This is a genomic window from Nostoc sp. DedQUE08 (assembly GCF_034530895.1).
In the GTDB taxonomy this organism is placed as follows: domain Bacteria; phylum Cyanobacteriota; class Cyanobacteriia; order Cyanobacteriales; family Nostocaceae; genus Nostoc.
The window spans coordinates 119,492-177,162 of record NZ_JAVRCD010000007.1; the positions used below are offsets into that span (position 1 = coordinate 119,492).

General features: G+C 39.9%; 35 protein-coding genes and 1 pseudogene. 10 read left to right on the forward strand and 26 right to left on the reverse strand.

Annotated features, from left to right (window positions below; all coding sequences use genetic code 11):
• Positions 1-186: pseudogene (locus tag RMY64_RS06930) on the reverse strand (hypothetical protein); the annotation flags it as partial.
• 284 nt (positions 187-470) lie between these two features.
• Between RMY64_RS06930 and treY the strand changes: the two are divergent.
• From treY to RMY64_RS06950, 4 genes are all read left to right on the forward strand, one after another.
• Positions 471-3,269, forward strand: a complete 2,799-nt coding sequence (gene treY, locus RMY64_RS06935; RefSeq protein WP_322699661.1) for a malto-oligosyltrehalose synthase — start codon at positions 471-473, stop codon at positions 3,267-3,269.
• Positions 3,270-3,486: 217 nt separating this feature from the next.
• The gene (locus RMY64_RS06940; protein WP_322699662.1) at positions 3,487-4,998 is read left to right on the forward strand and encodes a trehalase family glycosidase; all 1,512 of its coding nucleotides are present in this window, start codon (positions 3,487-3,489) and stop codon (positions 4,996-4,998) included.
• 169 nt (positions 4,999-5,167) lie between these two features.
• Positions 5,168-6,091, forward strand: a complete 924-nt coding sequence (locus RMY64_RS06945; RefSeq protein WP_322673954.1) for a DUF6615 family protein — start codon at positions 5,168-5,170, stop codon at positions 6,089-6,091.
• Between the two features lie 61 nt (positions 6,092-6,152).
• Complete coding sequence (locus tag RMY64_RS06950) at positions 6,153-6,773, forward strand: Uma2 family endonuclease (protein ID WP_322699663.1); 621 nt, start codon at positions 6,153-6,155, stop codon at positions 6,771-6,773.
• Between the two features lie 133 nt (positions 6,774-6,906).
• Here RMY64_RS06950 and RMY64_RS06955 read toward each other — a convergent pair whose 3' ends face one another.
• Positions 6,907-7,059, reverse strand: coding sequence for a hypothetical protein (locus RMY64_RS06955; protein WP_194041182.1), 153 nt, complete (start codon positions 7,057-7,059; stop codon positions 6,907-6,909).
• A 454-nt stretch (positions 7,060-7,513) separates the two neighbouring features.
• On the opposite strand from RMY64_RS06955, the gene RMY64_RS06960 reads away from it, so the two are divergent.
• The 5 genes from RMY64_RS06960 (at position 7,514) to RMY64_RS06980 (ending at position 13,494) form a co-directional block, all read left to right on the forward strand.
• The gene (locus RMY64_RS06960; RefSeq protein WP_322699664.1) at positions 7,514-8,923 is read left to right on the forward strand and encodes a nicotinate phosphoribosyltransferase; all 1,410 of its coding nucleotides are present in this window, start codon (positions 7,514-7,516) and stop codon (positions 8,921-8,923) included.
• 90 nt (positions 8,924-9,013) lie between these two features.
• Positions 9,014-9,613, forward strand: a complete 600-nt coding sequence (locus tag RMY64_RS06965; RefSeq protein WP_322699665.1) for a nicotinate-nucleotide adenylyltransferase — start codon at positions 9,014-9,016, stop codon at positions 9,611-9,613.
• Entirely contained in the window at positions 9,574-10,320 is a 747-nt protein-coding gene (locus tag RMY64_RS06970; RefSeq protein ID WP_163929288.1) for an NUDIX hydrolase, read from the forward strand. The genes RMY64_RS06965 and RMY64_RS06970 overlap by 40 nt, the downstream gene beginning before the upstream one ends.
• Positions 10,321-10,418: 98 nt before the next feature.
• Complete coding sequence (locus RMY64_RS06975; RefSeq protein ID WP_322699706.1) at positions 10,419-12,137, forward strand: NAD+ synthase; 1,719 nt, start codon at positions 10,419-10,421, stop codon at positions 12,135-12,137.
• Positions 12,138-12,600: 463 nt separating this feature from the next.
• Positions 12,601-13,494 carry a peptidoglycan-binding protein gene (locus tag RMY64_RS06980; RefSeq protein WP_322673949.1) on the forward strand — a complete coding sequence of 298 codons (894 nt, stop codon included), beginning with the start codon at positions 12,601-12,603 and terminating at the stop codon, positions 13,492-13,494.
• Between the two features lie 577 nt (positions 13,495-14,071).
• On the opposite strand, the gene hemJ is transcribed toward RMY64_RS06980, so the two are convergent.
• The 4 genes from hemJ to psbQ all read right to left on the reverse strand — a co-directional run bounded on the left by hemJ (position 14,072) and on the right by psbQ (position 17,698).
• Positions 14,072-14,653: a protoporphyrinogen oxidase HemJ gene (gene hemJ, locus RMY64_RS06985; RefSeq protein WP_322688618.1), complete on the reverse strand. Its 582-nt coding sequence runs from the start codon at positions 14,651-14,653 to the stop codon at positions 14,072-14,074.
• A gap of 343 nt (positions 14,654-14,996) precedes the next feature.
• On the reverse strand, positions 14,997-15,848 hold the full coding sequence (locus tag RMY64_RS06990; protein ID WP_322699666.1) for an alpha/beta fold hydrolase: 852 nt from the start codon (positions 15,846-15,848) through the stop codon (positions 14,997-14,999).
• 161 nt (positions 15,849-16,009) lie between these two features.
• On the reverse strand, positions 16,010-17,122 hold the full coding sequence (locus RMY64_RS06995) for an FAD-dependent oxidoreductase (RefSeq protein ID WP_322699667.1): 1,113 nt from the start codon (positions 17,120-17,122) through the stop codon (positions 16,010-16,012).
• A 108-nt stretch (positions 17,123-17,230) separates the two neighbouring features.
• Positions 17,231-17,698, reverse strand: a complete 468-nt coding sequence (gene psbQ / locus RMY64_RS07000; protein WP_322673945.1) for a photosystem II protein PsbQ — start codon at positions 17,696-17,698, stop codon at positions 17,231-17,233.
• Between the two features lie 359 nt (positions 17,699-18,057).
• Between psbQ and RMY64_RS07005 the strand changes: the two genes are divergently transcribed.
• A complete protein-coding gene (locus tag RMY64_RS07005; protein WP_322673944.1) occupies positions 18,058-18,486 on the forward strand; it encodes a hypothetical protein in 429 nt (142 codons plus the stop codon).
• 586 nt (positions 18,487-19,072) lie between these two features.
• Here RMY64_RS07005 and RMY64_RS07010 read toward each other — a convergent pair.
• The 20 genes from RMY64_RS07010 to RMY64_RS07105 form a co-directional block, all read right to left on the reverse strand.
• The gene (locus RMY64_RS07010; protein ID WP_322699668.1) at positions 19,073-20,755 is read right to left on the reverse strand and encodes a GUN4 domain-containing protein; all 1,683 of its coding nucleotides are present in this window, start codon (positions 20,753-20,755) and stop codon (positions 19,073-19,075) included.
• A 30-nt stretch (positions 20,756-20,785) separates the two neighbouring features.
• Positions 20,786-22,816, reverse strand: a complete 2,031-nt coding sequence (locus RMY64_RS07015; RefSeq protein ID WP_322699669.1) for an ABC transporter ATP-binding protein/permease — start codon at positions 22,814-22,816, stop codon at positions 20,786-20,788.
• A 306-nt stretch (positions 22,817-23,122) separates the two neighbouring features.
• Entirely contained in the window at positions 23,123-24,517 is a 1,395-nt protein-coding gene (locus tag RMY64_RS07020) for an MFS transporter (protein ID WP_322699670.1), read from the reverse strand.
• Between the two features lie 62 nt (positions 24,518-24,579).
• The gene (locus tag RMY64_RS07025; protein WP_322699671.1) at positions 24,580-29,121 is read right to left on the reverse strand and encodes a non-ribosomal peptide synthetase; all 4,542 of its coding nucleotides are present in this window, start codon (positions 29,119-29,121) and stop codon (positions 24,580-24,582) included.
• 119 nt (positions 29,122-29,240) lie between these two features.
• Complete coding sequence (locus RMY64_RS07030) at positions 29,241-30,212, reverse strand: hypothetical protein (RefSeq protein WP_322699672.1); 972 nt, start codon at positions 30,210-30,212, stop codon at positions 29,241-29,243.
• 61 nt (positions 30,213-30,273) lie between these two features.
• A complete protein-coding gene (locus RMY64_RS07035) occupies positions 30,274-31,659 on the reverse strand; it encodes an MBOAT family O-acyltransferase (RefSeq protein WP_322699673.1) in 1,386 nt (461 codons plus the stop codon).
• 149 nt (positions 31,660-31,808) lie between these two features.
• Positions 31,809-32,918, reverse strand: a complete 1,110-nt coding sequence (locus RMY64_RS07040) for a hypothetical protein (protein ID WP_322699674.1) — start codon at positions 32,916-32,918, stop codon at positions 31,809-31,811.
• A 9-nt stretch (positions 32,919-32,927) separates the two neighbouring features.
• Positions 32,928-33,416 (reverse strand): GtrA family protein, encoded by a 489-nt coding sequence (locus tag RMY64_RS07045; RefSeq protein ID WP_322699675.1) that lies wholly within the window; start codon positions 33,414-33,416, stop codon positions 32,928-32,930.
• 25 nt (positions 33,417-33,441) lie between these two features.
• Complete coding sequence (locus RMY64_RS07050) at positions 33,442-35,085, reverse strand: glycosyltransferase family 39 protein (protein ID WP_322699676.1); 1,644 nt, start codon at positions 35,083-35,085, stop codon at positions 33,442-33,444.
• A 138-nt stretch (positions 35,086-35,223) separates the two neighbouring features.
• Positions 35,224-36,156, reverse strand: a complete 933-nt coding sequence (locus RMY64_RS07055) for an isopenicillin N synthase family dioxygenase (protein WP_322699677.1) — start codon at positions 36,154-36,156, stop codon at positions 35,224-35,226.
• A gap of 16 nt (positions 36,157-36,172) precedes the next feature.
• Positions 36,173-37,966, reverse strand: a complete 1,794-nt coding sequence (locus tag RMY64_RS07060) for an ABC transporter substrate-binding protein (protein ID WP_322699678.1) — start codon at positions 37,964-37,966, stop codon at positions 36,173-36,175.
• Between the two features lie 25 nt (positions 37,967-37,991).
• Positions 37,992-39,155: an aldo/keto reductase gene (locus tag RMY64_RS07065; RefSeq protein WP_322699707.1), complete on the reverse strand. Its 1,164-nt coding sequence runs from the start codon at positions 39,153-39,155 to the stop codon at positions 37,992-37,994.
• A gap of 29 nt (positions 39,156-39,184) precedes the next feature.
• Positions 39,185-40,201 carry a fatty acid desaturase family protein gene (locus RMY64_RS07070; RefSeq protein ID WP_322699679.1) on the reverse strand — a complete coding sequence of 339 codons (1,017 nt, stop codon included), beginning with the start codon at positions 40,199-40,201 and terminating at the stop codon, positions 39,185-39,187.
• 52 nt (positions 40,202-40,253) lie between these two features.
• Positions 40,254-45,203, reverse strand: coding sequence for a non-ribosomal peptide synthetase (locus RMY64_RS07075; protein ID WP_322699680.1), 4,950 nt, complete (start codon positions 45,201-45,203; stop codon positions 40,254-40,256).
• Between the two features lie 231 nt (positions 45,204-45,434).
• Positions 45,435-46,229: an SDR family oxidoreductase gene (locus RMY64_RS07080; protein ID WP_322699681.1), complete on the reverse strand. Its 795-nt coding sequence runs from the start codon at positions 46,227-46,229 to the stop codon at positions 45,435-45,437.
• Positions 46,230-46,242: 13 nt separating this feature from the next.
• Positions 46,243-46,929 (reverse strand): cupin domain-containing protein, encoded by a 687-nt coding sequence (locus tag RMY64_RS07085; RefSeq protein WP_322699682.1) that lies wholly within the window; start codon positions 46,927-46,929, stop codon positions 46,243-46,245.
• Complete coding sequence (locus RMY64_RS07090; protein WP_322673927.1) at positions 46,922-47,530, reverse strand: LysR family transcriptional regulator; 609 nt, start codon at positions 47,528-47,530, stop codon at positions 46,922-46,924. The genes RMY64_RS07085 and RMY64_RS07090 overlap by 8 nt, the downstream gene beginning before the upstream one ends.
• Positions 47,531-47,671: 141 nt before the next feature.
• A complete protein-coding gene (locus tag RMY64_RS07095; RefSeq protein WP_322699683.1) occupies positions 47,672-52,597 on the reverse strand; it encodes a non-ribosomal peptide synthetase in 4,926 nt (1,641 codons plus the stop codon).
• Positions 52,598-56,830 (reverse strand): SDR family NAD(P)-dependent oxidoreductase, encoded by a 4,233-nt coding sequence (locus RMY64_RS07100; RefSeq protein ID WP_322699684.1) that lies wholly within the window; start codon positions 56,828-56,830, stop codon positions 52,598-52,600.
• A 266-nt stretch (positions 56,831-57,096) separates the two neighbouring features.
• On the reverse strand, positions 57,097-57,492 hold the full coding sequence (locus tag RMY64_RS07105; RefSeq protein ID WP_322673924.1) for a hypothetical protein: 396 nt from the start codon (positions 57,490-57,492) through the stop codon (positions 57,097-57,099).
• Positions 57,493-57,671: the final 179 nt, after the last annotated feature.

The window sequence follows — 57,671 nt, forward strand, 5'->3', positions numbered from 1 at the left end:
AAGGCTTAATGTTTGAGCATAAAGGCTTAATGTTTGAGTATTAAGGCTTAATGTTTGAGCAATAAGGCTTAAGGTTCGAGCATTAAGGCTTAATGTTTGAGCATAAAGGCTTAATGTTTGAGTATTAAGGCTTAATGTTCGAGCTAAAAGGTTGTTTGAATAATGGTTGGCTGCGATCTTAGGCACTTATCGATCTCCCCTAACCCCCCTTAAAATTTACCCCACCCTAACCCCCTTTAAAATTTACCCCACCCTAACCCTCCCCTTGTAAAGGGGAGGGAACTAGATTAGATTTCTTGTTTCCCCCCTTTACAAGGGGGGATTAAGGGGGGTAACACCTTTTTGCTACCGAGAAGAGGACTTTTCAAATATCCTCTAAAAGGTTCAACGTTTAACCTCAAAACCTCATCTTCCACCCTGCGGGAAGCTAAAGCTACATCCCCCTTACTCCCCACTCCTACTAAAAAAATATGCGAATTCCCACCGCCACTTATCGAATTCAGTTTACACCTCAGTTTGGCTTTGACAACGCCAAAGCGATCGCAGCTTATCTAGCAGATTTAGGTGTTTCCGATTTATATGCTTCCCCCATTTTCAAAGCACGATCCGGGAGTACGCACGGCTACGATATAGTAGATGCGACTCAACTTAACCCAGAACTGGGAACTAATGAGTCCTTTGATGCATTAGTTGCTGAAGTTCAATCCCTTGGTATGGGCTGGTTACAAGATATTGTGCCCAACCACATGGCCTATAGCAGCGAAAACGATTACTTGATGGACGTATTGGAACACGGCCCAGATTCCAGCTATACCGATTACTTCGATCTTTCTTGGAATGCTCCCTTTGGCGATCGCCAAGAGCGAATTCTCGCTCCTCTGCTGGGAGATTTCTATGGTACATCCCTAGAAAACGGACACATTCAACTGCAATACGAACAAAACGGTTTAACCGTCAACTATTACAGCTTAAAACTGCCACTGCGGCTAGAATCTTATACAAAATTTATCAGCCATAATTTAGGTAAACTCACGCGCACACTGGGACGCAATCATCCCGATTTTATTAAACTATTGGGGATTCTCTACATTCTCAAAAGTGTGCCCTCAGAAGTTGCCGGAAAACAGCGACAAGACCAAATCGCATTTATTAAAGGATTGCTTTGGGAACTCTACACCACAAATGATACCATCCGCGAGTTTATTGACGAAAATCTCCAAACATTCAACGGAGAACCCGGTAATTCAGAAAGCTTTAACCTCCTAGATGAATTACTGAACGACCAGTTTTACCGCCTCGCCTTCTGGAAAGTTGGGGCGGAAGAAATGAATTACCGTCGTTTCTTTACTGTCAATGAACTGATTTCCGTTAAGGTTGAAGAAGTGCGGGTTTTTAATAATACCCACAGCTTAATTCAGAAACTAGTTGAAGAAGGCAAATTTACTGGTTTACGGATTGACCATATTGATGGACTTTATAACCCAATCCAGTATCTCGAAAGACTGCAAGAAAAGATGGGAGATGTTTATATCACCGTCGAGAAGATTTTAGAACTCACCGAAGAGTTGCCGGAAAACTGGGAAATAGAAGGTACGTCTGGATATGACTTTTTAAATTATGTAAATGGCGTATTTTGTCAAACGGAAAATGAATCATCCTTCGATAAAATTTACCAAAACTTTATCAGTTCCAGAGCAGATTATGCATCGGTAGTAAAAGATAAAAAGCACCTGATTTTAGAAAAGAATTTAGCAGGTGATATTGACAATCTGGCTCTTTTGTTAAAGAACGTTTCCAGCAAATATCGCTATGGCAATGATTTTACACTGAATGGATTAAAAAGAGCGATCGCCGAAGTTTTGACACTGTTCCCAATTTACCGCACCTACATTACGCCCGATGGAATTGGAGAAAGCGATCGCGCTACCATTCAAGAAGTAATTAGCCAAACCAAAGAACAAGTGCCACTGTTGCAGAATGAACTGACCTTTATTGAAAAGTTAATGCTGCTAGAGTTTGATAATTCTCTGACTCAAACAGAACGCGAACAGTGGATATATTTTGTCTTGCGAATGCAGCAATACAGCGGCCCGCTAATGGCCAAAGGCGTAGAAGATACCACATTATATGTTTACAATCGGTTGCTGTCGCTGAATGAAGTCGGCGGAAATCCCGGCCACTTTGGCATCGAATTAGCCAAATTCCATGCCTTTAACAAACAGCACCAAGCAACCTGGCCTCACACAATGAACACCACAGCCACCCACGACACCAAGCGCGGCGAAGATGTGCGGGCAAGGTTGAATGTCCTCTCAGAAATCCCCGATGAATGGGATCAGCAGGTAAATACCTGGAGTGCCATGAATCGAGGACATCGTAGCCATCGCCACGGGTTTGCGATGCCCGATCGCAACGACGAGTATTTTCTCTATCAAACCCTAGTAGGGGCGTTTCCCTTTGCCGAACACGAACATGCATCCTTCGTGGAACGGGTGAAAGACTATATAATAAAAGCAATACGAGAAGCGAAGGTGCATACAGCCTGGTTACGACCTGATAGTGAGTATGAAGAAGCTTGTACCTCCTTCATTGGGAAAGTACTCGATCCTGCTATATCCGGGGAATTTCTAGAAGCGTTTCGTCCATTTCAACAGCGAATTGCAGAGTATGGGATATTCAATTCCCTTTCCCAAACTTTACTGAAGATTACCGTACCCGGCGTACCCGATTTATACCAGGGAACGGAACTTTGGGAACTGAGTTTAGTCGATCCAGATAATCGCCGTCCTGTGGATTTTGAACAGCGACGTACTTACTTAAGCGCCATCCGCGAACAGGCAAAAACAGACATTTTGGGACTAATTCAGGAGTTACTAAACGACAAAACAGACGGCAGAATCAAACTGTTTTTAACGGCTCAATTACTCCAAGCCAGAACAAACTATGTCTCATTATTCCAGGACGGCGATTATTTACCGTTAGAAGTTCAGGGAACCTACGCCAATCATATTATCGCCTTTGCACGGCGGGAGGGGAATCAAACAGCGATCGCGATCGCGCCCCGCTTTTTAACCAGCCTCATCCAGCCAAAAGACAATCCTTTGGGCGAGTCAGTTTGGCAAGATACGCACCTGCAACTACCCCCTGGAACTTCCCCCACTTGGAAAAACGTCTTAACTCAGCAACCCTTACAAACTACAGAAACCCTATCAATCGCAACAGCCCTTACCCATTTCCCAGTTGCCCTGTTAATTAGCACTGCCGAGTAAAAACAAAAATCTTGTCCCACGCAGAGAGAACCCTGTAAAACCTCAGCGTTCCTCTGCGCTTCCCTTGGCATGGATACGTAATCGAGTACTCAAATCACTCCCACCTGTAAAACCTCAGCGTTCCTCTGCGCCTCCCTTGGCGACGGCAGTCGCTCATGGGGGAAACCCCCAAGACCGCGCTGCCTCTCCTTTGCGTTAAAAAAACAATTCTGTAATTATGACCCCAACACTTACCACAGCACAGATAGACGCTGTGCGCCTCCACATCAAAAAAATGTGGAAAACTTTAACGCGATCGCACGAACACTTATTACAATCTGCCAAGGATACCAAACTAGACCATAAAAGAGAAACTCCCTGGATTGTCTACATTTCCCCTTCAGAAGATTGTCCCAACATTCAGACTGTATTGGAGCGATCGCTATCTCCAAAAGATATGCAACAGCTAGAAATTCGCACTTTGCCAGCAGAAGCAGAAGCGATTAAACAGCATGGGTTACTATACCTACCAGGGCCTTATGTCGTACCAGGTGGTCGCTTCAACGAAATGTATGGCTGGGACAGCTACTTTATATTGCTAGGACTTTTGCACGATGGAGAATTGGAGCTAGCACAAAGTCAAGTCGATCAATTGTTGTACCAAGTACAACATTACGGCATTATTCTCAACGCCAACCGGACTTATATGCTGTCGCGATCGCAGCCCCCTGTCCTGAGTATGATGGTCTTGGCGTTATTCCAGCACACCCAAGATGAAGAGTGGTTAAAAGCAACCGTACCTCTGTTAGAGCAATTTTATTATTACTGGGTAGTACCGCCCCACCTGAATGCTGCAACCGGCTTATCCAGATTTTATGCCTTTGGGGAAGGCCCAGCGCCAGAAGTTTTGTTTTCCGAGCGAGATGAAGAGGGAAAAAGCCACTACGATCGCGTCAAGGAATATTACCAAACCTTTGAGGTTGAAGATTACGATGTCAATCTTTACTACGATCGCGAAAATGACAAACTGACCAATCTATTTTACAAAAGCGATCGCACCATGCGCGAGTCTGGTTTTGATATCACCAACCGATTTGGCCCTTTTAGTGCTGATATTCTCCACTACGCTCCTGTGTGCCTCAATAGTTTCTTGTATCAGGTGGAACAAGACATGGCGCAAATTAAGCATATTCTGGGGAACGAACAATTGGAACAAAAATGGAGCAATCGCGCAGATATCCGCCGCGACCGGATCGATCAATTTCTCTGGGATGAAGAACAAGGATTATATTTCGACTATCATTTCCAGAATGGAAAACGCCGCCGCTACGAATTTGCTACCACGTTCTATCCTCTCTGGCTGGGAATTGCTTCTCCAACTCAAGCCAAACGCGTCGTAGAAAATCTCTCTTTGTTTGAAGCCCCAGGCGGAATTTTTACCAGTACTCGTGTCACCGGCAATCAGTGGGATGCTCCCCTTGGCTGGGCACCATTGACATTAGTTGCAGTCCTTGGACTTCACCGCTATGGGTATCATACAGAAGGCGATCGCATTGCCAACAAATTTTTAGCTATGGTAGTTAAAGAATTCGAGCGTCACAATACCCTAGTTGAGAAATATGATGTTGAACGCTGTTCTGCCAATGTTTCTGAAGAAATCTGTTTTGGATATAGTTCTAACGAAGTTGGTTTCGGCTGGACAAATGGAGCGATTCTGGAACTCTTAGCAATCGGCGATCGAAAAGTTTAAATAAAAGGGTGTGAGAAAAACCTCACGCCTTAAACTTACTTGCTTTTTTCAATGTCATTTTTTTGCCCACCATAGCAAACACCCTACAATGAATCTCCAAATATAAATGATTAAGTTTAGGCTTGTTTAGGGAATACTAAAACTGTCTATTACTTTTTGAATTTTAAATATGCTCCCAACCTTATGTGATACTTTCAGAAACTGCTCAAAAGAAACATGGGATATGCTTGCCAAAGGACGTGATTTAGATCATCAGATTGGAGAAGAAACTTTAACAGATATAAATATTCTTAAACTAAAATCTGAGAAAAAACTGGAAATTTATAATCATAAATTTACTAAACATAAAGAAGGATCAAACGGTGCAGATTGGGAGTGGTGGTTTACTGGTGCTAGCAATAAATGGATAGGTTTTCGAGTGCAAGCTAAAGTTGTAGATTTTAAAAACAATTCTTTCAATCATCTGTATTACTACAAAAAAACTAAAAGTAAAAATAAGGTATATCAATGCGATCTTCTTATAGAAAATGCTTCAAAAGAAAAGAATTCACCTATCCCTTTATATTGCTTTTACTCTAACTGGAATGACTCAAAATCTAGTAAAGAGTATCTAAAATACAACCCTATAGAAAAAGAAAATAGCTATGGTTGTTCCATTATTTCTGCTTTCATAATTCAACATTTACGGAGCAAAAAAAAAGAACCAAAACATCTTACAGATTTACTAAAATATATGCAGCCGTGGCATTCTTTAGTATGTTGTCATGGAGATAGCTCAGACGATTTACCAAGTAGAGTTTTGGAATCTTGGAGAAACTCTATTCTCCAAACTGAGAGTTTATTTCTCAAAAGATTTGACGTAAGTATTTCTCAAAAATTGAAGAGTATGCCAAATAATTATCAAAGAATTTATGATGATTTGCATCTAAGTGATGTGCCACCTAAACATGTACAACTACTGCTTAATAACGATTTAGTAGAGCTACCTGACTCCAATCTGGGACAGGTTACAATCATAAAAGAACGGAAGCAACTAACATATAGTAGATATGAGGGAGAACGTATACGAAAGGAGCTACTTGAACTACTTTAATATGTTGGGTGAAAGAATTACTTGGGAACTAGCAAGCACCAAATCATGAGGAATAATCACAATGGTTCAATCAGTCTCAAAAGTTCTAACCGTTGATGAATTTATTAGCCTTTACAGTGAGTGCGATCGCTATGAACTAATTGATGGTGAATTAATCGAGATGGAACCAACCGGGCCACACGAGCAAGTATCTGCATTGATTGGGCGAAAGCTGAATGTAGAAATCGATCGTCAGGATCTAAGCTACTTTATTCCCCATCGCTGTCTAATCAAACTCTTAGGAACAGAAACCGCTTTTCGTCCCGATGTGATTGTGTTAGACCAAACTCAATTAATTAATGAACCATTATGGCAACAACAACCTGTAATTACATCAGGAAACTCAATAAAACTGATTGCTGAAGTTGTCAGCACAAACTGGCAGAACGATTATGCCCGTAAAGCCGAAGACTACGCCCTGTTAGGAATTCCTGAATATTGGATTGTTGATTATTTAGGTATTGGTGGCAGAGAATATATTGGTAAACCCAAACAGCCAACGGTAACAATTTGCAACCTAAGAGAGGATGAGTATCAAAAACAATTATTTCAAAACAACGATCGACTTATCTCTTTAATCTTTCCCAACTTGCAACTAACGGCACAACAAATATTTTCGGCTGGACAATTTGCTATTAAGTAGTTTATGTCAAGCGCAACGCAACTATAGCAATCCTATTTGATTGGTTCTCCACCGAGAAAATCAGACCTCCGACTTATTGAAGAAGTCGGGGATCTTTTTGTTGATAAATATTTTTCACATACCGGATCGGCATCTACCAATTATCATCTCTATCTTCGTCGTAAGGCTCACCTGTAAAAGGTTGTACGCCAACAGCAGGATAAGCATCATCCGTAGGGCCAAAAATCCGCATTGCAGCTTCAGAAATATACTGGGTTATGTTCGCAATGATTTTGGAAATATCCATAATATTGGACTCCTTCTTTTTGAGTCGCTTTAATGGTAATGCTTATACTCTAATCCTAATACTCAAGCCTTGCTCATATTCTCAATATATTGAGAATATATGCAATGTTTATTCAGATAACTTTGCAATACTTTAGCTTGTCAAAAAGTCAAATTTTTCTCTTCGATTCTAATTGTAACATAGTTGTTTCTTTCAACCCATTTGGAAAAAGAGCGAAGCAAAACAAACTTTCTCTGACAGGATATTATTTCCCTTGATTAGCCGCCCGATTTAATTAACATTATTGCTAGCCATTACTATTAAAAAATATTAATTATTTGATGAAATTAGTATTAAGCTAGCCAGAAATCTACTGTTATACGGCAATTTCAGACAATATACTTGCAGGGAGTTGACATTATTTATGGTAAATATTACCATAATAAAAAGAAGCATCTTGTAAGGAAGCTCTTGCATGACAACTTTGCCAGATTTGGACTATGTATATAAACAGCAAAGCCAGCAGAACCCGGAACTGAACCTTTCTGCCGATGACTACAGCTTGCTGACTGACCTTTACCAGTTGACGATGGCAGCTTGTTACACAGGCGAAGGTATAGAACAACGACGGGCAAGCTTTGAGTTGTCTGTCAGACGGTTGCCAGAGGGTTTTGGTTATTTAATTGCGATGGGGCTGACGCAGGCATTGGAATATTTAGCCAAAATCCGCTTTAGTTTGGCGCAAATTGCAGCATTACAGGCAACGGGAATTTTTGCTCACGCAGGCGATCGCTTTTGGTCACTTTTAGCTGAGGGAAAGTTTACGGGTGATGTTTGGGCAGTACCAGAAGGGACAGCCGTGTTTGCCAATCAACCACTCTTGCGGGTGGAAGCACCCCTTTGGCAAGCGCAACTAGTAGAAACTTACCTGCTGAATACAATTAATTACCAGACTTTGATTGCCACAAAAGCAGCCCGGTTGCGGGATGTAGCGGGGGAGTCAGCAACACTTTTAGAATTTGGCACCAGACGAGCATTTAGTCCCCAAGGGTCTTTGTGGGCAGCACGGGCGGCGTTGGCGGGTGGGTTAGATTCCACTTCCAATGTGTTAGCAGCGCTACAACTGGGACAACAGCCAAGTGGTACGATGGCACACGCCTTAGTGATGGCATTGTCAGCAATAGAAGGCACTGAAGAACAAGCTTTTAGTGCATTTCATCGCTATTTTCCGGGTGCGCCATTACTAATTGATACTTACGATACCATTGCTGCTGCCCAGCGCTTGGCCGAAAAAGTAAATTCCGGGGAAATGCAATTAACAGGAGTGAGATTAGACTCAGGAGATTTAGTTACCTTATCAAAACAGGTGCGATCGCTCCTTCCCGGTGTGCCAATTTTTGCCAGTGGCGACATAGACGAGTGGGAAATTGCCAGATTAAAAGCTGCTGGAGCGCAAATTGATGGTTACGGACTGGGAACGCGACTAGTTACAGGTTCGCCTGTCAATGGAGTTTATAAACTTGTAGACATTGATGGCATCCCAGTCATGAAGCAATCGAGTAGTAAAGTTACTTATCCAGGGCGCAAGCAGATTTTTCGCTCGTTTACGGGAGGTAAGGTAAAAGCAGACAGGTTAGGACTTTTAGATGAAATTGCTTTAGAAGAAGAAGCTTTATTGCAGTTGGTAGTGCAAGAAGGTGAACGGATACAGCCTTTGGAGTCGTTGGCAACAATTCGTCAGCGTACCGCCGCCTCAGTTGGTAGTTTGCCACAACAAACACGGCGTTTGGATCGTCCTGTGGCTGTAGAAGTGGAGATTTCTGAGGGGTTACGGGTGTTGACTGAAGAAACTAAGAAACGTAGATGCACCAGCGGCTTGCCGTAGGCTACCGCAGAGGCGCTGAGTACACAGAGATAGAAGTACTTTTTCAGTCTGTCTTAATTACGAATTACGAATTACGAATTACGAATTATTATGAGAGTCGCTTTGTTTGGAACTAGTGCCGATCCACCAACTGCTGGACATCAAGAAATTCTAAGTTGGTTGTCTGAGCGTTATGATTGGGTAGCGGTTTGGGCAGCAGATAATCCATTTAAGTCTCATCAAACACCCTTAGAACATCGGGCGGCAATGCTGCAACTGTTGATTGCAAATATAGACGCGCCACGGCACAATATTGCTTTGGAACAAAAATTGAGTAGTTTCAGAACGCTGGAAACAGTGGAAAAAGCCAAGCTTACTTGGGGTGAAGAGGCTGAATTAACGTTGATCGTTGGTTCAGATTTACTGACTCAGCTACCACGTTGGTATCGCATTGAAGATTTGTTACAGGAAGTACAACTACTGATTGTACCGCGACCGGGATATGCAATAGATGAATCTAGTTCAGAGGTAGTGCAAAAGCTGGGAGGGAAAATTGCGATCGCTAGTCTGACTGGTCTAGATGTTTCCTCAACAGCCTACCGCGAACATAGAGATCCCCAAGCCCTCACAGCCCCTGTAGTTGCCTATATTAATCGAGAGCATTTGTACGAATGCCAGGACGTTCACCAAAAAAGATACCAACTCCGTTAAACCAACAACCTTTGGCCGATTTCAAGGTTGGTGTTGATAATGTAATTTTTTCTGTAGATACTGTACAAAATCGGCTGTTAGTTCTACTAGTAATGCGGCAGCAAGAACCATTTTTAAATCATTGGAGTCTTCCCGGTACTTTGGTACGTCCAGGAGAGTCTTTAGAAGATGCCGCTTATCGCATTATGGCGGAGAAAATTAAGGTCAATAATCTCTATTTAGAACAACTGTATACATTTGGCGGGCCAAATCGCGATCCACGGGAAGCAACTGATAGTTATGGTGTGCGTTATTTATCAGTTAGTTACTTTGCCCTAGTGCGATTTGAAGAAGCCGAATTGATTGCCGATCGCATGACTGGCATCGCTTGGTATCCGGTAAAACAAGTGCCGCAATTAGCTTTTGACCATAACGAAATTCTGGCTTATGGGCACAGGCGATTGCGAAATAAATTAGAGTATAGTCCGGTGGCTTTTGAAGTCTTGCCAGAAATGTTCACTTTGAATGATTTATATCAGTTATACGCCACAGTTTTAGGTGACAATTTTTCCGATTATTCTAATTTTCGAGCGCGTCTACTCAAGTTAGGTTTTTTATGCGATACCGGAATTAAGGTATCACGAGGTGCTGGTCGTCCAGCTAGTTTGTATAAGTTTGATGCCGAAGCTTTTGCTCCCTTAAAAGATAAACCTTTAGTGTTTATTTAACCAATCTCTACCCCAAGTCAAGAGTTAAAAGTCTGAAGTCCAGAGTAACTTATGACTCCTGACAAATGACAAATGACCAATGACCAATGACAAATAATATGAAAATTGCGATCGCTCAAATTAATCCGACTATTGGTGATTTGCTTTTAAATGCCCAAAAAATCCTGGAGGCGGCACAACGAGCCGCATCTAGCGGTGCGCGTTTGTTGTTGACCCCAGAACTTTCTCTGTGTGGCTATCCACCAAGAGATTTATTACTAAATCCTAGTTTTGTGGAAGCGATGGGCATCACTTTACAAAACTTGGCTGAGGATTTACCACCAAATTTAGCTGTATTGGTAGGAACTGTTGAATCGAATATCAAAGCAGATATTAGTGGCGGTAAAAGTTTATTTAACAGCATGGCTTTGTTAGAAAATGGCACAGTCAAGCAAGTTTTTCACAAGCGACTTTTGCCTACTTACGATGTCTTTGATGAACGCCGTTATTTTGAAGAAGGCTTGCAAGCTAATTATTTCACTCTCGATAATATCCATATTGGCGTAACTATTTGCGAAGATTTATGGAACGATGAGGAATTCTGGGGCAAACGTAGTTATGCAGTAAATCCGATTGCTGACTTAGCAATTTTGGGTGTAGATTTGATTGTAAATTTGTCTGCTTCTCCCTACACGGCTGGTAAGCAACAGTTTCGTGAAACCATGCTTAGGCATAGTGCAATACGTTTTCAACAACCAATGATTTACGCTAATCAGGTTGGCGGAAATGACGATTTAATTTTTGATGGACATAGTTTTGCCTTAAATCGTCAAGGTGAAATTATGTGTCGCGCTCGTGGTTTTGACACTGATTTAGTAGTAGTAGAATTTGACGAAACGCTGCGTGATTTACAGTTGGGTTCTGTAGAACCGATGTATGAATCGGAAGATGAAGAAATTTGGCAAGCTTTGGTTTTGGGAGTGCGAGATTACGCTCGTAAGTGCCGCTTTTCTAAAGTAGTGTTGGGGTTAAGTGGCGGGATTGACTCGGCAATAGTAGCTGCGATCGCCACGGCTGCACTTGGTAAAGAAAATGTCCTCGGTGTTCTCATGCCTTCCCCTTACAGTTCCGAGCATTCCATCAGTGATGCTGAAGCATTAGCCGAAAATTTGGGAATTAAAACTCATCTTTTACCAATTGGCGAGTTAATGCAAGGCTTCGATCGCACTTTAGATGATTTGTTTGCGGGTACGGAGTTTGGACTAGCTGAAGAAAATATCCAATCTCGGATTCGCGGTAATTTATTAATGGCGATCGCGAATAAATTTGGCTATCTGCTTTTATCTACTGGTAACAAGTCAGAAATGGCTGTGGGTTACTGTACTCTCTACGGCGATATGAATGGCGGGTTAGCGGTAATTGCAGATGTTCCTAAAACCCGCGTGTATGCACTTTGCCATTGGTTAAATCGCAATAATGAAATCATCCCGGAAAACGTCTTGACAAAAGCACCCAGCGCCGAACTCAAACCAGGCCAAGTCGATCGAGACTCTCTACCGCCTTACGAAATTTTGGACGATATTTTGCAACGCCTGATTCACAACCACCAATCAGCAGCACAAATTGTTGCAGCCGGTCACGATCCGGTAATTGTAAACCGAGTAATTCAAATGGTGGCGCGGGCTGAATTTAAACGGCGACAAGCACCCCCCGGTTTAAAAATTACCGATCGCGCCTTTGGAACCGGTTGGCGAATGCCAATTGCTAGTAACTGGGTTGGTGTCAAAAATGCTTACCAGACTAAAACTACAGCTACACCTAACCTTAGTTTGTTGTGATGGACAAAATGCTCATCCACAAATCAAGTAATTAGTTATCAAACCTCTTCCTGTCTTGAACTTTTATTAAAGTCTGTCCTTCTCCGAGGCGAAGAGGGACAGGTTTTACATTCTTCGTTAAAAGTCGTGTGATTTATCCGTAAACGGTAATGATTTTGATTAATGAGCGAGAGGGATAGCTACATTGAACGTGAAATTGTCTAGTTAAAAGGGCGTAAATCTAGCTTGTCGGAGACATTGCTCAACCTCTGAACTCGAACCATATTCCCGAAAAAAATTTAATATATGTCGCCAATAAATAGTTTTTTCTTCAGTGTAATATCTGTGAATTTTTGTGTGCTTAATCATAAATTAATAGTAAAAATTGTGACATCATCTTTTAGTCAAGAGTATAGTTTCAAACAACATCAATTTTAAAATTGATGTTTATACTTAGAACTCAGTAAATGAAAGCAGGTGCATAATGAAACTACAAGATTTCTTGGGAAAAGATGAGAAATGGTCATTTGATGCGATCGCAGAAGATGCAGACTTGGCTCGTCAGATTCAGATATTGTTAATCGGCTTAGGTTTGCTGGAACCTCCAGCTGATGGTAAATTTGGCCCTGTCTCTGTCATATCTCTCAAAAAATTTCAAGAATTAATAAAGACTGAAGAGAGTGGTTTTTTAGGAGCAGTCACAGCCAAGAAACTAATCGAAACCAAAATAGACGATCTTCCTCAACCCCCCTTAAAACTAGGCAATGACATCGCTAGTAAGATTGTGAAATATATGCTAGCCAAAGGTTATCAAGTATTTACCAATCCCAAAGAATACAACATTGTTTATGTAGAGGGTATCAATGGAGACTGGACTCTCAACAGTGATACACCCAATCAATTTAACGATCGCCGGATTGTAATTGAAGTAGTAAATGGTGTTCCCAAAATCGTAGATCACTGGGAAGCTACTACAGAACCAGGGAAGTACTACACTTACAATCCGATGAATCCCAAAGGAGCAGCTAGGATTCAGTTTGGACAATACAAAGCTTGGGCTGTGGGTACTCACGGTACAGCCGAGCCTCATGAAGCATTAGTGCAAGTTGGAGATATAACAGTTTGTAGAGATTTCAACCAAGATTTTAAACGGACTGGCGACAAACTTGATACAGGTGATAATTTTTATGTGAATCAACACTACGGCTTTGATTTCCCCCGAAATGATATTCGCCTTGCTAGTGCAGGTTGTTTAGTGGGACGTAGCCGTGAGGGACATAGAGAGTTTATGGCAATTATTAAACAAGACCGACGTTATGTCGCTAATCGCAAATATACTTTTTACACTACCGTCATTCCTGGAGATGATTTACTGTAAACGTTTACAGGATGAGGTAATGATTAATTAGTAGCATTCATTAGACCTGCCTTGAAAATAAGGCAGGAGGCAGAAGGCAGGAGGCAGGAGGAAAAGACATTTTCATTGTTCCTTGTGAGCGCAGCTCATGAAGTTTCTTGCAAAAATCCTTGAATCACGCCCTACAGTGTACACAACAAGTCTAAAATAGCTGAAAAACCCAAGGTTTTACCCCACCCTAACCCTCCCCTTATAAAGGGGAGCCACTGCGTTGGACGGGTTTCCCAGCTTGAAGCAAGTGGCGTGAGGGAACAAGATTTCTCGTTCCCAGTCTCCGACTGGGAATGCATTCATTGAGTCTCTGACTCAATATCTCACTGGAGGCAGAGCCTCTAAATCAGGCATTTCCATGCAGAGCATGGGAACGAGATCAACGAGAAAACAATGGAAAATCAAGCTTTTTTCGACTTGTGTGTACACCGTAGGGATAAGGGGAGGGTTAGGGTGGGGTATTTTTGTACTTCATTAATTTACAATCTGCTGTATTGTTGTGATGCGAGATAAAGTAAGGTAGCACAGCTGGGCTACCTTACTTTGTCTAACTTTGTTCTTGTGGTTGCCCTATCTGTGCCGTCAATTTCTCTTTATCCTGCCTGCGTTTTTTGGCGTAAAGTTGAATAGTGACTGCCATCAAAATAATCATGGCGAAAATAGCCCAAGCAGCCATATCTGTAGGTAGATTATTCTTAAACACAGCCAACAAAACGATCGCTACTAACATAACTGTAGGCGCTTCATTTAAAGCACGTAATTGCTGACTATTCCAGCGACATTCATCTACTGCTAATTTCTTCATCAGCCGAGCGCAGTAATGATGATAGCCAATTAAAAGCGCCACAAACAGCAGTTTGATATGCAACCAACCCTCTTTTAAAACGTCCGGTTCAGTGGTTAATAAACCGATGGCCATTGCGATCGTCACAAACATTCCTGGGTTAGTGATGATAGAGTAAAGGCGCTTTTCCATAATTTGATACTGATTTTTCAGTATCGTTCGTGCTGGTTCAGGTTCAACGTTCGCTTCAACGTGATAGATAAAAAGACGTACTAAGTAGAATAAACCAGCAAACCAAACTACAAATCCGACAATATGAAAGGCTTTAAACCATGAATAAGCCATGAATCATAATTTCCTTTACTTGTAATGGTAATAACAAAGTAGTCAGGAGCCAGAATTCTGAATTCAGAATATTTTACCTATTCAAAGATGGAGTTTTAACAAGAAATAACATTTGAATTCTGCCACTCAATCTTCTATTTAGTGGGCTAAAATGATGATTTTGCATCCTCTACTAATTAATTCTGACTCCTGAATTCTGACATTCATTTTTATAATATCCATTTTTGCCAAAGCTATAGCAATCCTAAATCATTCGTAAGACAAAACCAAGGACAAATGACCAATTGACTTAGGACAGTCAACACCAAAATTCTCACAAATCAAATAGAATTGCTATATATTGTCAATGAGCATCTTTACGACGCACAAAGGGTAAAAGGTCTTGCAAAATCGTCTCGTGGTAGTGTTCTTGAGGATAATGTCCGACGTTATTAAGTTTTATTAATTCGGTATTTGGTACGGAATTGGCAAAGTTTTCGGCAATGTCTATAGGTAGCCAAGGGTCAATCATACCCCATTGAATCAGAATTGGTTGTTGCCATTCTTTAAAGCCAGTTTGGATTTCGGTCATGGCTGAATCAAGCTGTAAATTGCGAATACTTGCTAAGAGACTTCGACCAGACGAAGAAGCAGTTAAAAATGGTTTTCGATAAACATCTAAATCCTTGTCTCCTATGCGATAACGGCTTCCGCCTTCTAGCGTTCGATCGACTAATAAGGGGTCTTGGGTCATGACTTCACCTGCTAAAGGTAAACCCATTTGTTTAATTTTCCAGGGTAATTTAGCAGCAGTTGAAATTGGTGTATTTAAAATAGCTATATTGGCAATTTGTTCTGGATGACGCAAAGCATATTGTAGTCCTACAGAACCTAAAAAACCTTGGACAACTAAAGAAAAATGTTCAAGTTTTAAAGCTTTAATAAATCCTTCTAAAGCTGTGATAAAAGCATCGGGAGTGTAAGCAAAATCCCGTTTTTCTGGTTTGAAAGAATTGCCGTAACCAATCCAATCTGGAGCGATCGCTCTTGTCCCCTGATTCGCCAAAGCAGGTATAATATGACGCCAACTGTAACTTTGTGAAACTAAGCCGTGTAGCAATAACACAGGCGCTAAGTCACTTCTGCCGATTGGTAAAGATTCCCGATAAAACCATTTCAGTGAATCTACATTGATTTTATGTTCTTTTATTGACACGCTATTTTCCTATATTGGGCATTTGTCATTTGTCATTTGTCATTTGTCATTTGTCATTTGTCATTTGTCATTTGTCATTGGAAAAGAGGAGGCAGGAGGCAGAAGTTCTAAAATGTTTGAATTTTGAATTTTGAATTTTGAATTTTGAATTGATTTCTCCCCTACTCCCCAGTCCCCATTCCCTGAGAAATAATCATCTCACGAATCGCATAAGCTGTAGCGGGTGCTAATAAAACGCCGTTGCGATAGTGTCCGGTAGCTAGGAGGATGTTATTAAACCCTGGCAACTTACCAATAACTGGGGCTGGGCGTCCTTCAGGGCGGGGACGTAACCCCGACCAAGTGCGGAGAATATTTGCTGTGGCTAACTCTGGACAAAATGCGATCGCTTGTTTTCTAACAGATTTCAGCAGTTCTTGATTTGGTTGTATCTCATCGCCATTGCTGGGAAATTCCACTGTTGCGCCTATCCAATAATCTCCACCGCCCACAGGAACAATATGGACATCATTACCCGTTATCGCTGGCTGGAAATCGGGATTTCCTAATGGATGCCCTACACGCATTTGCAAGGCTTGCCCAAGTACGGGGCGGATATCAATTATCTGATTTAATTTTGCTGTTAGTGGGGTTGAACCTAACCCTGCTGCAATTACAAACCAATCAGCGGTTATTTTTCCTTCTGTAGTCTCTAGTTGATGGCAAAATTCAGGTGTTGAGGTTGGGGCATCCAAAACAGTCACACCAAATTTGAAAGTTACACCATTTTGCTGGGCAGCTTCAACTAAAGCCAATGTCAGGGCAGTTGGATCGATCTGGCGGTCTTGCAAAGAATAGACAGCGCCAGTAATTTTTTCGTTATTAATTTGAGGACAGATATTCTGGAGTTTAGCCGTGTCCCAAATTTCTAAATTCCAGCCTTGAGAGTGGCGAATTTCTACTAACTTTTCCCATGCTGACATCCCCTCTAGGGAGGAATCAGATAAAAGCATCAGAATTCCCTGACGATTAAAAGGAATTTTGCGACCTGTTAAAGCTTCGAGTTCAGGAATCAAGGTTTCATAGCGTTGGATGCTAGTTTGCCGCATCTGCCAAGCCTTGCCCTTGATTTTTTGGCTGATTGCGCCCATCAAAACGCCAAGTGCAGCGCCCGTGGAAGCTTGTGCTGGTGGTTGGCGATCGCAAACTGTGATTTTCAGCCCTTTTACTAAACTCAGTTCGTAAGCGATCGCAGCCCCAACTACACCACAACCGATAATAACTACATGACTCATTGCTGTTTTGAGGCAAAAATCGAGAGATGTGGGAGATGAGGGAATAGGGGGAGAAATTTTTTCTCTCCCTCATCCTCCTCATCCCCCTTTGCTCATCTTACCTTGGGCTTAACTTGCCTCTGCTTCACTGCTGGTATTAGGAAGCAAGTCGAAGAATTTGTCAATCTCTGCAAAAGCATCTTGGGATTGATTCAAGGCAACTAGAGGATTGCCTGCACTAGTAGCTTTATCAAGCTTAACCAAGTCATTAAACAAATCTCGTGTTATTTGACGTGCTTTGGGTTGGTCATTGGGTAGAAGGTTGGAAGTGACATAAGTCAGGTTCAGCCTTGCTTCTGTCATGGGCCCATGTATAAAGTTACGCACATTGATCCAATCACCTCTTTTAATCAGGGTTGTTAACTCTTGTGAGCGATCGCGCACAGCCTGAATTTCAGGAACATAAGCCTGAATTTTTTCAAGTTGTACTGCTGTGTAAGTCGGAGGTGCTACCGCAACACCAGGGCCACCACAACTAATCAGGAATGTGGCCAATAATACTAGGAAAAATGAAAAAATCGAGCGTTGACGCACCATATATTGAACTTAATTGCTTTTGGTTTACCGATTAACAGTGTCATTTTAGATCGCTAGCGGAGTTAATCGTTCTTGTCAGCCAAGGATTTTGCAGAAAATCTTGATATTTTCTTCAAAGAACAGAGTTTCATCTGCTTTGGAGTAATTTTTAAGTACAATTACTTAATAGGTGTTAGGCAGTCCCAACAAGAAGCGATTTTTGGCTTCTGTTAGTAACGAGGATTGTTAGGAAAATATGATTTAGAGTTGCTAAATCTCAAAGGTCTTGATAAGCTGAAACACCAATAATATAAGCCTTCTGGCGGTTTTTATGTCTTCACATCCTTGAAGATGGCGACGCAATATAGGAGTGTTTTTTAGTGAACGCAGCTGAACAGGCAACGAACCTTGAACTCGCCAGCAACATTGCCACGGTAGTTAATTTGTTCAAATTTGAGTTTCCTGATGCCAAATCCGATCTCAAACCCTGGAAAAATGACCCGGAAACTAGGGAGTTAGTCGATCCAGATTCTATAGATATTGGCTTTCACTTTCCTGGTATTAGCAAATCTTGGCGAAGTCGCAGTATTTTAATTCAAATCCGATTTTATCAAGATCCCATCAATAATTCCCGGCGTGCGATCGGCGTGGAGGTGGCGGGATTCGATCATCGTGGTGAGGCGTGGCGACTTTCTACGGTAGAAAACTGGAGTGTTGTCGGCGCATCTTCGCCTTCTGGTGAAATCGAGGAAAAGCTCAAGCAGATTTGCCGACAGATTTTAGAAGTTTTTAATAAACCAAGTGAATAAAATCAACAATGACAGCACAACTAGAAGTTGTTGCTGCTTTTGAATTACAGCAGATTGCAAGTTAATGAAGTACAAAAATACCCCTCCCTAACCTCCCCTTGGAAAGAGGAGGGAACTAGATTGGGAATTTCCCCCCAATACAGCGGAGGGATTAAGGGGGGTAAAAGATGTACTTCATTTAGATGCAAACTGCTGTAATTTTAGAGGATGTCTGAGAAGTATTAAATATTTCGCTTGATCCCCCCTAGCCCCCCTTAAAAAGGCTACCGTGTATACACAAGTCGAGTTGGCAATCAAATCAACAAAAAACAACAGAAAATTTTTTTTAAAATCTTTGATTTTCCGTTAGGACTCTATCAATAAGCTGACACTATTGATAATCAGTTCGCTTAACTCAAAACCTTGCCTACCAAGGCTTGTATCTTACCAGGCAATGATTTTAGGACTTGTGTATACACCGTAGCTTAAAAAGGGGGGAACCGGAATCAAAGTCCCCCTTTTTAAGGGGGATTTAGGGGGATCTACAAGTCTCAAATACAACACCAAAAAGTTTTCAGACATCCTCTTAGAATTACTAAACATCCTCTCAAATTATCTTTAGAGAACTACAAATTTTTGTACGAGAAAAGAATAAGTGCATCTGCCAAACTAACCAAGATTTTACCCGCCAGGCTCCCATTGAAAGGTGTTCTGTAGATGATAGAGATAAGTCAGAGCTATGTTGATCGTAGTGTAACCATTTGGCTGGTAAGTGTCCCATCGGTGTCATCGGGGACAATTTAAAAGTTAGTTGCTCATAGTCTAACCAGTTTCCCTCTTTTCGCCAACCAAGGCGATCGCCTAGTCTCTTTTCTGTTTCATAATCTACTTGACCACCCATTTCACTCCAGATAGTTTGCTGAACACTGAAACCGAAATAACCATAACTATATTGTTCCCAAAGTTCATCAATGGTATGGATGTCTTGACAACAAAAGTTATCAATATCTTCCTTATAAACTTCATTCCAATAATTCTTCTTCATGGCTTTTAGCATTAATTTAGCTGTTTCAATGTCAGCTTCTTTCCACTTATGCTGCGATAGGAGATATCGCAATTGGGTATAATCAATATCTTTATTGCTGAAAAATTCTTTTGTCAATGTAAGATTGTTATCAGTCAGTTCCATCAATTCTGTTTCTTCAACAGTAGATAGAGACACTGTAGAGACAAAATCTACTTCTGCTATGCCTAACATTTTTCTTTTATCGGTAAGTTGCTTAGATATATAGTTAGATATTAAATCAATACCCTTGTCTAAAAAGACAAAATTTTCGCTCGAATCTAAATTATAGATTTGCCAATCTAATAATTTAGATTGAATAAAAGCATCTTTTAATCTAGTTTTTTTATCATAACTTGTCACCATAAAATCGAGAAAAGTTTCAGAAATTATCTTGGCTTCTTCAAGGTTAAATAAATTTGACTGATACTTTAAAATATTATCCCCTAAATTTTTAATATCTCCGACAGTTGCGTAAAAATATTCATCTATTTTTACGAATTCATCGATTAAAGATTGAAAAGGACTAAAGTAATCTTGTAAAGAATTCTCAAAATTGATTGCTGTCTGGGCAATTTTTGCTATTTCTTGACGAATTTTATAGGCTTTACTTTGATACTCATAAAGCTCTTGATAGGTATCTAAATCTTCAACTATTTGCTGAACAATTTCTTTTTGTTTTTTTAAATCTTCTGCAAGTTTTTTAATTCCTTCACTAAGCAAGCTAATTTTTTCTAACATCAAAAAATAAGCATTACTTAATAATAAAACTGCTTTAAAGTTTTCTTCTTTCTCCCATCTTAGTTCCTTAAGTATTTGGGGATTTTTATAATTCTTTAGCTCTATCTTGCTTCTTTCATCTTCTAAATTTTTTATTGTCAAATATTTCTGTTTGAATAATTCCTTCAAATCATTAATTAAGTTTAACAAAAAATTGTGATAACTATCTTTATAACTGTTTAGAAAGACAATAATCTGATTGTAGTCTTTAATAAATAATTGAATTTCATCAAAAATCTCTCCCTGACTAATTTTTTCTTTTCGCTTAATTATTCCTCCAAGTTTATGATGATATCTAACACCTTCTTTAATTAATCTTTGACGTTCTCTAATTGTTTTTTGAACCGTTTCTATACCGTGATTTTTGAGAATTGGTAATTGATAAGTTCGCTCGTAGATTGAAATACTTTTATAAGTAATTAGTTGTCTTTGCTGTTTAGTTAACATGACCTTAATTTTCACAAACATTAATAGTTATTAAGTTATTACCCATTTCAACACCTTGGGGTTTTTGTCATAGCGATAGGTAAAACCATCTTTGGTAGTAATGGATTTACCAAGGCTAGCTTTACTTCTGATAGTGTTAATGGGAGAGTTTGTTAATGTCTGCATTTCTTTATGAGAAAGTCCTACAATTGTGTCTATCTCTATCGATATTTCTGGTTGGCTTTGGGATTGATTATCGGGTAAAATATCTATTGTAGTTTCAGGATTTACGGAACTATTAGTGACAATTTCTTTTGCTTTTTGCAGCCGATAATCTTGCACAGTCAAAAGTTGCCAACTGGAATCTTGTGAAAGTTCCAAAACCCATTGATGATAATTAAATAGACTTTCTCGGTGTCCAACACTGATAAAAGTTGTTTTTGTTTCTTGCAACTGTTGATATAAATTGCCTTCATTATTCAAATCCAAAGCGCTAGTTGCTTCATCTAATATCGTGAAGCTAGGGTTAGTAACTAATAATCGTGCAAAAGCCAGACGTTGTTGTTCTCCCAGCGATAATATATTCTCCCAAGGAACTTCTGTATCAAAGCCTTCAACTCGATTTAACAAGTTTTGCAGATTTACTTGTTGTAAAATGTCTTTGAGTTCTGGGTCGGTCATTTGACGATTTGTATTAGGATATATTAACTGTTCGCGCAAAGTTCCTAAGATTATGTAAGGACGTTGGGGTAAAAATAAAACTTCTTCTAGGGGAGGTCGCACCAGGCGACCAGTTCCCGCATTCCACAAACCAGCGATCGCTCTCAATAGAGAACTTTTACCTCGACCACTAGGGCCAATAATTAATAAACCTTCACCTGGTTGAATAGACACTGACAAGTCTTCAACAATCACCTGCTCATAGTTTGGCGTTTGTAAGGTGACATGCTCAAAAGCAAGATGGTTTTCTTCTATTGTTTTAATCGTACTAACGTTCTCTGGTTGTTTGGTAACAGCTTCTAAGGCATCTGAAAATTCAGATAAACGCTCAACATAACTAGAAAATCGTCCGGAATTCCCAAATTCTCTAATTAATGTTGCCATAGCATTGGCAAACGAATTACAAGCTATACTAGCTTGAACAACTTCTCCAAAATCAGCTTGACCGCTCATATATATAGGTGCGAGTACCAAATATGGGAATATTTGGATAGCAGATTTATATGCTCCGTCAAATAGTTCTTGATTGTTCTCCCAATTAATCTTGCGTTCGATATTTTTTAGGAGATTAATAAATCTTCGTTGAATTATATTAGATTCTTGATTTTCTCCCTGGAAAAAAGCTATTGATTCGGCATGATTACGAACATGAGTCAGACAATAATTGTATTCTGCTTTCAGTTCTAATTCCTCTTGATTAATTTTATTCAATTGTTGACCCAAATAAACAGCAATCAAATTGCCTACGATCGTATAAACAACCAGAACAGTTGCAATAAATTGGGAAATTGACCAAATGATTACTAAAAAAGTCGTCATTTCCAGCACTTTTTCTAGGAAAATAGCTGAAAACGAGAGAGCATTACTGGTAATGGGTTCTATTTCTTGAGATATTCGTTGATCTGGATTATCAACATCGGATCTAAAGTTGATTCTATAATAGGCACGATTGCTAAAATATTTTGATAATGTATGATTATTTAACCATTTGTACCAATCAAGAGCAATTTTTTTTCTAACAAGTTTAGAAAATCCACTTAAGAGTGTTATGCAGATCAGAGCAGCGCTGAAAACTACTATCGTCTTAATAAAGTTAGGATAATCTTTCTCTTCAATTACATCGGTTATATAGCGAGTAACAAAGCTATTAAAAGCCGTTACACCCACTAGTGCGATTATTAATAAAATCAGGAGAATGAGCATCCCCCATATCCGAATCACGTCTGAAAATGCTCTTTCCCCTGACTTGGTTGGATACCAGTAAGGGCCAGCGATCGCTCTGACGCTCTGCCAAAATTTATTAAAATCCGAAGGAGAAGGATCGTTCATTAAGGAGCGATCGCGAGAAACTTTAGTTTGCATATTCTAAAATAAACTGAACATATTTTTGCGATTGAAATATAGAAAAATTCAATGATTAAACAACATAAGCAGGATTTACGCAAAATTATAAAAAACTAACTGCAAATGACATAAATTCAAGAGGTTTTAAAGAGATATTAGGTAAGTTATAACAGGATTGAATGTATATCATAAATTTTGAATATAGATATAAATTATGAACTCAATTAACAATTAGCTATTTAAAAAAATAGCTAATTTAAAACATCAAAGAATAATTTGAAACTAGTAGAACTTTTAATCAACTTTCACTATGCAACGCTAAATTTAGGATACCAAAGAAACTGCATCATTCTTGCTAGAAGGTGTATCAGTAGCGATCGCAACTGCATTACTAACATTAGGGAGTTCATCTTCCACAAACCGTAGGCGAGGGTACAAGTAGGCAATAGAGGTTTCTAAAATGGTCAAGACTCCCATAATAATCAGTAGAAGTCCCATACCACGACCAGACCCAACACCGATGATTTGTCCGATGCTTCCCGCCAAATAACCATCAGTAGCCATTAAGGGTTCAAAAACCTTCTCAGCTAAAGGCCCAATCGTGATGTAGCCTAGAGGTAAAGCAGCCGCTTCAATCGCGCCTTTGATCGCAAAAACTCTACCTTGCACACTAGGTTCTACTTTTTTTTGCATGACAGCTTGCGTAGAACTGGAAACGATCGGTTGTGTCAAAGAGAATAAGAAAATGCTAGCAGTGAAGATGACAAGAGAGGGTTGCAAACCGGCGGCGATAATAAATACACCATTTAACAGCATACACCCGTATATTGCATAGATGTTGCGTTCTAGTCCTCCCCAGATACTCACGAGCAAGCCGCCTGCTAGAATAGCAATGCCAAATAGCGAAAGAATAGTTCCCAGAACGCTTACTGAAACGAAATTCAACGCTAGCGGAACAGTAATGACATTAATACCTCCCACAAGATAAAGACTGGAAGCTGAGAATAAAATTAGTCCCAGCAGTCCGGGTCGAGCGGTCAAATATGTAAATCCGTAAGTTGCTTCACTGAGAAATGAACTTTTTGCAGTTGCAACAACACTTGTGTTGACTTGCGGGAACAGAACCAGCATCAGGGAGACAACAGCGATCGACACACTGGTTACGTGAAGCAAAATAATCCCTTGGAAATGAACAATGCTTAGTAGAATACCTCCGAGAGTTGGTGCAATGATTATGGAGATGCCATACATCAGACTCATCAGACCGTTAGCACGATTGAGGTGCTGTTTTGGCACAAGTAAGACTGTTGATGCTGTATAAGCTGGCATGTGAAAAGCCATGAAAACAGCAGTGAAGGTATTGGCTAAGTAAATATGCCAAACTTCCAACCGACCCATGACAAATAAAACGCCGATCGCAATTGTTCCCAAACACGCCAAGACATCAGCGAAAATCATCGTCTTGCGGCGATCCCACCTATCTACCAAAGGCCCAGCGATCGGGGAAATTAAGATTAGCGGTAGAGTATTGAACAGGGAGATTAAAGCAAACTGGGTGACTGAGCCAGTGCGATTATAAACCCAGATATCTAAGGCAAAGGCAGTGGTACTGGAACCAATCAAAGCGATCAACTGTCCTATCCAAACAATGATAAACAGTTGCATTTCCCGCAAAGCAGTCAGTCTTGTTTTCTCTATCATTTGTACGTTTGACATCATAATCAGGTATTTTCTAGCTTTTTACTGTTCAAATCTTTTAATTACGAATTACGAATTACGAATTACGCACGGCATTGAGAATTATGCTTTTGAAATAGTAAACCAAGGTCACTCAGGCGGCATTCGGGATTATTAATTAGTAGCTCAAGCAACACTAGAAACTGAGTTACCACACGGCTAATAGTAGTAGCATCAAACAAATCTATTTTGTAGCACCATTTTCCTTCAATACTTCCTAATGTTGTTTGTTGAAGATAAATATCCCAATCAAATTCTGCTGTTTTACTTTCAATTGACCAGGGATGAACAGTTAAATTTGTCAGTTTTAAATCTGATGGAGGCAAGAAGTTAAACATCACTTGATATAGCAAAGAGTGGCTTGGTTCTCGTTTTGGCTGTAGTGCTTCTACTAACTTCACGAAGGGAATTTGCTGGCGATCGCAGGCTGCTAAAAAACATCCACGTACCCGATCGAGCAATTCTCTCAAACTTGGATCGCTATCCAGATATGTACGTATTGGCAATGTGTTAATGAAGCATCCAATAAGTCCTTTAGTTTCTACTTGCTGGCGATTGGCAAAAGGAGCGCCCACGATAATATCTGACTGTCCGGTGTAATAGAACAGCACTATTTTGAAGGCTGTTAGTAGAGTCACGAATAGAGTTACATTGTGCTGTTGGCTCAAATGTTTAAGAGCATTTGTTAGGCTTTTAGAAATAATGAAAGTTTGACTTGCACCTTGAAAAGTTCGTACTGGCAAGCGTGGGCGATCGCTAGGTAACTTTAGTAAAAGTGTACTATTACTTAGTTGCTGTTTCCAGTAGTCAAGCTCAGACACGAAAGCCGGACGAGCAACCCACTGCTGTTGCCAATGGGCAAAGTCAGCATATTGAATGGGTAAATCGGGAAGTGGTGAGGGCTGACCATGACAAAATGCTGCGTATAATTTTGTTAGCTCCTGTAAAAACACACCCACAGACCAACCATCAAAAACCAGATGATGGATAGTTACTATGAGTAAATGCTCGGCATCAGAGAGCCGCAGCAGTTTAATGCGTAACAATGGGCTTTGTTCTAAATCGAAAGGCTGGTTTTTTTCCTCAGTTACAAATCTTTGAGCCAGAGCCTTTCGCTCAGTTTTAGATTCAGAAAGTTTTCGCAAATCTATCACTGAAAATGGTAGGATAGGCTCCTGAATAATTTTCTGAACAACTTGTCTATCTGTAATAGTAAAAGTAGTTCGCAAAGCTTCATGACGACGGACAATTTCCACGAGGCTTTGCACCAAGGCATTGACGTTGAGTAAACCCGTCAAGCGATAAGCCAGGGGAATATTGTAGACGGGAATGCCCGGATTTAATTGAGCTAATATCCAAAACTCAAGCTGAGTCAAAGAGATTGGCAACTCTTTTGTTTTCCGAGGTACTGGTTTGAGAGATAGAGTAAAGTCATTTTGGCGGTATTCTGAAATCTGCCGATCTAGTTCGACTATTGTCGGGTAATCAAACAGACAGCTTATGGGTAACTCCATCTTGAAGGTTTCTCGCAACCGAGCAATGACTTGCATTGCTGATAAAGAATGCCCTCCTAATGCAAAAAAGTTGTCATGGATACCAACTTGTTCCAACTCTAAAACATCGCTCCAGATTCCTGCCAGAACCTCTTCACTCGCAGTACGGGGTGGGATCAAGTCTGTAGAGATGTTACGTTCCCTACTCATAGGTATTGGTAAAGCGCGGCGGTCTGTTTTGCCACTGCTGGTTAAAGGTAGAGCATCCAGCAACTTGACAAAAGCGGAAGGCAGCATATATTCTGGTAGCTTTTGTTTGAGGTAACAAAGCAGTTCGCTGGTATCTAGGTGCTGTTTGGGGACAATGTAGGCGACTAGACACTTGTTCCCCGATCGCTCAACTCTTGCAATAACTACTGCTTCTCTTACCTGTGGATGTGCGGCGAGTACGGTTTCAATTTCCCCCAGTTCAATGCGAAAGCCCCGCACCTTTACTTGATTGTCAATACGACCGAGAAATTCGATGTTGCCATCAGGTAAATAGCGAGCGCGATCGCCTGTTTTATACAAACGGTTCCCATCCTTCACAATGAATTTCTCAGCCGTCAATTCCGAGGAATTAATATAACTTCTAGCGATCGCCACGCCGCCAATATACAGTTCTCCGGGAACTCCAATCGGTAATGGTTGCAGATTGCAGTCAAGAATGTAGATTTGCGTATTTGCGATCGCCCGACCAATGGGCGGAAGTGGCGACCAATTGCTGACAGCATTGTTTAGAGTAAAACTTGTTACTACATGGCTCTCCGTCGGGCCGTACTGATTTTGCAGCGTACAATCAGGAAGCTCTCTAAAAAAGTTGACTAAAACAGGAGTAACTTGTAACTGTTCTCCTGCCGTGATAATTTGACGCAAAGATGCAGGATAGGATTGAGAAATAGAAGCGGCATGAGCTAATTGCTGAAGGGCGACGAAGGGCAAAAACAGTCTTTCTACCTTTTCTTGGGCAATTAATTGTAATAATCCGAACGCATCTTTTTGTACTTCTTCGGCGATTAAAACTAAGGTTCCGCCGTTACACCAAGTAGAGAAAATTTCCTGAAAAGAGACATCGAAACTGATAGAAGCAAATTGCAAAGTTTTGGCACAACTAAAAGCAGTTTCGTTGATTTGCCAATATAAAAGGTTTGCTAGAGAACGGTGACTCATGGCTACACCTTTGGGTTTGCCGGTTGAGCCTGAAGTATAGATAACATAAGCCAAGTTCTCTGGTGTCACTTCACTAACAGGATTCTCCTGACTGTTTTGGCACAAATCCGATGTATCTAAGCAAACTACTGTTAATGATGGCTGGGATAAGGCAATTAATGAATCTGTCAGCAATACCGATGCTTGAGAATCACTCAAAATATAAGTCAAGCGTTCTTGGGGCGATCGCGGATCTAAGGGTACGTAAGCACCACCAGCTTTGAGGATTGCCAACAGTCCTACTGCGATCGATAAAGAACGCTCAACGCAAATCCCTACCCGCACTTCTGGCCCTACCCCAAGTTTTTGTAGGTGGTGTGCTAACTTGTTAGCCTGACAATTTAACTGTTGGTAAGTCAGTAGTTGGGATTGGAAAGAGACTGCTACCGCATCCGGTGTTCGTTCTACCTGTTCTTCAAACAACCGAGCGATACATTTGTGAGGATAATCTGTTTGGGTATCATTCCATACCAAAATTTGTTGCTGCTCGGCAGCAGTTAGCATAGGTATCTCGCTTACTGTCTGCTCGATATTAGCGCCCATACCCTCTAACAAAGTCACGAGATGCCCCATCATCCGGTGAATCGTTTCCTCATCAAAGCGGCTACCATCATAAAGAATGCGTAGGGATAACTCTTGTCCCGGTACAGCGATGACTGTGAGCGGATAATTAGTTTGTTCAATGACTCGCCGTTTAGTAATCTGGATGCTGCTACCTGGATTTGATAAAAACGTATCTTGTGGATAGTTCTCAAACACCACGATGCTTTCAAACAAAGGTAATTCTGGGGGAATTTCACTAATAGCCTGAATTTTGACTAACGGACACCAAGAATATTGCGATCGCTCTACCTGTTGAGTCTGCAATTGCCTCAGCCATTGCCATAAAGGAGTCGCTGTTGGGACTTTCACCCTTACTGGTAGAGTATTAATGAATAGTCCCACCATAGATTCCACCCCCGATAAAGTGGGAGGACGGCCGGACACAGTTGCGCCAAATATCAGCTCAGACTCATCAGTGTAGCGACTGAGTAAAATTGCCCAAGCTGCTTGTACGAAAGTTGAAACTGTCAGATGATATTGCTGTGCTTGGGACTGTAAAGCAGCAGTTATGGGCAACGATAAACAGTAGTGCTGTTCGTGGTAGGTTTTTAGTTGTGGAGAATTTTGCACCTCACCCCGATTTAGTAGCAAACGGGTAGGACTAGTAAATCCTTGGAGTTGTTGCCGCCAAAAAGCTTCTGCTGCTCTCAAATCTTGTTGTTGTAACCAATTTATGTAATTTTGGTAAGGAGGAGGAGTATTTAAATATAAATATTTGCCTTTAAGTAAAGCATTGTAAAAAGTAAAAACCTCTTTGCAGAGAATCGGCCAACTCCAGCCATCAATCAGCAAGTGATGAAAGCTCCAGATAAATTCGTAAGTATCATCAGCAACTCGAATTAACGTGAAGCGCATGAGTGGAGCTTTGTCAAGAACAAAGCCTTGGACTCGATCTGCTTGTAAGAAAGTTTCTAGGCGCTCTTGTTGTTCTTTTGCAGATAAGGAACGCCAATCATAGTTCTGCCAAGGTAACTCTACTTGCTTACATACTACCTGGAGAGGCTTTTCCTGCTTTTCCCAAACAACAAGAGTACGCAAAACTGGGTGACGCTTCACTACTCGCACACAAGCCTGCTGAAGTACTGTAATATCTAGATTTCCAGAGAACGTGAGACAGAACTGCTCAAGATATACTCCTGATTCTGGCTCGTGCAGAGTATGAAAAAGCATACCCTCCTGCATAGGAGAAAGAGGGTAAATAGATTCAATATTTTTATTTTTAATTATTTGCAGTTTGCTCATATAAGGCTATTATTTTATTTTTGAAAAGATAGGTACGCCTCTTTATCCAATTTTTATTGTTCGCCATATGATATTTAATTTCCTACGCTCAAGTTATGAAATCAGATTTATTTATATAACTAGGAAGAATCGCCAAATAATACTCCATCTTTTTGCCCTAAATACTTATAAGCTATTTGACTATTTAATTCTTGAAATTGTCTCATAATATCTTCTTTTTCTTTCGGCAAGAGAAGTAGATCATCAATTAAAACATTTGGCAGCATTGATACTAATTTACATATTGTTTTATTATCAGATAAAAAGCTCAAAAAATTTTGATACTTTGACCAATAACTATCATCTAACTTTATAAATCTAGCTAAAACTCTTTCATTTAAATTATTTATAAGTAAAAGCATCTCGATCGTTTTCCCTGAAGGAGACACATTTATTTTTGCACCATAGTCAACTTTATAATCACTTTTATTGTTGAATTGATTAATGACTCCTAAAAAATCAGCAAAAATATGATTTTTTGTATTTGATTTTGCAAACAGTCGAACAATCATATTGTCATATCCAAATATATCTGCCCAATTCTCTAATATTTGATAATAGTTAAAGATATATTGATATTCATTAAATAACTCTTTAATTCCTACGCTACATGCTCCTAGTTTGACCATGTAACAGTAAGAGGATTCTAAAAAATCATCTTGTTTTCTTAGATATATAACTACCTTAATTTCGTATTCTTTTAACAAATCTTTTATTTTTGCAAGTGTTTCAGGTTGATAAAAGATTTCAAAAGAAGTAAAAGCTTCTGCGGAAATTATCACATTTTTAGGGTTAATAAAGTCTATTTCTGTTTTCAGTTCTTCCCAAATTGACATTGAAAGTGTATTATCCTTGTCTTCCAAACCCATTAAACAATGGGCTAAAGTATTATGACAGTAACGGTTAACTATTTCTTTGGCATTATGTTTTATACCAGACATAGGATACAAATAACCGTTTTCTAAAAATTTATCCCTATTGTTAAACAATGCTTTTTGTAAACAAGTTATTCCGGTCTTGGGCATTCCAATGTGTAAGTAAATTGTTGTCATATCTCTCTAATCGATGGCGTAATTTAAAAGGTATTTTTTATAAAAATTGAGCGATCGCACACTAAAACTGAAAGTATACAAAGGGTTGAGGACTAATTGCTGTCAGCCGAAATATTGTTGAGACCAACACCCCAAATAAAACAGCAAAACTCCAACTAGGAATTTTACGCCACCAATCGGCAAACCAACCCTTATAAGCCGCCCAGTGGAGGATAATTAAAGGTACAAAAATCCATGCAATTTGGAGATTTAGGTTTTCATAACCAAGAGAATTAAAGAATAAAAAGGATTTTTCTATTTTTACAGCGCTGCTGAGATCGTTACTCCGAAAGAAGATTGCAGAGGCACAAAACCAATACAATGTTAGGGGGATACCTAGCATCTTTCTCAATGGTACTAATTCCTTATAGGGAGCAATCCGAGATGACCATTGCTTGTGAACAACTAAGGCGATTCCATTTAATCCACCCCAAACTACAAAATGCCAAGCAGCCCCATGCCACAGTCCTGATAAAAGCATCAAAATGAGAAGATTTCTATAGCCAAACAGTTCTGTGCGTTCAGCTTTTGGCCGCTTTCTCATTAAAGGAATATAAACATAGTCTCGCAACCAACTGTAGAGAGTTATGTGCCAACGTTGCCATAAATCAGTGATATTACCGGAAAGGTAGGGGAAATTAAAGTTCAGAGGTAGTTTGTATCCAAGTAAACCGGCTGAAGCGATCGCCATATCAGAATAACCAGAAAAATCGCAGTATATCTGGATGACGAAAGAAATAACAGCAATCCAACAACTCAAGAAAGTATAATTTTCTGGATTCGTAAAATACTGTTCTACTAAAGGCGAAAGATTATCAGAAATGCAGGCTTTCTTAAAATACCCTATGAAAAAAAGCATTAAACATCCTCGAAAATCAACCTCGCTTAAATTTTTTGGGGTTAGCAGTTGAGGTAAAAAGGTAGATGCACGGACAATTGGCCCTGCAACCAGTTGAGGGAAAAAAGTTACAAATAGAGAAAAATCCCAAAAACTTTTAACAGGTTTTAGTTTACCTAAATACGCATCAAGGGAATAACTCAGAGTTTGAAACGTGTAAAAACTAATGCCTGCTGGCAGAATAATTTTAAGGGTTGTAAGGCTTATAGGTAAACCCAAAAAAGCTAATAAGTTTGCAGCAGACTCAGTGAAGAAGTTATAGTACTTAAAAAACCCTAATATTCCTAGATTTGCTACTAAACTAAGTACCAACCATGCTTGGCGCTGTTGCTGATTAATTGGCTTATTCAGCAAAGCATCCCAATTTCCAAAACTTGTAGCTTTTCTCTTCTCTACTATATCACTTGTTGAGATTACTGGTTCTGATACGGAGCGATCGTTTTGGAAATCATTAATCTGTGGTCTAGACAGCATTAAACCGACAAAGTAATCAATGACTGTCGATAGCAAGAGCAAAAAAAGGAATCGCCAATCCCAAGCACTATAGAAAATATAACTACAGACTAGCAGCCACAATTTCCGATGATTGTGTTTCTGTAAAGCCCAATAGATGCAGAAAACAATCAGAAAGAAAAATAGAAACCGAAATTCTGTAAATATCATAAATTATTTAAGTATTGAGCAAATTTTGATGCTAATAAAAGTGTGAATTCTTGAGCGCCTTGATAATTGAGATGGGCGCTATCAATTCTGCGATCCACTTCATATAAATTACTAAACTTCTTAGGATTATTAAAAGCAAAAAGGGTATCGATATATCCTGATTGATATGCTTTGTAAAGAGCAGATGGGTTGGAATCAGTCTCTAGGAGTGGCGGAATAAAAAAGACAGCTTCAATTTTCTTGTTGTTAATTTGCTGTTGTTCAATTCGGGAAGCAATATTTTTCACCATTTTCGCTCCATATATTATAGATGTATTATTAAATGCACTTTCTGAATTTAAAGTGGCTAATTTTATTTGTTCATATTTGAGATTTTTTTGATAAGTATTCAACCCATTTGTTCGGAATATAGTCTTCCATTTATCAGCTTTTTTTTGCCAATCTATTGCGTAATATCCAGATTCTTGTAGGAGTCTATCTTCAGATACTTTTGCTAATGGATCTGCATTTGATAAATCTAAATTTAATATTCTTTCTTGCCACAAAGTAGAAAGCTGACCAATCCCTAACCATCGGTAGATAAAGCTTTGAAAGTTAGCGTATATATATGGAACTTTTACTTTCCAGCTATCAATTGATGATTCCCAAATTAATTGGAAATTTTCTAAAGTTTTCTGAGGAGTATGCCAATATATCTCTTGAGCGGAAGTAGAACCAATGTTTGTAAATAAGTCAACTGAACAATCTAGAAATATCCACTTTAAGTTTGCTGGTTCTAAAGCCAGAATTTTTTGTAAGTAAAAATCTAGTTCTGATACATTTGCACCTGCAATACCAAAGTTGAAAGATTTTACACTTTTACCCTCTGTTGTCATGTATTTATCAAACAATTTCGGGATTACCCCAAAGTACGTAGTACTTGGCCCTAGAAAAATAGCGTCATAATCATCTTTGTGTTCAGTCAAATATTGCCATTTAACACTGATTTCACCAAGGTTTTGGATAGTCTTGTAATAGGGTAAAATTAGATTCAAGCATCCCGAAGAAAAAAATATAGTAATAATAAAAATTAAGCTATAGCCAAACATCACTAATGGTCTTAACATGATTTTTTCTTAAATATCTACAATTACATCTGTTTTTGTTAATTGCCAGTTCATCTTCAGGTTGAGCCAGAAATTCCAAAGTGTCACACAAGCGATCGCTACCAATTTAGCTATGTATTCATTCACTTGAAATTGATAAAACAGCAAATTTACAATTAGGCTATTGAAAATAAGTCCAATTAAACAAATGAGATTAAACTTGACAAAGCGTTGCAACTTTTGACTGTTTTTTTGCTCAAAAGACACATCACCAAATGTCCATAAATCATTCCACAGAAAGTTATTAATAATTGCTATTTCTGTGGAAAGCATTGCACTCGGAGTTAACGCCAAACATAACGAGCTATGAAAGCAATAGAATGCTCCTAAGTCTACAAATACTCCACTAAAACCGACTACAGCAAAGCGGATAAACCGACTAAAAAGTGCGGAATTGAGATAAAAGTAGATTTTACCTCTCAGATAACTAATATTGAAATAGTTAAGATATTGCTTCATTCAACTTCTAATTTTTTAATGTTTTTTATGTTTTCTGATTTTTGTCGAGTTGCCAAAATCCTTCAAGTGGGTAGACTAATTTAAGTGAGTTAGTTTTATCTTGCTGGAGTTGATGAGCTAAACTATTTTCTAGGTCGTCAACAAAGAAGATAGATTTATAATCTTGAGGCATTATTGGTAATTGGTTGTTTTGGATGGGAAGTAAGGAAATTTTTGGTTCTAAACTATGACTTAATGTGAGGATGACTCCCAAGTTATAATCATTTTTATTACTTATTAATAAAACATTATTATTAGATTGGTTAATACGTTTACTCATTGCTAGTAAATTCTTGCCACCTATTTGTGGCCACCAAGTTTCAGCCTGAAAAAATCTGACATCAGAAACTAGCCCAGAAATAAGTAATCCCACCAAAATGAGTTGCCAGAAGTTTTTCTGCCAACTCTTAGCTAGAAAAAGATGGAAAGCTAAAATATAGACTACAGCAATTTGAATGCTGAGATATAACGGTATCTGATAGCGAAAATGAATAGAGCGAATTCCCCCAAAAGCTAGGTCATATAAAAGCAATGTTAACCCTGGAAATCCGCCTAATAAAGCAATAAATAAACTAGTGTTAGTTGATAAAGATTTGGTCAAAAAAATAATAATATAAATAATTAAAAATAAACTAAATATTATTGTAATAATACTATAAAACAAAGGACTTTCATAACTTAAATTATTGACCCAAGCATCATCAGAAGCCAAATTAAAATCAAAAAATATTCGGCTAATCCGACTGAGCCAAATTCCAATCAGGTCAAAAGGACTATCTGTTTTAAATATTATCCATGACAAAAGATTTGTTGCTGTGTCAGCTTTGGTAATAAGCACCGTTAGCCAGGGTAAAAACATTAAGCAAGCTGCTATTGAACTCAGTAAATAATTACGCAGGGTTTTTTGAAAGCGAAACTTTTGCCTAATAACTATATAAATACCATGAGCGATCGCAACCATTACTGTTAATAAATGGGTGTAGAATCCTAAGGCTAGGGTGAGAGCATACACAGCCCAGGTAAAGAAACTTTCTCGGCGAATGGCTCGCAACAAAGCAGCACTTGATACTAGGATCATCACCATCCACAGACCGTATTCTCGTGCATCTTGGGCAAAGAAAACCTGCAAGGGAGAAATACCCATCACAGCCATTCCCACCCATCCTACTAGCGGCGATTCAAATAACTCTAAACACAACCAATACACACTAGGAAATATCAACAGACTGATGACTGCTGATAAACTCCTGACTCCCGCCGGAAAATCCCCAAAGACTTGCGCCCACAATCTCACCATTACATAATACAAAGGTGGATGCTGCGGGTCTGAAGTTATTAAGTAGCGAACTGTATCAACCACAGATCGATCTGGGTTAATGTGTTGATATTTGTCTAAAGTGATGGCAGGAATTATGCCTTGATTATTGCTCCAATTGCTAAAAACTTCTTGTTTAACCTCAGCTAGCGTATGACCAGATATTGCCAGCGATGTAGCAATTTCATCATACCAATACACTTTTTGCCCTAAATGGGTAAAGCGAAAGAAAATGCCCAACCCAATTAGGCTGATTACCAGAATTTTTAACCAAGTTGGAGGATTTGACTTTGCTAAGATTTGTAATTTGTCCATTTATTGCACTAATACCTAATTAGCAAAGGATGTATTGTCTGAGCAAGAGATTAGCAAATATAAAACAGCCCATATCAAGCCTTTTTGAAGTGTCTATTAATTAAAAATTACGAATTACGAACTACGAATTAGTAACTATCATTTTGGCTGCTTGAAATATTCCTGTGCAAGAATTGGTGGATACTTAGGCACTTCATCTATATCTAAGCAAGTCTTAATGGACTTAATTGGAGCATCGTAATTAGGGCCTGTAAAAAAGGCGCATGAATATCTTTGTTTAGCACTGTGAGATTGAGTTGGAACTATAACTCGATGTGGTGTGGCGCGAAATTTATCGTTTGTCCATCGCTGCATTAAATCTGCAACCAATACTATAATTGCATCAGGAACGAAGGGCGCTACAACCCATTCTCCAGCATTTGTATATACTTCTAACCCTTCCGAATCTTGAAATAAAAATGTCAGCGTCCCGATGTCAGTATGTTCTGCCAGATAAACTTTTCCTAGTTCTGGAGGCTGATATATAGATGGGTAGTGATGCCAAACTATGCCGTGGTTTTGTTCTGAATATAAATTTGTAAAGTAATCTTCTGGAATTCTCAGGGAAATAGCCAAAGCTTGAAATACTTTCAGGGCGCTTTCGTGACAACCCGTGAAAAATTCCATCATCACTTCACGAAACTGAATTGGATTTTTAGGCCATTTATTCGGTTCAAAAAAAGGATCTTCGATTGCACCAACTTCATCGAGAGTAATTTCCTTTCCAAAATGAAAGCCTTCAGTCATTAGCTCATTGGCGTTATGTTTATCTTCACTCTTTTTAAAATTATGATATCCGCGAAGATTCCGATCTGGAAAGAAAGATACTTGTTCTTTTTCATCCTCCGGTAGTGCAAAAAAGGACTCGGTTTGTGAAAAGACTTGAGCGATTAGAGTCTGAGAAATACCATAATTTTTCAGATAGAAACATCCGACCTCATGAATAGCAAGAGAAATTTGTGTAGCAACAGCTTCTTTTGCGGTTGAGTCACCTATAAGAAAAGGATTGAAATCAATGATAGGAATTTGCATACAAACGATATCCTCTTTAGTTAATCTCAGTCAGTTTCAAGTTGTAAGTGTTCCAAAATGTCCCTAGTAGGGGAGAGTGTTCAATACCTTGGATACGATTTCGTACTGCTACCATTGAGAAAGGGTTAACTAGATAAATAAATGGCAGATACTCCTGAGTAATTTGTTGAGTTTCTACGTACATGGCTTTACGCTTTGATTCATCCACCTCAGAGGCTGCCTGAATGTATAAATTACCAATTTTTCGTTCCCAATCTGCAACCTGTCGCCCTATTATCGGCATTTGTCCTGCTTGGGATTCTTGATTAAAAAAGTGCCAACCAGCTTCAGGCAACCAAACATTAGCCCAATCATTTGGTTCTTGACCGACAGCAACCTCAAGTAATTGACACTCCCAATCGAAAGTTTGAGTCAATTTATTGATGAAAATGCTAGCAGCTACGGGATTAAAATCAACAGTTATGCCAAGGTTACTCAAATTTTGTTTTATGTGTACTCCCATCGCCTGCAAGGCATTATTGGTACTATTAGTCATTAGGCTAAAGCGGACAATATTTCCTTGCTCGTCTAATAGCTGACCTTGATTGTTGTATTTAAAGCCTGCTTTTAGAAGTAATTTTTTCGCTTTTTGAAGATTGTATTCATAGACAGTTTGCACAGGAGAATAATACTTACTCTGTACAGCAATCGGCGAATTTTGCAGTTTACCCAATCCTTTATAGATATTGTTGAGTATTTGTTGGCGATCGATTCCATAGGCAACTGCTTGTCTAAATTCCACTGTATTGAACCAACGAGACTTTATGGGATCGACCAGTGGTTGACCATTCCTACTGCCTTGATTGAGATTAAAAGTAATAGCAGTTGATCCAACAAAAAGACCGCCATTATAGATAGTAAAATTTCCTTTGCTTTCTTCATGTTTTAATAATGAAAAATAATCAGTATTGACGTTGATGTAATCCAATCCTCCAGAACGAAATTGGATCAAAGAAGTATCTTGATTAGGAATAATTTGCCCAATCACACGCTCGATATAAGGTTGCGAATTGCCTTGAATATCTTTACGCCAGTAATAAGGATTTTTGCGGAAAATTATTCGCTGGCTCGGAGTATAAGATTCTATTGTATAAGGGCCGTTGACAATAATATTTTTTGGGGGAGTATCAGTTCCCCAAGTAGACATAAATTTAGGTATGCCATCCTGCTCTTTTGTTTTGATGCTTTCCCGAAAAACATGGGCTGGTAAAATTTCTAGTTTTGTAGCCCGAACAAATGGAGCAAATGGTTCAGGTAATGTAAATTCAACTCGCAGATTATCAAGCTTTCGGACAGTAGGGAAGGTACGATTTTTACCAATCATGAAGAAGTCTTTAGCGTAAGTAGGAATGTCTGGATTACGGTAAATTTCATTGTAGGTAAAAACGACATCTTCAGTCGTTAGTGGTTTCCCATCTGACCATTTTAGCCCTTTTCTGAGGGTGTAAATTACTTGTTTATCATCCTTGGAAGTTTGCCACGATTTAGCTAGATCGGGTTCAATTTCTCCACGAGCATTTTCTTTAACTAGCCCTTCATAAGTATAGTTTAAAATATAAGCCGATTCTACGATTAAAGCCGGATTGAAAGTTGTGGGTTCAGTTGGGAAAGGGACGATAATTTCAGATGTTGGTATTACGTTGATTTTTAAGGTAATTTGATGATAGATAATTATTGCGATCGCAGTTACAAAAGCTAGCAAAATTACTAGCCAACGATGACGAATTAAAGTATATTTTTTATTATTTCTTAATAACTTATAATCCGACATTGTGAAACTACTCCGCAATATATCCTTAACTAGATTGAGATAACAATCTATGGGCATCTTCTAATAATGCTGGTATTTTATCAGCATGTGGACTATGACGCAGACAATCACTTAGATCGAATTGTCTAACTTTTTCTGCTGTCAAACCAGGAAACCAAGGATCGGCAGTATTTAAATGGTTGTAACGCCTTTTGGCATATTCATACATATCAAAAGCGATCGCTAAATTTCGCAACCACAAAATAACTGGAATATTAATCTCACCAGGGGTTTCTTTATAAGCGGGTAAACCAGTGTGCCAGGTACGATACCAGTCTTGTCCTAATGTGGCGATCGCTGCTTTCTCTAAACGGTTTAAAATTGGTGGTAGAATTTCATCCGCTTGCTCTAAAAGTTCTATAACCTTCAAGTGTTCGTCAAAATCTGATGGTTTAGATGCACCCAAACTGAGAGTATGTACTTGAGTATGGCTCAAACAAAACAGATCGTTAAATACCATCGGGCTAAGAGGATAGCACAAGTCTAATAACTTTTGTGGAGGCTTATAAAGCATACCACCTTTATCTGATGGGCTAATGATAAATACACCCATATCATGATGTTTGGCGGCTTCAATGGCGGGCCAATTGAATTGATTAATGTAGTACCAGTGGAGATTGACATAATCAAATCGATTGGTTTCAATGGTTTTGATAATTAAGTCTGTTGGAGCGTGGGTAGAAAAGCCAATAAATTTTACCTTACCCTGAGCTTGCAATTGTCGCGCTACATCAAGACATCCATTGAGACGAATGCTATCTTCAAGATGTTGGTAATTATTAATGCCATGCAGTGTTAATAAGTCAATGTAATCTAGCTTTAATAAAGCCAAAGATTTCTCACATAAATGGCGGAAGTCTTCAGAGTCAGATGTAGGAGTAACCTTAGTCTGGACAATAATTTTTTCTCTAGGCAACTTAGGTAAAATAGCTCCTAATTGCATCTCAGAAGTCCCATACATTCGAGCAGTTTCGATGTGATTGATGCCAACTTCTAAAGAACGGCGAATAGTGGCTTCTAGATTCTGTTGATTTTCATCGGGAATTTGTTCTTGATTAAGCTCTTTATACTCAGTATAGACGTAGCGCATTCCACCACAAGAAAATACTGGCATTGGCAATTCTGTACGCCCGAATCTACGATATTGCATCATAAATGTATTTTGATTAGAGCGATTTATTAATGACTTTTTGCCGCAATCAAGCCTTGTATTATTTTTAGATGAAACATCAAGTATGATTTTTCAATATGCTGAAGGTGATGTTGAATTAACTCATGTATCTTGGAGTAGTTACACGGTGGCATACTTGGGTATAGATGATGCTCTACATGGTAATTATTATTCCAGTAATAAAACCTAATTATCGGGTTAGAAATCATTGTTCGTGTATCATTCCATAGGTTGTGATTTAAGTCAGACTCACAGCCATAGTGATCTGTAATACTGAAAAGAAACCCGAATGGAGAAGCAAAAGTTGCTAATGGTATCCAGTAACCAAAGAACAAAATCCCAGGAAAAATTACGGTCAATCCTGCCATTAATACAAACCAACCCAATAGTAGCCAATTATTTTGTAAGACAAATTGGCGTTGTTCTGGTGTTTTAAAATAGCTCAAATAAAAGTTAGCTGGTAAGGCTGATTCCTCTTGCGTCTGTGTTTTCAAAGAATCTAAATATAAATCTTTGGTTACTATCCACCAATTTTTCCATGCCGCAAGAGGATAAAAATATGTCAAGGCAAAGAGATAAGTATTAAGATTAGGAAAGGTTTGCCATGCTGAGGTATCTCCTACGATTTTACCTTTGATTTTTGCTTCTCGATGATGTCCAATATGAATATATTTGTGAAACGAAAAGTTCATCAACAATACTAATGATAAGAAGGTTCCCATGAATCGGTTAGTATTTTTTGACTTATACAAACTATAGTGAGAGCAATAATGTATTGCTGCAAAAAAACAGACAAATAAGAATCCTTGAACCAACCAGACTAATAACCATACTGCCCAGTTATTCAACCAGAACCCAATAGCTGAGAGGATGAAATATGTACTAATGACAACAAATGTTTGAATAATCGGTCTAAATGTAGGAATCTCATGCAATATACGAAGTTCTTCGTTAGATATTTGAGTAACTTCTTTAATACTAGGTCTGGCATTCTCAATTATTTGATTGTTTTTTGTAAGTTCCATATTTTTCATTTCTACGTTGACAATAACAATTGACAAACCAGATATCAACCTATTAATTGTTTAATTGGTCTTGGATGGCTGCTGCTAGCTGAAATACAGTAGGTTTTTCAAACAGGTAAATCAACGGCAGTTCGACTTGCAAAGCTGACTGTATTTTGCATATAACTTCAAGAGCTTGAGCAGAATGTCCTCCCAGTTCAAAAAAGTTGTCTTGAGTGCTAATCCGATCTATCCCTAAAATTTCTTTCCAAATAGCTAACACAACTTCTTCGATAGGATTTTGAGGTGTAACAAAATCCCTCGATGTTGGGGAGACAATAGTTTGAGTAGGCAAACTTGGAGGTTCCGATATTAAGATAAGTTCAGCTAGACGTTGCTTATAATTGGTCGTTATTTTTTCCAGCAAGGTCTGAAAATTCTCGACCATCTTGGTAATAGTTGCAGGTTCAAATAAATCGGTTCTGTATACGAGCAAACCTTCAATACCTGTTGATGTTTCTTCGAGCGTTAACTCTAAATCAAACTCTGCGGTATCTTTTGTATCTCTAGCAATAAACTGCTCCTTCAAAGTGAGATTTGCAAATTCTAAATTATCCTCTGGAGTATTTTGAAAGACAAACATTACTTGATTTATTAACGTATAGCTAGGATCTCTGACTGGTTGGAGTTCTTCTATTAGCTTAATCAGGGGCATTTCTTGATGAGCGTAAACACCCAAGGCTACCTCGCGCACTCGGCTAAGTAGTTCTCGGAAGCTGGGGTTTCCTCCTAAGTTGGTACAAAATGGCAGTAAATTGACAAAAAAACCAATCAGTCCCTCAGTTTCTACTTTGGTGCGATTTGCCAGGGCGCTGCTGACAATGATATTTTCCTGTCTTGTATAAGAGAAGAGTAATGTCTGGAATGCTGCCAACAATGTCATAAACAGAGTTACGCCTTCCTGTTGACTCAGTGCCTTAAGTGCATCGGTTAATTTCTGGGAGAGAACTATTGGTTGACCTGCACTTTTAAAGGTTCGCGCTGGTGGGCGGGGATAATCAGTTGGTAGCTTCAATATTGGCGGACTAATGCCTAAATGCTTTTGCCAAAACTGAAGCTGAGATTCTAAAACTTCTCCTTCTAACCACTGCCTCTGCCATTGAGCAAAGTCGGTATATGCGATCGGTAACTCAGTCAGAGGTGACGGCTTACCCTCACAGAAAGCTTCGTAAACTTTTGCCAGTTCTTGGGTTAGGACACTAAAAGACCAACCATCAGCAACAATATGGTGGGTGACGGCAACGAATAGATACTCTTGTTCATCCAAACACCAAAGCTTGCTGCGTAATAAAGGGCCTCGTGCCAAATCGAAAGGATGCTTAATTTCCTGTTCAGCCTGTTGTGTGGCTTGAGCTTCGCGTTCAGTTTCGGGGAGGTGCTGAAGATCGATTACGGAAAAGTCAAAGACAGGCTCGTTAATAACAGCATAAACGACTTGTCCATTCTTAACCTGAAAAGTCGATCGCAATGTCTCATGTCGCCAGACAATTTCCCTTAAACTCTCTGATAATGCTTTTTCGTTGAGCGCACCTGTGATGCGATAGACCAAAGGCAGGTTATAGATGGAATTACCTGGATAAAATTGGTCAAAAAACCACAACTCTAGCTGGGTTAAAGAAATTGGGATTGGCTCGTTTTGCGAGGGAAACCGTTTTAAAGATAACTCCTGATGGTCTGGCGCTTTAGCTGTGGCGATTTTTTGGGCTAAAGGTGCGATCGCAGGAGACTCAAACAAACTTAACAGTGGTAATTCTATCCCAAATGCTTTGCGCGTTAAAGCAATCACCTGAGTTGCTAGTAAAGAATGTCCCCCCAAATCAAAGAAGTTATCGTAAATACCAACTCGTTCTAACCCTAAAACATCTCTCCAGATACCAGCCAAAATTTCTTCGGTGGGAGTACGCGGCCCAACAAAAGTTTGACTTAATTCAGGTCGGTTTGTTGTCGGTTCTGGTAAGGCGCGACGGTTTACCTTACCGTTGGGTGTGAGCGGAAAAGATTCCATTTCGACAAAAGCTGATGGAATCATATAATCTGGCAATTGCACAGTCAAAAAAGCCCGCAGTTGTTCGACTGTGATTGTCTCTCCTGCAATGGGGACAAAGTAAGCGACTAAATATTTTTCCCTAGCACTTTCCCCATGCACTTTTGCTACGGCTTGGTTAATTTGAGGATGTTTGCTCAGAACGGCTTCAACTTCTCCCAGTTCAACGCGAAAGCCCCGAATTTTTACTAAATCATCTATCCGTCCCAAAAATTCGATATTCCCATCTGGTAGATATTGGGCTAAGTCCCCAGTTTTGTACAAACAACTTGATTTTAAATTTTGGATTTTGGATTTTGGATTATCAGAACTTTCAGCAGATTGGAAATTTTCACTTGTGTCCCTCAATCTAAAATCTAAAATCGGCAATCCAAAATCGGTAAACGGATTTGGTAGAAATTTTTGATTGGTCAAATCTGCACGGTTGAGGTAGCCACGAGCCAAACCATCACCACTAACGTAGAGTTCCCCAGGAACGCCAATCGGCACGGGTTGAAGGTTGCTGTCTAACAGATAAACTTGCACATTGACAGCAGCTTTACCAATGGGTGGATAAATCGGCCATTCATCTGGCTTTTGGCTAAAAGTATAAGCTGTCACTAAGTCTGCTTCCGTGGGGCCATAGAAATTGTAGAGCGTACAATTTTCCAGACGCTTAAACAGCTTGATCGTAGGCTGAGTAATTTGGAGTTGTTCGCCACAAGCGATCGCTTCCCTAATATTCTGAAATAAATGTGCTTGCTCTCCGTAGATTTCCGCTAATTGCTGCCACAGAGTAACGGGCAGAAAAACTTTCCCAATTGGGTTGTTGCCAAGTAAGTGGATTAATTTATCTAAATCTTTGCGATCGCATTCAGAAATCATATACAGCGTACCTCCCAAGCCCCACGCCACGGATATTTCGTGATAGCTGACATCAAAACTGAGAGAGGCAAACTGAAGCACACCAATACCTGTGGTCATTTTTGCCTGATGGTGTGCTACTAAATTGGTGAGCGATCGCTGGGTAACAAGAGTGCCTTTAGGAGTGCCAGTAGAGCCAGAGGTATATATGATGTAGGCTAAATTATCAACTCCTACCTCAACTTGCAGATTGCTCTCAGATTCTTTGGCGATTTCTTCCCCATCTTCATCTAACACAATCAGACGATGAGCAAAGTTGCCCTCAAGTAATGACTTCCAACGTGTTTGAGTTAAGACGACTGGTGCTTGAGAATCCTTGAGCATGAAAGCTAAACGCTCTGATGGATAAGTAGGATCGAGAGGAACGCAAACTCCTCCAGCCTTAAGAGTACCTAAAATAGCGATCGCAGCTTCTATTGAACGCTCCACACAAATACCTACAGGGACATCTGGCTTCACACCTAAGCGTTGCAAGTAGTGGGCGATTTTATTGGCTTGCTGGTTTAACTCCTCATAAGTCAAACTTTGGTTTTCATATACCACCGCCAAGGCTTGGGGTGTTTTTTCAACTTGCTCCTCAAATAACTGATGGATGCAACGATTGATCGGATGCGCTGCTGAGGTAGCATTCCACTGTACTAAAAGCAAATTTTGCTCTGCTGGAGTCAGTATCGGTAACTCGCCTGGGGTGCGATGAGGATTGACGGTAATTCCTTCCAACAAAGTGAGGAAATGACCAGCCATGCGATCGATAATATCTGCATCAAAACGTTGGCGATCGTAGTAAATTTTTACAGTCATTTCCTCGCCAGGAATTGCCAGCAGTGTGAGAGGATAATTAGTTTGTCCTCTGTCTTGTAGTTCCCCAATGCTTAAGTTTCCAGGAAGTTGTTGCAACGTTACATTTACAGGATAGTTTTCAAATACAACGAGGCTTTCAAACAAAAGTTGAGTGCGAGGAATTTCACTTACGCCTTGAATATCTACCAGTGGAGTGTATGAATATTGCTCCCGTTCTATGTACTCTTGTTGCAACAACCGCAACCAGGTTAACAAATCGGTTGTATCCGGGATTTTCACTCGTGCGGGTAATGTATTAATAAACAATCCAACCATCGACTCCACACCAGATAAAGTAGGTGGGCGGCCAGATACAGTAGTGCCAAAAACCACGTCAGACTCACCACTGTAGCGACTTAGTAACAGCCCCCAAGCAGCTTGTACCAAGGTGGCAAGTGTCAGATGATGTTGTTGGGCAAAAGATTTTAAGGTAGTTGTCGTCTGGGCTGATAGATGTTGCGATCGCACCTCAATATTTTGCTGTTGGTGAGAACTCTGCCCTAGCGATCGCTCTACTATCAAAGGCGTAGGTGCAGTGAAACCCTCAAGATTTTGTTGCCAAAACGCTTTCGCTCCAGCCAAATCTTGCTGCTGCAACCAATTAATATAATCTCGGTAAGGACGACTGGGAGCTAAATATAACTGTTGACCGTTCTGAATTGACTCATATAAAGCAAACAATTCTTTGAAGATAATCGGCCAGCTCCAGCCATCAACTAATAAGTGATGAAAACTCCAAACAAACTCATAATTCTCATCAGCTACCCGAATTAAAGCAAAGCGCATTAATGGAGCTTTGTCAAGTTCAAACCCTTGTTTTCTATCTGAATCTAAGAAAGAATTGAGACGTATTTCTTGCTCCTGTTGAGGAAACATTCGCCAGTCTAAATTAGACCAAGGCAAATTCACTTCTTTTCGCACCACCTGAACTGCTTGTTTGCGATTCTTCCAAACAAAAAGAGTTCTCAAAGCCGAATGTCGCTCTACCAACAGTTGCCAAGCTCGTTCAAATACACCTGAATCTAAATTGCCATGAATAGTTAATTGAAACTGCTCAAAATATATTGTCGATTCCGGCTCATAGAGAGTATGAAAGAGTATCCCCTCTTGCGTGGGTGAAAGAGGATAAATAGATTCAATATCTTTATTTTTACTTTGTTTTTGTGCAACTACCATTGTTTTTTAAAGATGATATTAATTAGGTTATTGCGATTTTCATTTAAGTGAGGTACAAAACCAATGTTTTTTAACGCAGAGGAACGCAGAGTCAAGCGCAAAGGTACGCAGAGGTTTGCCCAATTTTATTAGCAATGTATTAATAACCTCTGGGCCTCTGCGGTTCATTGAAAAAAAGTAATTTTCATAAATCAAATAGAACTTGTATAAACTAAAAATTTACCAAATTTTTTAAAAAGCAGATGTTGACAATCCGCCATCTACTGGAATAGTAACACCCGTAATATAACTGGCACATTCTGACGCTAGAAAAGCTACCAAATTAGCAACCTCGCTAGAAAAACCGCGACGACCAAGAGGAATCATTTTATTAGTTCCTTCAATGATTGAATCAACAGTCCGACCCTCCTCTTCGGCAAATACTTCTAAATATTCTCTATGCCTTGGAGTATCAATCAAACCAGGATTGACACAGGTAACTAAAACATTCCACTTAGCAACTTGTGAAGCAACAGTTTTAGTAAAATTGATTAATCCAGCATTCGCCACTCCCGATTTCACAAGACGACTAGAAGGTTCTTTACCTGATGTCCCAACAATATTGATAATGCGTCCCCATTGCTGATTTTTCATCGTCGGTAGCACTAAATTCGTCATGCGAATATAGCCCATTAACTTACCTTCAAACACAGACAACCAATCTTCATCAGATAGATTTTCTATTGCTTCATTAGAAAAACTAGCCCCTTCTGAATTATTGACTAATATATCAAGTTTGCCAAATTGATTGAGAGCTTCTTGGACTAAGTTTTGAGAATCACTTGGATTTTGCACATCAGCAGAAATCGGGACAATTTTTGCTTGAGAACCAATCAAACCTTGATAAGCTTGCTCTAAGCGTTCAGAATTTCTCCCACAAATTATTAACTGACAACCTTCTGCTGCCAGCTTTTGGGCAACGCTATAACCTATGCCAGCACTTGCTCCGGTCACTAAAGCTACTTTCTGTGTTAATCCTAAATCCATGATGAATATTCCTTTAGGAAGTAGTTAGCGCTGTCTTAAAAAAACTATCTTTGAGCGAAAAATGAGAGCGAGGTTTAATCACAATTTCAATCAAAGATACTGTTTCATCAGAAGAATTATATCCTCCATAAACAACATCAGCAGGAACATAATAAACACTACCATATTTTACATGTTGCTGTTGTTCTGCAACTGCGATCGTCAATTTATCATTCAGGACTATTCCCATTATTTCATTAGCCGATTGGCGAATTGGGATTATTCCTTTGGGAGGAATTTGAGTGATAATAATCTCAAACCAAGAACCAACAACAGACTTACACTCAAAACCTGTAACTTCATCTTGAGTTGATGTAACTTTCAGAATAGCCTCCTCAGCTTCCTCAAAATTTGTGATGCGTTTCACATCAAACGCTAACGCTGTTTCTGAGAAAGGGTTGATAGAACCATGAAGAACATTAGAACCAGCTACATAAACTTGCTCAAATGGCTCCAGAATTTCTTTAGTACCGTTGAGGTTAAATTCCAAACGTCCCGCAATTTGCATTCCAATTTGGCTTTCGGGATGTCGATGCAATTCAAAAATAGCTCCTGGGGGAATAGAAGCTAATTGCACAACTGTGTCTTGACATTGAAATGCGATTAACTCAACATCAGAATTAATTTTGATGGTTTTTAGCTGAGGAAAATATTTAGACATAATTTTCTGCTAATTTTTTCTGAAAAATCGACCAACTCATCTGGATATTTCCATAGGTTGAAATAAACTCTAAATCGTAGGCTTTCACCGCATTCTCATTAGTAATAGCGAAATCAGCTAAACCCTGCATTACTTGAATTGCTGAATCGCTGGTAGAAGGAGACAAATCCACTTGTATTTGTGTTCGATCTTGAGAGTCTGGCAATAGTTTTGTTAACAGAGGTAAAGGAGCAGGATGAGTAACAATTCTAGAACCGTTGAAAACTGCCTCTTTATTTTTTTTCTTAGCCAATCCATAAACTGGAGTAGGAAATATAAAAATGAAGCCTAGCTCAAAACTTGGCTCCATATAAAACTCATTAATTCGGTCGTAAGCATGAGGGACTAAAGCCATATTTACTTTGTCTTGTAGCAAAGCTTCTTTGACATCTGTAAAAGTATCAAATAACTGAGTTGATACAGTAAATTCTTCTGAGATAAGATGGTTATTTATATGCTTGGCAGCGTAGTCACTACTAGTAGCATTAGGCCCCAAAGTACCTATGACTAAATTTTTTGAAGGAGGGATACGAGGTTGAAATTCAATCTGAAATTCCAGCATAGTTTTTCCTGAGTAATCATCATGATATTTTTTGGTAGTGAATCATTAGTAGCTTTGTTATAAATTACCTCCAGAAATTTAGTTTATTTGCAGAAAACTTTGTTAAAACAGAAACCGGGTTTATAGTATGAACGACTTTATTTAATTAATTTCTGCTAGTAGTTCGTCCAAAGCTTCTTGGCTAAACTCAACTTCCGGGAAATCTGAAGGAGTATAGCCACCTGCCTCTGGGGATAAACAGTGGGCAATAATAGCTTCTAAGGCTTCTATATATTCATTAGCTAGATTTTCTACAGTGGCCCGGCTATGGAAATATTCGCTATATTGCCACTCCAGTTTCAGCTTTCCTTCAACGACTAATCCATTTACAGTTAACAAATGGCGGCGCTGTCCTTTGGGGCTGTGAATGGAACCGCTAGACTCTTGAGCATATTTCCACCCAAGGGTTGCTAACTGCGTTTGGTCAAATTGACCCAAGTAGTTAAAGCTCACCTCAGCTTGAGGTAGGACTTGTATAGGTAGTTTTTCTCCCCTGTTCGACGGCAGTTGCTCCTGGGGGAAACCCCCAAGACCGCACTGCCTCCCCTGCTCCCCTGCCCCCCTGCTCCCCGCTCCCTGCTCAAGAGCTTTTTCACTGCGATCGCTCTCATCCAGGCTAAGATAGCGCCAGATGCCATAATCAATACCTCGGTTGGGAATACGTCGCAGTTGCTCTTTTACCGACTTGAGAACCTCTCCGGGATCGAAACGATCCTCCAGTTTTAAAAGCACGGGGAATATAGTAGTAAACCAGCCTACAGTACGAGACAAGTCCACATCCTCAAACAAGTCCTCTCGTCCGTGACCTTCTAAGTCAATCAGAAGGGAGTGAGAACCTGTCCAACGAGCGAAAGTCTGCACCAACGCTGTCAGCAGCACATCGTTAATTTGAGTATTGTAGGCTCCGGGGACATCCTGTAATAGAGTGTGAGTCTGTTCTACATTCAGGTATACAGATACAATCCGACTGGAAGCTACAGTATTATCTTGGGCAACAGCAGCATAATCCAACGGTAAAGGAGCAATTGGGAACTGCATTGAGTCCAGCCAGTAATCTAACTGTGAGTAGAGTTGTTGACTGCGGGCATAATCCTGCAATCGCATTGCCCAATCCTTGAAGGAAGTTGTTTTTGCAGGTAGTTGGATACTTTTGCCAGTTTCTAATTGTTTGTATGCTCCAGATAAATTTTCTAGCAAAATTCGCCACGAGATCCCATCTACAGCCAGGTGATGGATGATAATGAGTAAACGTCCGGGGGAATTGCCTAAGTGAAACAGAACGACCCGCATCAGCGGCCCATCTGCTAAGTTCAGCGTCCTTTGTTCTTCCTCTGCCCTGGCTTCAATTGTCCTTAACTGTTCTGCTTGGGGCAGATAGGACAAATCTGCAATACCCAACGATACGCCATCGCTCGCATCACTGTTGTACTGCTGCCATTGCCCCTCCTGCTGCACAAACCGCAGGCGTAGAGCATCGTGATGGTACAGTAACTTTTGTAGTGCCTGCTTTAATAACTCCGGTTGCAAATTTGCGGGAACTTCTAGCAGGAAGGATTGGTTAAAGTGATGAGGTTCTGGCAGATTTTGCTCAAAGAACCAGTGCTGAATCGGTGTTAGAGGGACAACCCCTGTAACTAAACCTTGTTCTGATTGAACCGAATTAATTGTACCAGCAACAGCAGCTAATTCAGCAATTGTTTGATGTTGAAATATTTGTTTGGGAGTAAGTTTTAGTCCGGCTTGATTAGCTTTAGCAATAATTTGCATACTAATGATAGAATCTCCGCCCAATTCAAAGAAATTGTCGTGGATACCGACTTTTTTTAGAACTAAAACCTCCCGCCAAATCTTTGCCAAGACTTCTTGAGTGTGGGTGTGGGGAGAGACAAAGCCAGTTGATTCATCGAACTCGAACTCTGGTACTGGTAATGCACGACGATCTACTTTGCCGTTGGGGGTAATCGGCAGAACTTCTAGAACTATGAAGGATGCAGGTATCATGTAACTGGGGAGCTTGGACTTGAGAAACTGACGTAACTCATTACTGTTCGGCTGTGTCAGTTCTGGGATGATATATGCTGCCAAACTCTTAATACTGGGTTTATCTTCTCTTGCAAGCACAACAGCATCGCGTACCTGTGGGTGTTGAGTCAAAGCCGCCTCAATTTCGGAAAGTTCAATGCGAAAGCCACGAATTTTAACTTGGCTATCAATGCGACCCAAGAATTCTATATTGCCATCGGCTTGGTAGCGAACCAAATCGCCTGTTCGATAAAGCCGCTCAGAATTAGAGCATTGGTCTTTTATTTCTCCCCTGCTCCCCTGCTCCCCTGCTCCCCTGCCTCTTTGGAAAGGGTTACGAATGAAGCGTTCTGATGTCAGGTCGGGACGGTGGAGGTAGCCTCGTGCCAAGCTCTCACCACCGATGTACAATTCTCCAGTCACACCAATGGGTACAGGCTGCAACAGGGAATCGAGTATATAAACTTGGGTATTAGCGATCGCCCGCCCAATCGCAGGTGGTATATAGTCTTGTTGTCTTTTCGGAACAGTACCAGATGTTGTGACTACAGTATTCTCTGTTGGCCCGTAATTATTCACCACCTTAAAGGGATGGGAATCTAAAGGATATTGATGAAGTTGATCCCCACCTGTGAGCAAAGTCCGCAAAGCAGCATTCGCCGGCCAATTTAATGATAAAATTTTCTCGGCCATTGGTGTCGGTAGAAAACTAATGGTTATTGCTTTTGACAACAACCAGTCTCGTAGTTGCTCGGGGTAAAGTCGGGTTTCATCGTTAGGAAAGTGAATGCTAGCTCCCGCCGTCAGATAAGGCCAGATTTCCCAACCACAAGCGTCAAATGCGACTCCCGCAATTTGTGTTGCTCGGTCAAGCGGCGACACTGCAAAAGCTTGTTGATGCCAAAAGACGAGATTTAACAATCCTCGATGTTCAATTTGCACTCCTTTGGGTTTACCAGTGGAACCGGAAGTGTAAATCACATAAGCCAGATTGTCAGTTGTTACTGTATGGAGTAAATTCTCTACACTGGTGCTGAAGATTGCTGTGTCGCTATCCAGACAAATCACCTGCGCTTGATGTGACGGTAGCATTGCGACCAAGCTTTTCTGGGTCAACAGCACTTTAACTTGGGCATCTTCTAGCATAAACGCCAACCGCTCTTGAGGATATGCTGGGTCAAGCGGTACATAAGCCCCACCAGCCTTGAGAATGCCCAGCAATCCTACCAGCATTAGGAGAGAACGCTCAACACAAATTCCTACCAATACTTCTGCACCAACACCTAAAGATTGCAGATAGTGCGCTAATTGATTGGCGCGGAGGTTCAATTGCTGGTATGTCAGAGACTCATCCTCATAGACCACAGCCACAGCATTTGGTGTTTTTTCCACCTGTTCTTCAAACAACTGATGGATGCATTTGCTGTCAGGATAAGGCGTATAAGTATCATTCCACACCACTAGTAACTGATGTCGCTCCTGCTGACTCAGCAGTGGTAATTCACCAATGGTTTGATTCGGATTAGCAATAATCCCTGCTAACAAAGTCTGGAAATGACTTGTCATCCTCGCAATGGTATCTGGCTCAAAGAGGTCGCTGTTATATTCCCACGAACCGATCAGCCCCTCTTTTGTGTCCCAAACTGCCAAGGTCAAATCAAACTGAGATGTTCCACGTTCTATAAATTGAGGAGTCAGGGTAACATCAGGCAATTCTAATGTATCCAACAAGAAATTCTCTAAGACAAACACCACTTGGAATAGGGGATTGTAGCTGAGAGAACGTTCTGGTTGCAAGGCTTCTACTACTTGTTCAAAGGGGACATCTTGATGAGTGTAAGCAGACGTTGCAACTTGTCGCACTTGAGAGAGAAACTCACCGAAACTCGGATTTCCCTCGATTTGGTGACGCAGTACCAATGTATTGACAAAAAAGCCCATCAATGTTTCTATCTCTGTGCGGTTGCGGTTGGCAATAGGGCTACCAATGCAGATATCATCTTGACCACTGTAACGAAACATTAAAACTACGAAAGCCGCCAGTAGGGTATGAAAGAGGGTAGCTCCTGACTGTTGGCTGAAAATTTTGATTTGCTGGCTCAAATTTTGGTCAATTTGAAATTCCTGGGTAGCACCACAGAAAGTCTGAACGGCGGGACGTGGTTTGTCTGTGGGTAGTTCTAATAAGGGTGTAGCACCAGCTAATTGTTGCTTCCAGTAATTGAGTTGCTGTTTTTGAATTTCTTCGGTTAACCATTGTCGCTGCCAAACTGCAAAATCAGCATACTGGATGGGCAACTCAGCGAGGAGTAAAGGAGAATCAAGAGTAAAAGCTCGGTAGAGGCTGGACAACTCTTTGATGAATATCCCCATTGACCAGCCATCCGTGATTATATGGTGCATAATCAACACCAGCACATTCGACTCTGACCCCAGTCGCAGTAAAGTGACTCGCAACAAAGGGCCATTATCCAAATCAAAAGGTTGCCGAGCTTCTTTTGTGACAATCTGTTGTACTTCTGATTCTTCTAAACCTTGCAAGTCCAGCACTGGCATAGCAATCAGCAAGCTAGGAGAAATTACCTGCACGGGTTTTCCATCTACTGCTGGAAATGTTGTCCGTAAAATCTCGTGGCGGCGAATGATTTCGTTGATACTCTGCTGAAGAACTTCTACGTTGAGTACACCTTGAACGCGCAGCTGGAAACCCTCGTTATAAAATGGGCTTTGGCTCTCTAATTGATAGAGAAACCACATCCTCTGCTGGGCAAAGGATAAGGGCAACTCTGTAGAACGCTCTATAGGCAGTATTGGTGCAAAGGAGGAGTCTGTGGCAGTCTTGGCTTCTTGTATAAAAGCCAGGATTTCTGATTTGCGTTCTAGCAATTGGTTTTTCAGGTCTGGGTTCATCACTCCCTTGGGAGCGCGATAGTTTAAGCGATCGCCTTCCAACCAAATTTTGATGCCTAAACTATTTAAATAAGAGACAAATTCTATTGTTGTCATTTATAATACGCCTCCCTCATATTCTTCCTCTGCGTCATCAATAGCTACATTCCACTTGCTGACGACAGTTTGTAGCGCCTCAAGACTTTCTCCCAAACCAGCTACAGTTGGGGATGCAAAAAAACGATTGGGCGACAACTCAACAGAAAAAGTCTCACGCAACCGAGAAATGACTTGGAAGGCTAGCAAGGAATTTCCTCCTAATTGAAAGAAGTTATCATGAATGCCGATTTGAGGTATGCCTAATACTTCTTGCCAGTTTTGAGCTATTTGCCGTTCTGTCTCGTTTCGGGGAGCGATCGCTCTTTGAGTCATACCCCTAGCCAATAAATCTCGATTGATTTCACCATTAGCAGTGAGAGGCATTTGGGATAGTTGCACGAAGTCACAGTTAACGGTTGTTGTAAAGCGATCGCGCACCGTCAAATCTGATAACTCTGGTACGGTAGAACCGTTACTCGTAGTGAAATAAGCAGTTAATTTCTGTAGCCCTGGAAACTCAGAGGTGAAACGCCGAATTTTGGGATTGCTGCCATCTAAACCGACTATTAGCTGTGCTTGGTTGTGATATAAACCAGCCAAAAAGGAATATAATCCTTGTTGCAAACTCATCTCATAATAGCCTTGAGCGCGGGTGATTTCTTGCCTCTGATAACCCTTGTTAATCCCTGTATCACGCCAATTTGTCCAAGCAAAGCAATAGCTGTGCAACCTGCTAACAGAACGTTGATATTGATTAAAGCTTTCCAAAAAGTTGTTAGCAGCAGCATAAGCAGAAATTGTCGCTCCACCAAAGAAACTTGCTAAAGACGAAAAGCTAATGAAAATCCCCTGTCCTTGCTTCTTAAGTACCTGATGTAGTACCCAAGTGCCTAACACTTTGGGTTGCAGAATTGCAGCTAAACTCTGTGGTGTTTCATTCACTAGCATTTGTTCGTGATAAGTTCCCGCCAGATGAATCACGCCATCCAGTTGACATCCCCAGTTAGCCTTGGCTTTTTCCACCACTTGTTGCACTGCTTGAAAGTCGCAGATATCCACTGCTTCATAAACCACGGAACCAAGCTGCTTTAATTCCTGATAAACTTTGACTTTTTCTAATGAGACATTTGGTAAACGAGTCCGACCTACTAATAACAATTTGGCATTAAAAAATTTAATTAGATATTTAGCAATTTCAACTGCAACGCCTCCAAGCCCACCACTTATCAGATACATTCCCCCCATTTTCAAAGTAAGTTCTTGCTTTGGTTTGTCTTGCAGATTAACTTTTTCTAAACCTGCAATTAAACGTTGTCCATTGCGATAAGCTATTTCTTGGTCTTTTGAGAAAATCTGGAGTTCTTGTAGAAGATAGTTACCATCTACTTGTACTGAATTTGGTGTCAAATCTATGTGACGACAATTTAACCAAGGTATTTCTTGGGGAATAGTTTTAATGACACCGAGAACTGGAGATTTTTCATAAGCAATCTTGTCTGTTACTTGCGTAGATTGGGTGTAGCTAGAAACAAACAATAACTGTAAATCTGGGAAACTTTGAGTTTTTGCTAGGGCTTGGACAAGAAATAACAAACTGTAAATTCCCTGCTCTTGCGCTTTTTCCAGAGCTGCTAGGCTTTTGATTTCTCCGCCATACTCTTGATAATTCCACAGATGGAGAATCTGACCAATGGTCTGTTTCTCTGCCTTGATTGTGTCAAGCAAAAGCTGATAATGCTCTGCATTTCCAGGAGTTAAAAAGAACCGATTGGAACCTTTTTTAACAAAATCAGAGCCGGGTGAAACACACAGATATGGCAGGTTTTGCTGTTCTAGCTGCTGACAAACAAATGTCCCCAATCCTAACTCGTCGAGGAAGACTATAGTTAGACAACCTTGGGGTAAAGCTTTTATAAGTTTGGCTTGCTTCCGCCGCCAGACTTTTTGATAGAACCAATCAGGAACAGTATTAGTATTATTTAGTAATATATCAACTTGTTTGATAATGTGGTTAAACTCACCTGCACCGAAGCGATCGCGAAGTTGCGATCGCTGAATTTTACCAATGATGGTTTTAGGAATATCTTCTTTAGATAATAAAATTAAATAATCAGGATTCAACCCGATTTTACTGACGACTGTCTGCCGAATTTTAGTTAGCAGTTCTAATAGTTTTTGGTCTTCCGTAACAGGTGAACTGAAGAAAATAGCCAGTTTCTCTGTTGCATCATCAGCATCGCAGACTGCACAAGCGGCTGTGTAGGAAACTTCAATTTCTGCAATTTCTTCAACTACTGCTTCAATTTCATGACTGTAGTAGTTAGCTCCATTGATAATGATAGTTTCTTTGGCGCGACCAGTAACAACTAATTGTCCGTTGGCAATGAATCCTAAATCTCCAGTATCAAACCAGCCATCTTTTAAAAATGATTGACTGTTCGCATCGTAGTTGTTGTAATATCCCGGAGAAACTGCATCACCTTTAACTTGCAAACGACCGATAGTGTCTTCTGTTAATACAGAGTTTTGCTCGTCTACTATGCGAATTTTAACCCCAGGAATAACTGAACCTAAATCAGTAAAAGTATGATAATTCGGATGGTCTATTTCTACTCGTTTAATAGTACCTTCTAAGATAGATTTATCTATCCTATGGAATAACAAAGGTGCTTCTTTTATGGGCTGATAATATGTAATTCCCGAACCCATCTCTGCCATCCCAAAAGCTGGTCTAATTGCTGTTGCTTCGAGTCCATAAACAACTAAATTTTCTCGGAAATCTTCCACAGCTTTACTAGATACTGCTTCGCCAGCTGTTAGGAGAAATTTTACGCAAGATAAGTTCCAGTTCTGTTCTGGTTCTTGTTTGAGAGAGTCATTAACTATGGCATAAGCAAAGTTGGGTGCCCAGCTATGAGTAATCCGATATTTATGGATCAAATCCAACCAGTTGAGGAGGCGACCTAAGATATATTCTTTTTGGGCATAAACGAGGGTGCAACCGATTTCTATACCACGAATATGCCAGTCGGAAATGCTGCCAATATGATCGAACGGCAGCCAATTTAAAACTATATCTTCTCGCTGGTGTTGATTGAGTTGGTTAGCCCCTCTGGCACGAGCAATGAGATTTTGATGAGTCAATTGAACGCATTTTGGGATTCCTGTACTGCCAGAAGTTAGATTGAAAAGAGCCACTTCATCTGGTTGACTCTGGTGATATTGTTTGCTGGCAGGATTGTCTTTTAATGCTTCAATCGTGTCTATTTTTAGGCGTTCTGCTGGTAGCCATTGCGATAGTAATTCTACCTCTTGTTTGAGAGCTTCTGTAGTTAAGATGACTGGACTATCTAAGAACTGCCAAATATGACAAAGCTTATCCACCACCTTGTTTGATTCTCTATAAGTTGGTGGTACTTCCACGATCGCAGGTACAAAGCCTCCCAATATGCACCCCCAAAAAGCTGGAATAATGTCACAGCTAAGTTCCATCTGCAATATGACTTTGTTTTTTGGCTTGAGTCCCAACTTTCTCAAACCAGCAAGAATTCGCTCGGCAACTTCCAGTAATTCAGCGTAGGATTGGTGTAGTTCTGTGCCATCGGGCAACAGGTAAATAATACCCTCACCTGTAACCTTTTGAGCAGCTCTTTGCAAAACTTCCGGCAAGGTAATAGGTGCATTGCGATCGTTCGGGAGAATATCACCGTGGCTGATGGCAAGTGGCTTCGGCTGTGTGAAATGTTGTTGTGTATTGGGCTGAGAGTCTTTGAGGATTGGAGAAAAGTTTGCGATCGCATTTTTGTTTTGCCAATCTGGGAGCAAATCTGACAAATGGAGTGAGGGAATTTGCTTTCTCAACTCCTGCACTACTACCACTGCCTGTTCGATTTTATAATGAGAATTAAGTTGTTTTTCTACTTGCTCTATTAAACTTTCATCAATAACAGGAATGTTACTCAAAGCTAATTCGTCTACCTCTCCTGCGGCAGTTAAAGGTAGATTTGACACTGATACAAAAGCTCTTGTTAGTAATGCTTCATCGCATATATCTTGAAGATAAAAGCGAATTTGTTCTAGCAAAATATTTGAGCTTGAAACAATATATAGTATGACTTCTAGCGGAGATATTTTCTTGACAATTACTGTATATTCGTTTATTGAAGTTTTCTCCAATAAAACTAATTCAAAATCAGTTTTAAGTTGCTGTATTTTCTCCAAATCTAAACTTTTTTTTTCTGAAAAATTCATTTGATTATCAACCCATACTGTATATAAGTGGTGGTTAAAAACTATAAATTGAATGAATTAGTGCAGAACAAGTTTTTAGGTTTTAATCTGTTCCTATTTAAATATACTTTCATGCGGCATTGCATAATTTGGAATAATGGCCTTTGAGTGTTTAATCCGGTATAAATCGGACTCAGAGTCCATTTTATTATTTGAGAGCAATTAAGCGCGATCGCACTTAATTTAGTAACATTTTGTTGACAGTTTCAACAAATGTAACAGTAAAATTATTCCTCGACGATTTCAATTGTCTTTGGCGGCTGAACCTCTTCAAAATTATCAGTGATTGTTGGGTTAAGTTCATTTTTTAGTTTGAGTTTTAGATCCTCTGTAATGGGTAAATCTTTAATTTCTTTGAGGAGATATCTCACAGATTCGGTTTTGCGACGTTCTGCATAAATATTCTTGAGAACTGCTTCAATTCCAAATCCCGCTATAGCCTCCCCTACAAGCGTTGTCAAACCAAGCACACCTAGACCGCCGATGATGCCAAACGGGCCTCCCAACCCCGCCAGGGCAGCTACAACGCCGTAACCACCCGCCAAACCTGTTGCAGAAATTGCAATTACCAGAAGTATGCCAGGAAGACCCAAAGCAGCGATTTTTTTAACGACTTCATCCATTGGAATTACCTCAAATCCTTACATTCTTGGTTAAATCTTGATTAAGGGTAATAGAATTTATTCACCCTTACTTGCTAGCTTAGTACTTAATCGAGATGGTGACTAATTTTTACTTTTTCAAAACTTAGTGCTGAGTGAGGAGTGCTGAGTGCTGTTAGCAAAAAGCTAAGGTTTAGCCC

Excerpts from the sequence above, each read along its gene's own strand:
- treY (WP_322699661.1), top strand. The coding sequence starts at position 471 with ATGCGAATTCCCACCGCCACTTATCGAATTCAGTTTACACCTCAGTTT.
- RMY64_RS06940 (WP_322699662.1), top strand. The coding sequence starts at position 3,487 with ATGACCCCAACACTTACCACAGCACAGATAGACGCTGTGCGCCTCCAC.
- RMY64_RS06945 (WP_322673954.1), top strand. The coding sequence starts at position 5,168 with ATGCTCCCAACCTTATGTGATACTTTCAGAAACTGCTCAAAAGAAACA.
- RMY64_RS06950 (WP_322699663.1), top strand. The coding sequence starts at position 6,153 with ATGGTTCAATCAGTCTCAAAAGTTCTAACCGTTGATGAATTTATTAGC.
- RMY64_RS06955 (WP_194041182.1), bottom strand. The coding sequence starts at position 7,059 with ATGGATATTTCCAAAATCATTGCGAACATAACCCAGTATATTTCTGAA.
- RMY64_RS06960 (WP_322699664.1), top strand. The coding sequence starts at position 7,514 with ATGACAACTTTGCCAGATTTGGACTATGTATATAAACAGCAAAGCCAG.
- RMY64_RS06965 (WP_322699665.1), top strand. The coding sequence starts at position 9,014 with ATGAGAGTCGCTTTGTTTGGAACTAGTGCCGATCCACCAACTGCTGGA.
- RMY64_RS06970 (WP_163929288.1), top strand. The coding sequence starts at position 9,574 with ATGCCAGGACGTTCACCAAAAAAGATACCAACTCCGTTAAACCAACAA.
- RMY64_RS06975 (WP_322699706.1), top strand. The coding sequence starts at position 10,419 with ATGAAAATTGCGATCGCTCAAATTAATCCGACTATTGGTGATTTGCTT.
- RMY64_RS06980 (WP_322673949.1), top strand. The coding sequence starts at position 12,601 with ATGAAACTACAAGATTTCTTGGGAAAAGATGAGAAATGGTCATTTGAT.
- hemJ (WP_322688618.1), bottom strand. The coding sequence starts at position 14,653 with ATGGCTTATTCATGGTTTAAAGCCTTTCATATTGTCGGATTTGTAGTT.
- RMY64_RS06995 (WP_322699667.1), bottom strand. The coding sequence starts at position 17,122 with ATGAGTCATGTAGTTATTATCGGTTGTGGTGTAGTTGGGGCTGCGATC.
- psbQ (WP_322673945.1), bottom strand. The coding sequence starts at position 17,698 with ATGGTGCGTCAACGCTCGATTTTTTCATTTTTCCTAGTATTATTGGCC.
- RMY64_RS07010 (WP_322699668.1), bottom strand. The coding sequence starts at position 20,755 with ATGTTAACTAAACAGCAAAGACAACTAATTACTTATAAAAGTATTTCA.
- RMY64_RS07015 (WP_322699669.1), bottom strand. The coding sequence starts at position 22,816 with ATGCAAACTAAAGTTTCTCGCGATCGCTCCTTAATGAACGATCCTTCT.
- RMY64_RS07020 (WP_322699670.1), bottom strand. The coding sequence starts at position 24,517 with ATGATGTCAAACGTACAAATGATAGAGAAAACAAGACTGACTGCTTTG.
- RMY64_RS07025 (WP_322699671.1), bottom strand. The coding sequence starts at position 29,121 with ATGAGCAAACTGCAAATAATTAAAAATAAAAATATTGAATCTATTTAC.
- RMY64_RS07030 (WP_322699672.1), bottom strand. The coding sequence starts at position 30,212 with ATGACAACAATTTACTTACACATTGGAATGCCCAAGACCGGAATAACT.
- RMY64_RS07040 (WP_322699674.1), bottom strand. The coding sequence starts at position 32,918 with ATGTTAAGACCATTAGTGATGTTTGGCTATAGCTTAATTTTTATTATT.
- RMY64_RS07045 (WP_322699675.1), bottom strand. The coding sequence starts at position 33,416 with ATGAAGCAATATCTTAACTATTTCAATATTAGTTATCTGAGAGGTAAA.
- RMY64_RS07050 (WP_322699676.1), bottom strand. The coding sequence starts at position 35,085 with ATGGACAAATTACAAATCTTAGCAAAGTCAAATCCTCCAACTTGGTTA.
- RMY64_RS07055 (WP_322699677.1), bottom strand. The coding sequence starts at position 36,156 with ATGCAAATTCCTATCATTGATTTCAATCCTTTTCTTATAGGTGACTCA.
- RMY64_RS07060 (WP_322699678.1), bottom strand. The coding sequence starts at position 37,966 with ATGTCGGATTATAAGTTATTAAGAAATAATAAAAAATATACTTTAATT.
- RMY64_RS07065 (WP_322699707.1), bottom strand. The coding sequence starts at position 39,155 with ATGCAATATCGTAGATTCGGGCGTACAGAATTGCCAATGCCAGTATTT.
- RMY64_RS07070 (WP_322699679.1), bottom strand. The coding sequence starts at position 40,201 with ATGGAACTTACAAAAAACAATCAAATAATTGAGAATGCCAGACCTAGT.
- RMY64_RS07075 (WP_322699680.1), bottom strand. The coding sequence starts at position 45,203 with ATGGTAGTTGCACAAAAACAAAGTAAAAATAAAGATATTGAATCTATT.
- RMY64_RS07080 (WP_322699681.1), bottom strand. The coding sequence starts at position 46,229 with ATGGATTTAGGATTAACACAGAAAGTAGCTTTAGTGACCGGAGCAAGT.
- RMY64_RS07085 (WP_322699682.1), bottom strand. The coding sequence starts at position 46,929 with ATGTCTAAATATTTTCCTCAGCTAAAAACCATCAAAATTAATTCTGAT.
- RMY64_RS07090 (WP_322673927.1), bottom strand. The coding sequence starts at position 47,530 with ATGCTGGAATTTCAGATTGAATTTCAACCTCGTATCCCTCCTTCAAAA.
- RMY64_RS07095 (WP_322699683.1), bottom strand. The coding sequence starts at position 52,597 with ATGACAACAATAGAATTTGTCTCTTATTTAAATAGTTTAGGCATCAAA.
- RMY64_RS07100 (WP_322699684.1), bottom strand. The coding sequence starts at position 56,830 with ATGAATTTTTCAGAAAAAAAAAGTTTAGATTTGGAGAAAATACAGCAA.
- RMY64_RS07105 (WP_322673924.1), bottom strand. The coding sequence starts at position 57,492 with ATGGATGAAGTCGTTAAAAAAATCGCTGCTTTGGGTCTTCCTGGCATA.